General features: G+C 72.4%; 53 protein-coding genes (2 of these 53 running past the window's edge). 29 read left to right on the top strand and 24 right to left on the bottom strand.

Features of this window, described 5'->3' with window-relative positions; genetic code table 11:
- Positions 1-1,180: the 3' portion of a cytochrome P450 gene (locus J3486_RS05060; RefSeq protein WP_207818694.1), read on the top strand. It extends 47 nt beyond the left edge of the window; only the last 1,180 of its 1,227 coding nucleotides appear in the window; its start codon lies beyond the left edge, outside the window; it ends in the stop codon at positions 1,178-1,180.
- A 5-nt stretch (positions 1,181-1,185) separates the two neighbouring features.
- Positions 1,186-1,386, top strand: coding sequence for a ferredoxin (locus tag J3486_RS05055; RefSeq protein ID WP_374194689.1), 201 nt, complete (start codon positions 1,186-1,188; stop codon positions 1,384-1,386).
- A 19-nt stretch (positions 1,387-1,405) separates the two neighbouring features.
- On the opposite strand, the gene J3486_RS05050 is transcribed toward J3486_RS05055, so the two are convergent.
- Together J3486_RS05050 and J3486_RS05045 are read right to left on the bottom strand one after the other, a co-directional pair.
- The gene (locus J3486_RS05050; RefSeq protein WP_207818692.1) at positions 1,406-2,281 is read right to left on the bottom strand and encodes a universal stress protein; all 876 of its coding nucleotides are present in this window, start codon (positions 2,279-2,281) and stop codon (positions 1,406-1,408) included.
- Between the two features lie 128 nt (positions 2,282-2,409).
- Positions 2,410-3,795, bottom strand: coding sequence for an FAD-binding oxidoreductase (locus J3486_RS05045; RefSeq protein WP_207818691.1), 1,386 nt, complete (start codon positions 3,793-3,795; stop codon positions 2,410-2,412).
- 143 nt (positions 3,796-3,938) lie between these two features.
- Here J3486_RS05045 and J3486_RS05040 point away from each other — a divergent pair, with 143 nt between their 5' ends.
- Positions 3,939-4,817, top strand: coding sequence for a SigB/SigF/SigG family RNA polymerase sigma factor (locus J3486_RS05040; protein ID WP_229377408.1), 879 nt, complete (start codon positions 3,939-3,941; stop codon positions 4,815-4,817).
- A 12-nt stretch (positions 4,818-4,829) separates the two neighbouring features.
- On the opposite strand, the gene J3486_RS05035 is transcribed toward J3486_RS05040, so the two are convergent.
- On the bottom strand, positions 4,830-5,285 hold the full coding sequence (locus J3486_RS05035; protein WP_207818689.1) for an ATP-binding protein: 456 nt from the start codon (positions 5,283-5,285) through the stop codon (positions 4,830-4,832).
- Positions 5,286-5,474: 189 nt separating this feature from the next.
- Here J3486_RS05035 and J3486_RS05030 point away from each other — a divergent pair, with 189 nt between their 5' ends.
- Positions 5,475-7,442: a hypothetical protein gene (locus J3486_RS05030; RefSeq protein ID WP_207818688.1), complete on the top strand. Its 1,968-nt coding sequence runs from the start codon at positions 5,475-5,477 to the stop codon at positions 7,440-7,442.
- A 456-nt stretch (positions 7,443-7,898) separates the two neighbouring features.
- Positions 7,899-9,281 (top strand): deoxyribodipyrimidine photo-lyase, encoded by a 1,383-nt coding sequence (locus J3486_RS05025; protein ID WP_207818687.1) that lies wholly within the window; start codon positions 7,899-7,901, stop codon positions 9,279-9,281.
- Here the strand turns inward: J3486_RS05025 and J3486_RS05020 are convergent.
- Positions 9,256-10,263, bottom strand: coding sequence for a MerR family transcriptional regulator (locus J3486_RS05020; RefSeq protein WP_207818686.1), 1,008 nt, complete (start codon positions 10,261-10,263; stop codon positions 9,256-9,258). The genes J3486_RS05025 and J3486_RS05020 overlap by 26 nt on opposite strands.
- A 155-nt stretch (positions 10,264-10,418) precedes the next feature.
- Here J3486_RS05020 and J3486_RS05015 point away from each other — a divergent pair, with 155 nt between their 5' ends.
- Together J3486_RS05015 and J3486_RS05010 are read left to right on the top strand one after the other, a co-directional pair.
- A complete protein-coding gene (locus J3486_RS05015; protein WP_207818685.1) occupies positions 10,419-11,024 on the top strand; it encodes an RNA polymerase sigma factor in 606 nt (201 codons plus the stop codon).
- A gap of 202 nt (positions 11,025-11,226) precedes the next feature.
- Positions 11,227-12,459, top strand: coding sequence for a GNAT family N-acetyltransferase (locus J3486_RS05010; protein ID WP_207818684.1), 1,233 nt, complete (start codon positions 11,227-11,229; stop codon positions 12,457-12,459).
- 40 nt (positions 12,460-12,499) lie between these two features.
- On the opposite strand, the gene J3486_RS05005 is transcribed toward J3486_RS05010, so the two are convergent.
- The 4 genes from J3486_RS05005 to J3486_RS04990 form a co-directional block, all read right to left on the bottom strand.
- Positions 12,500-12,868: a peptidase inhibitor family I36 protein gene (locus tag J3486_RS05005; RefSeq protein WP_207818683.1), complete on the bottom strand. Its 369-nt coding sequence runs from the start codon at positions 12,866-12,868 to the stop codon at positions 12,500-12,502.
- 41 nt (positions 12,869-12,909) lie between these two features.
- Positions 12,910-13,422, bottom strand: coding sequence for a hypothetical protein (locus tag J3486_RS05000; protein WP_207818682.1), 513 nt, complete (start codon positions 13,420-13,422; stop codon positions 12,910-12,912).
- Positions 13,423-13,429: 7 nt separating this feature from the next.
- Positions 13,430-13,789: a hypothetical protein gene (locus J3486_RS04995; protein ID WP_207818681.1), complete on the bottom strand. Its 360-nt coding sequence runs from the start codon at positions 13,787-13,789 to the stop codon at positions 13,430-13,432.
- Positions 13,790-13,889: 100 nt separating this feature from the next.
- Complete coding sequence (locus J3486_RS04990) at positions 13,890-14,315, bottom strand: hypothetical protein (RefSeq protein ID WP_207818680.1); 426 nt, start codon at positions 14,313-14,315, stop codon at positions 13,890-13,892.
- Positions 14,316-14,570: 255 nt separating this feature from the next.
- On the opposite strand from J3486_RS04990, the gene J3486_RS04985 reads away from it, so the two are divergent.
- Positions 14,571-15,071, top strand: a complete 501-nt coding sequence (locus J3486_RS04985) for a DinB family protein (RefSeq protein WP_207818679.1) — start codon at positions 14,571-14,573, stop codon at positions 15,069-15,071.
- 21 nt (positions 15,072-15,092) lie between these two features.
- Here the strand turns inward: J3486_RS04985 and J3486_RS04980 are convergent, their stop codons facing one another.
- Entirely contained in the window at positions 15,093-15,389 is a 297-nt protein-coding gene (locus J3486_RS04980) for a DUF1905 domain-containing protein (protein ID WP_207818678.1), read from the bottom strand.
- A gap of 187 nt (positions 15,390-15,576) precedes the next feature.
- Between J3486_RS04980 and J3486_RS04975 the strand changes: the two genes are divergently transcribed.
- Positions 15,577-17,286: a chitinase gene (locus J3486_RS04975; protein ID WP_207818677.1), complete on the top strand. Its 1,710-nt coding sequence runs from the start codon at positions 15,577-15,579 to the stop codon at positions 17,284-17,286.
- 24 nt (positions 17,287-17,310) lie between these two features.
- Here J3486_RS04975 and J3486_RS04970 read toward each other — a convergent pair whose 3' ends face one another.
- Positions 17,311-17,748: an OsmC family protein gene (locus tag J3486_RS04970; protein WP_207818676.1), complete on the bottom strand. Its 438-nt coding sequence runs from the start codon at positions 17,746-17,748 to the stop codon at positions 17,311-17,313.
- A 19-nt stretch (positions 17,749-17,767) separates the two neighbouring features.
- Positions 17,768-18,619 (bottom strand): GntR family transcriptional regulator, encoded by an 852-nt coding sequence (locus tag J3486_RS04965; protein WP_207818675.1) that lies wholly within the window; start codon positions 18,617-18,619, stop codon positions 17,768-17,770.
- Between the two features lie 199 nt (positions 18,620-18,818).
- Between J3486_RS04965 and J3486_RS04960 the strand changes: the two genes are divergently transcribed.
- From J3486_RS04960 to J3486_RS04940, 5 genes are all read left to right on the top strand, one after another.
- Positions 18,819-20,090 (top strand): extracellular solute-binding protein, encoded by a 1,272-nt coding sequence (locus J3486_RS04960; protein ID WP_207818674.1) that lies wholly within the window; start codon positions 18,819-18,821, stop codon positions 20,088-20,090.
- A gap of 108 nt (positions 20,091-20,198) precedes the next feature.
- Positions 20,199-21,167 (top strand): carbohydrate ABC transporter permease, encoded by a 969-nt coding sequence (locus J3486_RS04955; protein ID WP_207818673.1) that lies wholly within the window; start codon positions 20,199-20,201, stop codon positions 21,165-21,167.
- On the top strand, positions 21,164-22,000 hold the full coding sequence (locus J3486_RS04950) for a carbohydrate ABC transporter permease (protein ID WP_207818672.1): 837 nt from the start codon (positions 21,164-21,166) through the stop codon (positions 21,998-22,000). Before J3486_RS04955 ends, J3486_RS04950 begins: the two co-directional genes overlap by 4 nt.
- 36 nt (positions 22,001-22,036) lie before the next feature.
- Entirely contained in the window at positions 22,037-23,569 is a 1,533-nt protein-coding gene (locus J3486_RS04945; RefSeq protein WP_207818671.1) for a beta-N-acetylhexosaminidase, read from the top strand.
- The gene (locus tag J3486_RS04940) at positions 23,566-24,987 is read left to right on the top strand and encodes a cellulose binding domain-containing protein (protein ID WP_207818670.1); all 1,422 of its coding nucleotides are present in this window, start codon (positions 23,566-23,568) and stop codon (positions 24,985-24,987) included. Before J3486_RS04945 ends, J3486_RS04940 begins: the two co-directional genes overlap by 4 nt.
- A gap of 270 nt (positions 24,988-25,257) precedes the next feature.
- On the opposite strand, the gene J3486_RS04935 is transcribed toward J3486_RS04940, so the two are convergent.
- From J3486_RS04935 to J3486_RS04925, 3 genes are read right to left on the bottom strand one after another with little or no spacing between them, the layout of a single operon-like run.
- A complete protein-coding gene (locus J3486_RS04935; protein WP_207818669.1) occupies positions 25,258-25,755 on the bottom strand; it encodes a cupin domain-containing protein in 498 nt (165 codons plus the stop codon).
- 23 nt (positions 25,756-25,778) lie between these two features.
- Positions 25,779-27,407 carry a murein biosynthesis integral membrane protein MurJ gene (murJ, locus tag J3486_RS04930; protein WP_267878143.1) on the bottom strand — a complete coding sequence of 543 codons (1,629 nt, stop codon included), beginning with the start codon at positions 27,405-27,407 and terminating at the stop codon, positions 25,779-25,781.
- Positions 27,404-28,201 (bottom strand): alpha/beta fold hydrolase, encoded by a 798-nt coding sequence (locus J3486_RS04925; protein ID WP_207818668.1) that lies wholly within the window; start codon positions 28,199-28,201, stop codon positions 27,404-27,406. Before J3486_RS04925 ends, murJ begins: the two co-directional genes overlap by 4 nt.
- Positions 28,202-28,333: 132 nt before the next feature.
- Here J3486_RS04925 and J3486_RS04920 point away from each other — a divergent pair, with 132 nt between their 5' ends.
- The 5 genes from J3486_RS04920 (at position 28,334) to pgm (ending at position 37,358) form a co-directional block, all read left to right on the top strand.
- Positions 28,334-32,665 (top strand): discoidin domain-containing protein, encoded by a 4,332-nt coding sequence (locus J3486_RS04920; RefSeq protein ID WP_207818667.1) that lies wholly within the window; start codon positions 28,334-28,336, stop codon positions 32,663-32,665.
- A 67-nt stretch (positions 32,666-32,732) separates the two neighbouring features.
- Positions 32,733-33,704 (top strand): phosphotransferase, encoded by a 972-nt coding sequence (locus J3486_RS04915; protein ID WP_207818666.1) that lies wholly within the window; start codon positions 32,733-32,735, stop codon positions 33,702-33,704.
- Between the two features lie 95 nt (positions 33,705-33,799).
- Complete coding sequence (locus J3486_RS04910; RefSeq protein ID WP_207818665.1) at positions 33,800-34,834, top strand: aldo/keto reductase; 1,035 nt, start codon at positions 33,800-33,802, stop codon at positions 34,832-34,834.
- A 64-nt stretch (positions 34,835-34,898) separates the two neighbouring features.
- Positions 34,899-35,660, top strand: a complete 762-nt coding sequence (locus J3486_RS04905) for a Clp protease N-terminal domain-containing protein (RefSeq protein WP_207818664.1) — start codon at positions 34,899-34,901, stop codon at positions 35,658-35,660.
- Positions 35,661-35,735: 75 nt separating this feature from the next.
- Complete coding sequence (pgm, locus tag J3486_RS04900; protein ID WP_207818663.1) at positions 35,736-37,358, top strand: phosphoglucomutase (alpha-D-glucose-1,6-bisphosphate-dependent); 1,623 nt, start codon at positions 35,736-35,738, stop codon at positions 37,356-37,358.
- Here the strand turns inward: pgm and J3486_RS04895 are convergent.
- Positions 37,351-38,043 (bottom strand): phosphonatase-like hydrolase, encoded by a 693-nt coding sequence (locus J3486_RS04895; RefSeq protein WP_307804685.1) that lies wholly within the window; start codon positions 38,041-38,043, stop codon positions 37,351-37,353. The two genes, pgm and J3486_RS04895, sit on opposite strands and share 8 nt — an antisense overlap.
- Entirely contained in the window at positions 38,040-38,846 is an 807-nt protein-coding gene (locus J3486_RS04890; RefSeq protein WP_207818662.1) for a GntR family transcriptional regulator, read from the bottom strand. The genes J3486_RS04895 and J3486_RS04890 overlap by 4 nt, the downstream gene beginning before the upstream one ends.
- A 127-nt stretch (positions 38,847-38,973) precedes the next feature.
- Here J3486_RS04890 and J3486_RS04885 point away from each other — a divergent pair, with 127 nt between their 5' ends.
- Positions 38,974-40,149, top strand: coding sequence for a TIGR03364 family FAD-dependent oxidoreductase (locus J3486_RS04885; protein WP_229377406.1), 1,176 nt, complete (start codon positions 38,974-38,976; stop codon positions 40,147-40,149).
- A 398-nt stretch (positions 40,150-40,547) separates the two neighbouring features.
- Positions 40,548-40,940, top strand: a complete 393-nt coding sequence (locus J3486_RS04880; RefSeq protein ID WP_207818661.1) for a VOC family protein — start codon at positions 40,548-40,550, stop codon at positions 40,938-40,940.
- A 63-nt stretch (positions 40,941-41,003) separates the two neighbouring features.
- On the opposite strand, the gene J3486_RS04875 is transcribed toward J3486_RS04880, so the two are convergent.
- Positions 41,004-41,240, bottom strand: a complete 237-nt coding sequence (locus tag J3486_RS04875; protein ID WP_207818660.1) for a hypothetical protein — start codon at positions 41,238-41,240, stop codon at positions 41,004-41,006.
- Positions 41,241-41,311: 71 nt separating this feature from the next.
- The gene (locus J3486_RS04870) at positions 41,312-44,467 is read right to left on the bottom strand and encodes a cytochrome P450 (RefSeq protein WP_207818659.1); all 3,156 of its coding nucleotides are present in this window, start codon (positions 44,465-44,467) and stop codon (positions 41,312-41,314) included.
- A 176-nt stretch (positions 44,468-44,643) separates the two neighbouring features.
- Between J3486_RS04870 and J3486_RS04865 the strand changes: the two genes are divergently transcribed.
- Positions 44,644-45,306: a PAS domain-containing protein gene (locus J3486_RS04865; protein WP_207818658.1), complete on the top strand. Its 663-nt coding sequence runs from the start codon at positions 44,644-44,646 to the stop codon at positions 45,304-45,306.
- Here the strand turns inward: J3486_RS04865 and J3486_RS04860 are convergent.
- Positions 45,246-45,767, bottom strand: coding sequence for an SRPBCC family protein (locus tag J3486_RS04860; RefSeq protein ID WP_207818657.1), 522 nt, complete (start codon positions 45,765-45,767; stop codon positions 45,246-45,248). The two genes, J3486_RS04865 and J3486_RS04860, sit on opposite strands and share 61 nt — an antisense overlap.
- Positions 45,768-45,915: 148 nt before the next feature.
- Here J3486_RS04860 and J3486_RS04855 point away from each other — a divergent pair, with 148 nt between their 5' ends.
- From J3486_RS04855 to J3486_RS04835, 5 genes are all read left to right on the top strand, one after another.
- Positions 45,916-46,887: a glutathione S-transferase family protein gene (locus J3486_RS04855; RefSeq protein WP_207818656.1), complete on the top strand. Its 972-nt coding sequence runs from the start codon at positions 45,916-45,918 to the stop codon at positions 46,885-46,887.
- 48 nt (positions 46,888-46,935) lie between these two features.
- The gene (locus J3486_RS04850) at positions 46,936-48,105 is read left to right on the top strand and encodes a dihydrofolate reductase family protein (RefSeq protein WP_207818655.1); all 1,170 of its coding nucleotides are present in this window, start codon (positions 46,936-46,938) and stop codon (positions 48,103-48,105) included.
- A complete protein-coding gene (locus J3486_RS04845) occupies positions 48,102-48,548 on the top strand; it encodes a protein-tyrosine phosphatase family protein (RefSeq protein WP_207818654.1) in 447 nt (148 codons plus the stop codon). The genes J3486_RS04850 and J3486_RS04845 overlap by 4 nt, the downstream gene beginning before the upstream one ends.
- A gap of 136 nt (positions 48,549-48,684) precedes the next feature.
- Positions 48,685-50,568 (top strand): tetracycline resistance ribosomal protection protein Otr(A), encoded by a 1,884-nt coding sequence (gene otr(A), locus J3486_RS04840; RefSeq protein WP_207818653.1) that lies wholly within the window; start codon positions 48,685-48,687, stop codon positions 50,566-50,568.
- Between the two features lie 145 nt (positions 50,569-50,713).
- Positions 50,714-51,361: a DUF4230 domain-containing protein gene (locus J3486_RS04835; protein WP_207818652.1), complete on the top strand. Its 648-nt coding sequence runs from the start codon at positions 50,714-50,716 to the stop codon at positions 51,359-51,361.
- On the opposite strand, the gene J3486_RS04830 is transcribed toward J3486_RS04835, so the two are convergent.
- Positions 51,349-51,759: a hypothetical protein gene (locus J3486_RS04830; RefSeq protein ID WP_207818651.1), complete on the bottom strand. Its 411-nt coding sequence runs from the start codon at positions 51,757-51,759 to the stop codon at positions 51,349-51,351. The two genes, J3486_RS04835 and J3486_RS04830, sit on opposite strands and share 13 nt — an antisense overlap.
- A 77-nt stretch (positions 51,760-51,836) precedes the next feature.
- Positions 51,837-52,643 carry a putative protein N(5)-glutamine methyltransferase gene (locus tag J3486_RS04825; RefSeq protein WP_207818650.1) on the bottom strand — a complete coding sequence of 269 codons (807 nt, stop codon included), beginning with the start codon at positions 52,641-52,643 and terminating at the stop codon, positions 51,837-51,839.
- Between the two features lie 282 nt (positions 52,644-52,925).
- On the opposite strand from J3486_RS04825, the gene J3486_RS04820 reads away from it, so the two are divergent.
- Together J3486_RS04820 and J3486_RS04815 are read left to right on the top strand one after the other, a co-directional pair.
- Complete coding sequence (locus J3486_RS04820; RefSeq protein WP_207818649.1) at positions 52,926-53,702, top strand: 2OG-Fe(II) oxygenase; 777 nt, start codon at positions 52,926-52,928, stop codon at positions 53,700-53,702.
- 70 nt (positions 53,703-53,772) lie between these two features.
- The gene (locus J3486_RS04815; RefSeq protein ID WP_207818648.1) at positions 53,773-54,180 is read left to right on the top strand and encodes a nuclear transport factor 2 family protein; all 408 of its coding nucleotides are present in this window, start codon (positions 53,773-53,775) and stop codon (positions 54,178-54,180) included.
- 1 nt (position 54,181) lies between these two features.
- Here the strand turns inward: J3486_RS04815 and J3486_RS04810 are convergent, their stop codons facing one another.
- From J3486_RS04810 to J3486_RS04800, 3 genes are all read right to left on the bottom strand, one after another.
- Positions 54,182-55,582 (bottom strand): MFS transporter, encoded by a 1,401-nt coding sequence (locus J3486_RS04810; RefSeq protein ID WP_207818647.1) that lies wholly within the window; start codon positions 55,580-55,582, stop codon positions 54,182-54,184.
- Positions 55,579-56,034 (bottom strand): MarR family winged helix-turn-helix transcriptional regulator, encoded by a 456-nt coding sequence (locus tag J3486_RS04805; RefSeq protein ID WP_207818646.1) that lies wholly within the window; start codon positions 56,032-56,034, stop codon positions 55,579-55,581. The genes J3486_RS04810 and J3486_RS04805 overlap by 4 nt, the downstream gene beginning before the upstream one ends.
- A gap of 103 nt (positions 56,035-56,137) precedes the next feature.
- Positions 56,138-56,687, bottom strand: the 3' portion of a protein-coding gene (locus J3486_RS04800; RefSeq protein WP_207818645.1) for a TetR/AcrR family transcriptional regulator. 62 nt of this gene lie beyond the right edge of the window; only the last 550 of its 612 coding nucleotides appear in the window; the start codon falls outside the window, past its right edge; it ends in the stop codon at positions 56,138-56,140.

The raw sequence follows: 56,687 nt of genomic DNA, 5'->3' as shown, positions 1-56,687 counted from the left end.
CCCGGTCGCGTTCCCCCAGGACCGCGGCTGCCCCTACCACCCGCCCACCGCCTACGCCCCGCTGCGCGACGCCGGGCCGCTGGGCCGGATCAGGCTCTGGGACGGCCGGGAGGTCTGGGCGGTCACCGGGCACGCCCTGGCCCGTGACCTGCTCGCCGACCCCCGGCTCTCCAGCGTCCGCGACCGGCCGGGGTTCCCGGCGCCGACCGAGCGCTTCGCGAAAGTGGCGGCCCGCCGGGTGGCGCTCCTCGGCGTGGACGATCCCCAGCACAACGGTCAGCGCCGGATGCTGATCCCGAGCTTCTCGCTGAAGCGGATCGCCGCGCTGCGACCGCGCATCCAGGAGACCGTGGACCGGCTCCTGGACGCGATGGAGGCGCAGGGGCCGCCCGCGGAGCTGGTCTCGGAATTCGCGCTGCCGGTGCCGTCGATGGTGATCTGCGCGCTGCTCGGCGTGCCGTACGCGGACCACGACTTCTTCGAGGAGTGCTCGCGACGGCTGCTGCGCGGGCCCGGGACCGACGACGTCACCCGCGCCCGGGACGAACTCGACGACTACCTGGGCGCGTTGATCGACCGCAAGCACGGCGCCCCCGGGGACGGACTGCTCGACGAGCTCATCCACCGGGACTCCCCCGACGGCCCCCTGGAGCGCGACGAGCTGATCGCGTTCGCGACGATCCTGCTGGTGGCCGGGCACGAGACGACGGCGAACATGATCTCGCTGGGTACGTTCACGCTGCTGCGCCACCCGGAACAGCTGGCGGCGCTGCAATCGGGGGCGACGTCGACGGCCGACGCGGTGGAGGAGCTGCTGCGGTTCCTGTCGATCGCGGACGGGCTGCTGCGGGTGGCCCGCGAGGACATGGAGGTGGCCGGCACGACGATCAGGGCCGGGGACGGGGTGGTCTTCTCGACGTCCCTCATCAACCGGGACGAGGGCGCGTTCGCCGCGCCCGAACGGCTCGACTGGAACCGCAGCGCCCGCCACCATCTGGCGTTCGGGTTCGGGATCCACCAGTGCCTGGGGCAGAACCTCGCGCGGGCGGAGCTGGAGATCGCGCTCGGCAGCCTGCTGCGCCGGTTCCCGCGGCTGCGTCTCGCGGCACCGGCCGAGCAGATCCCGTTCAAACCCGGGGACACCATCCAGGGCATGCTCGAACTGCCGGTCGCGTGGTGAGCGCCGTGCGGGTCGAGGTCGACAAGGAGCGGTGCGTGGGCGCGGGGATGTGCGCGCTCACCGCACCGGACGTGTTCACCCAGGACGACGACGGGCTGAGCGAGGTGCTGCCCGCGGCCGCCGCGGCGCCGGGCGAGCACCCCATGGTGAAGGAGGCGGTGCGGGCCTGCCCGGTCGGCGCCGTGTCCCTGGTCGCCGAGGGCTGACCCGCCCCCGCACCGTCCCTCAGGCGTGCGGCACCACTGCGACCGGGCAGGGCGCGTGGTGCAGCACGGCGTGCGCGACGGAGCCGATGCGGGCGCCGACGGCGGTGCGCCGGGCCCGGCGTCCCACCACGAGGAGCTGGGCCTGAGCCGCGACCGACAGGAGCACCTGGCCCGCGCTGCCGATCTCGACGTGCTCGGTGACGGGCACGTCGGGGAAGCGCTCGCGCCAGGGGGCGAGCGCCTCGCCCAGCGCCTTCTTCTCGTGCGGTTCCATGCCGCCGGACTCGTCGAGGAGTTCGAGCGAGGCGGGGCTGTAGGCGAACACCGGCGGCAGGCTCCACGCGCGCACCGCCCGCACGCCCGCACCCCGTGCGGCGGCGGTCGTGAAGGCGAACTCCAGGGCGGCGGCGCTGTCCTGGGGGTCGCCCTCCTGCCCGACGACGATCTCGCGCCCGGCGGCCTCGGCGCTCGCCTCGTCGCCGGACCTGACCAGGACCACAGGCCGTTCGGCGGCCGCGATGACCTGCTGGCCGACCGAGCCGAGCAGGAACCCGACCAGGGGTCCGTGCCCACGCGAGCCGAGCGCGAGGAGTTCCGCGTCACGGGCCGCCGCCGTCAGCGCCTCGGGAGCGCCGTCCTCGTCCAGGACGTCGGTGGTGACCGCGAGCCCCGGATGCCGCTCGGCGATCTCCTGCTCGGCGTCGGCGAGCAGATCGCGCGCCCACTGTGCCAGCGACACCTCGTCGGCGGCGAGCGCGAGACCCTCCGGTGCGGCCTCACCCACGTGCACCAGGCGCAGCGGCAGATCGCGCCGCACCGCTTCGCGCGCCGCCCACGCGGCCGCGGCCGCGCTCTCCGGTGATCCGTCCACTCCCGCGGTGATCGGCCGGGCCATCGGACCGCCTCCCTCGTCATCCGTGCGCTGCGTCGTCGGTCGCCGCCGCTTCCGCCTCGTCGCGGAGCAGACGCCTTCTTTGATCTTGCCTTACCGTCCCGTTTGCCCCAAGTGCGGGGGCCGGTTGATCAGTCCTCGCCGACGACCTTGCCCGGGTTGAACAGGTCCAGCGGGTCGAGGGTCCGCTTCACGGCGCGCTGCACGGCGCAGACGGCGGGTCCCAGTTCGGTGCGCATGCCGCCGCGCTTGAGCAGGCCCACGCCGTGCTCGCCCGTGACGGTGCCGCCCGCGGCGATCGCCGCGTCGAGGAGTTCCTCGAAGGCGGCCTGCGCGGCCACACGGGCCGCCTCGTCGCCCGGCTCGGTGATCAGGAGCGGGTGCAGATTGCCGTCGCCGGCGTGCGCGATGGTGGCGATGCGCACCCCGTGCCTGCGGCCGATCTGCTCGATGGCTGCGAGCATCCCGGGCACCTCGGAGCGCGGCACGCACAGGTCCTCGGTGAGCACCGGGCCGAGCCGTTCGAGCGCCGGGTAGGCGAGGCGTCGTACGTCGAAGAGGGCCTCGGCCTCGACCGCGTCGGTGGACTGCTCGGCCCACATCGCCCCGGCCTCGCGGAAGGCCGCGGCCATCGCGTCCGCCTCGGCCGCGCCCGCGTCGCCGGGGGCGTCGATCCGGGCGAGCAGCATGGCCTCGGCACCGGGTTCGATGCCGAGGTGCTTCCAGTCCTCGACCGCCTGCATACAGGCGCGGTCGAGGAGTTCCAGGGCGGCGGGGGCGAGACCCCGGCCGGTGACCAGGGCGACCGCGGCGCCCGCCGCGACCAGGCTGTCGAACGCGCCGACGACGGTGCGCGGCTCTCCGGCCGGCGCGGGCCGCAGCTTCAGCGTGATCTCGGTGATGACGCCGAAGGTGCCCTCGGAGCCGACGAACAGGCTCGTCAGGTCGTACCCGGCGACACCCTTGGTGGTGCGGCGGCCGAGCCGGACGCGGGAGCCGTACTCGCCGGCAGGACCGCCCATGACGACCTCCAGGCCGAGGACGTAGTCGCGCGTGACGCCGTACTTGAGGCAGCACAGGCCGCCGGCGTTCGTCGACACGTTGCCGCCGATCGTGGACCAGGGGGCGCTGGCCGGGTCCGGCGGGTACCACAGGCCGTGCTCGGCGACGGCTGCCTTCAGGTCGTTGTTGACGACGCCGGGCTGCACCACGGCCACGAGGTTCTCGGTGTCGATCTCCAGGACACGGTTCATCCGGGACACGTCCAGGACGAGGCAGCCGTCGACGGCGTTGGCGCCGCCCGACAGGCCGGTGCCCGCGCCGCGCGTGACGACGGGGATCCGCCGGGCCGCGCACTCCCTGACCACCGCCTGCACCTCGTCGGCCGACGTGGCGCGCACCGCCGCCAGCGGCCGGCCCACCGGCGCCCACTCGGCGTCGTCCTGGCCGAGCGAGGCGAGCACGTCGGCGTCGGTGACCAGGGTGCTGCCGGGCAGCGCGGCGGCGAGTTCGCGCACCGTGCCTGCTGTGTCTGCCGTGTTGATGTCGTACCTCCGGAACAGATCTGCATGAGCGGCGAGTTCACGGGTAACTGCCGGACACCATGATGGAACAAGGTGTTGCGTCACCCCACGGCGCGGGAGGGACGGTGGACTCCACCATGAGCGGGACGGACGTCACTGCGGACAGGACCCGGACCACGGATGGTGAGGTAAGCGCGTACGACATTCCCGACCCCGGCCGGGTCGCGCCACGGGACGCGCGGGAGCTGTCCCGGCAGTTCTTCCGGCGCCTCGCGGAACTGGAGGAGGGAACCGAGGAGTACCAGTACACCCGTAACACCCTGATCGAGATGAACATGTCGCTGGTCCGCTTCGCGGCGGGACGCTTCCGCCACCGGGGCGGCGCCGACGACGACTTCGCGGACATCGTGCAGGTCGGCACGATCGGTCTGATCAAGGCGATCGACCGGTTCGAGATCTCGCGCGAGGTCGAGTTCACCTCGTTCGTGCTGCCGTACATCACCGGCGAGATCAAACGTTTCTTCCGGGACACGACCTGGGCCGTGCACGTGCCGCGCAGGCTCCAGGAGCTGCGGATCGAACTGGCCAGGGCGCGCGACGAGTTGTGCAGCCGCCTGGACCGGGAGCCGTCCACCGCCGAACTGGCCACGCTGATGAACCTGTCGGAGCCCGAGGTCGTGGAGGCGCAGCTCGCTTCGAACGGGTACACGTCGGCGTCCCTGGACGCGGCGCTCACCGGTGACGCCGGGCAGGAGGGCGAGTCGGCGCTCGCCGACTTCCTCGGCGTCGAGGACGGCGCGATGGCGCTGGTGGAGGACTTCCACGCGCTCGCCCCGCTGGTCGCGGAGCTGCCGGAGCGGGACCGGCAGTTGCTGCACCTGCGCTTCGTGGAGGAGCTGACGCAGTCGGAGATCGGAGAGCGGCTCGGCTACTCGCAGATGCATGTGTCACGGCTGATCAAGCAACTGATCGCGCGGCTGCGGGCGGGCCTGCTGGCCGAGGAGGACACCGCCTGAGCGAGCCCCTCGTCAGGCCAGCGTCAGCACGGCGCGGACGCGCTTGCCGACCGGGACCCGTTCCACGGTGACCTCGGCGAGCGCGTCCACGATCTCCAGGCCGTGGCCGCCGATCCGCCCGGGGTCCTTGGGATAGCGCAGGGGTGCGACGGCGCTGCTGTCGTAGACGGTGACGGCGACGTGCCGCGCCGTGCCTTCGAGCTCCAGCACGTAGGGTCCTGCGCTGTGCCGGTCCGCGTTGGTGACCAGTTCGCTCACGACGATCAGCACATCGCCCACGGCGCGCGCGTCGAGCGTGACGCACCATTCCTGGCGCAGCCTGACGAAGAACCTGTCGGTGAACTCCCGGGCGTCGGCGATGCAGCCGGGTTCCCCCGTGTAGTGCGTGACCTGCCGCAGCGGCTCGATCGACGCGTCACAGCCCGATCGGATCACTGCGCCGTCCCTGCACTCGGTGTCCTCACTCATCCATGTCTCTCCCGGCGGCCGGCCCCGCGGGTGAGGCCCCCGCAGCCATGCTGATACCCCGACTCGGGCCCGGCAGTCCTGCCGGAGCCGACGAGTGACCGTGCCGGGATCCGGTCGTTTGCGGTGCATGGACACGTTCGGTCCATCGGCGTGTCCTTCGCTCCGATTCTCGACGCGAAAGGCCCGATCATGCCTGCCCTGCGCTCCGGCCACCCGGCCTTCCGGACCCGGATAGCCACCGACCGCGCCGAGGCCGCCCTCGTCGCGCAGTACACGGCGCTGGTGCGCCTGGCGTATCTCACGCTTCCCGCCACGCTCTCGCGGCACCGCCGGGTGCTGCTCTCGCACGGCGCCGCGCAACGGGCCCTGCCCGGGGCGCGCGCCACACCGGTGCCGGGCCCGCGCACCGCGCCGGACGCCGAGGCCGCCACCGAGGACGCGCTGCGGGTACGGGTGCTGCGCGCGGCCCTGTCCGCGGCGCACCGGCCGGCCGGCTGGCCCGGCGTGCTGCCGCCGCCGCGCACGCTGCTGCCGCGCCTGCCCGTCGTGTGGGGCCTGCGGGTGTTCCCCCGGGCGGGCGGCCCCGAGGAGATCGCGCTGGGGCAGGCGCTCGCCGACGTCCCGGCGCCGCAGCGGGCCGCGTTCGTCCTGCGCCGCGTCGACGGACTGCCGGACGAACGGGCGGTCGCCCTCCTGGAGGCGGCCGGTGTCGCCGACGGCGCGGCGTGTGTGCGCCGGGCCGCGAAGCTGGACGCGATCGCCGCTACGGCCGCCGAAGCCCTCTTGCAGTCCCACGAGTTCGACGCCTGCTCGGTGCAGACCCGGCCGACCGATCTGGTGCGCCGCGGACGGCGCAGACGAGCCGCGTGGGGTGCCGGCGCGGTGGCGGTCGTGGCGCTGACGGCACTGATCGTCCCGCACGCCGCCGACCGCGACGAACCCCCGGCGGCCCGCGCGAGCGCCCCGCGGGGACTGTCGGCCGACCGGCTGGTGCACGCCGACCCGCAGCAGTGGGCGGACTCGTACCGGGTCGACTTCACGGTCTGGCCCGCGCGCGGCGCCCGCAAGGACGACAAGGATCTCCTCTCCCGTGCGCTCGCCGCCTGGGCCGCGCCCGCCGACGACGTCCGCGTGAGCGCGACGCCCGGCACCCCGGTGGACGCACCGCCGCGCACCCCGCAGCTGCTGTTCGCGGGCGATGTCGACGGGCGGGCCGTGGTCCTGTTCAACGACGGCGAACGCCTGGCCCGGTACACCGAAGGGGACGGCGACACGCCCGCCGCGCTCGATCTCGCCCGCGTCGACGACGCCGACGTGACCACGGCGGCCACCGTCGTGCTGGCCCGCTCGCGCGGCACGGCCCGCTATCTGACCGCTCCCTGGGTCGCCGAGTCGACGACGCGCGACCTGCTGCGGCCCGACACTCCGGCGCGGCCGCTGCACGTCTCCGCCGACGGGGTCACCGACGCCGTACCGGTGGCCGGTGCGACGGGCTGCTCGCGGCGCCCCGTGCTGCAGCTGCGGTCCTCGTCTCGGATCGTGGAGCACCACGCGTTCGTGGTCGCGGATCTCGGCGGGCTCTCGCCGGTGCATCTGACGTACACGCCGCTGCCGGGGCACGGCACTCCCCCGCCGCGTCAGCCCCGTGAGGCGACGAGTTCCCAAGCGCTCCTCGCGTGGGCGCGCGGTGCGTGCGAGCTCGACTCGTGGCGCGGTGGCGGGGTGCGTGCGGTCAACGCGTGGGACTACGCCGAGCAGGAGCTGCCGGAGGGCGGCGGGCACGCGGTGTGGACGTGCGCGCGGGCCTCGACGTGGCGCGGCCCCGGCGATGTGGCCCTGCTGCTCCGGCTGCCCACGACGTCGTTGGCGTCGCCCGCCCGGCTCGTCGGTCAGGCCCGGAACACCGCCGCGTGCAGCCGGTTCGGGCAGCACGTGGTGGCGTCGGCGCGCTGGAAGTCGCCGCAAGGTCACTGGTACCTGGTCGCGGCCGGCAGCCGGGCGGTGGTGCGGCTCACGGCGAGCGGGGCGGTCGACACGGTGCGGCCGAGCCGGACGCTGGCCGTGCGCGCGCCCGAGCACGGCACGGTGCACGTGACGGCACGGCTCTCCGCCGAAGCAGGCGGGGAACAGCTCTCGGAGGTCGCGGGACAGCGTTGAGCCCCGGCCGCGGGGCCGGGGCTCGACGTGGGGTGGGAGGCCCGCGCCGCTGCCTGGTGCGCGGGCCGCTCCCCTGCTCAGCCTGGGCTCTCCCCGTCCCCAGCCACCACCAGGAACATGTCCGACTCCAGGTCCATCACCACCTGCGCGGACCGTCCCTGAGCCCGTAGTCGCGCCGCGTACTCCTCGGCCGGCCATGACCCTCGCGGCGCTCCCGCCGGAAACCGTCGCAACACCTCTGCCCGCATCTCGCCAGGCACCTCCACCCGTCGCGTCCGAACGGACCGTCCTCGCCCTGTGACGCCCCGTCATCCCTGCAGTCCGCCTGCCCGCTCCCGCGCCAGGCATGCACGACCGCGTACGGACCCGTTCGGGCCATGGCTGCATCCACAGGGGCGCGGGCCGGGGAAAGGCTCACGAAGCCGTCCTGTTCCCCGGCCCCTCTGGAGTCCATCCGTGCGTGTCCGTGTCGTCCTGTTCACCTCCGACCTGCGGGTGCACGACCATCCACCGCTGCGAGCCGCCCTCGACGCCTCCGACGCGGTGGTGCCGCTGTTCGTGCGGGACCCGGGGATCGAGGCGGCCGGTTTCGCCGCGCCGAACCGGGAGGCGTTCCTCGCGGACTGCCTGCGCGACCTGGACGCGGCGCTGCGCGAGCGGGGTGGCCGGCTGATCGTGCGGGACGGCCCGGTGACGGACGAGGTCGCGAAGGTGGTGACCGAGACCGACGCGAGCGCGGTGCACGTCGCGGGCGGGGTGAGCCGCTACGCCCGCCGCCGTGAGGACGCCCTGCGGGACGCTCTGCGCGGGAGCGGCTGCGACCTGGTGGTGCACGAGTCGGTGGTCACCTGCGTGCCTCCGGGCGACGTGGTGCCCGCGGGCAAGGACCACTTCGCCGTGTTCACCCCCTACCACCGGAAGTGGGACCGGCAGCCGGTGCGGGCCGTGGTGCGGGCCCCGCGCGCGGTCACGGTCCCCGACGGTGTCGGCTCGGCCCCGCTGCCCACCCGCGGCGAGGTGCCCGGGGTGTCGCCGGGCCTGGCCGAGGGCGGCGAGAAGGCCGGGCGCGCCCTGCTCACTTCCTGGCTGCGCTCGGGGATCTCCGCGTACGAGGACCGGCACGACGACCTGGCGGGCGACGCCACCTCGCGGCTCTCCCCGCACCTGCACTTCGGCACGGTCGGCCCGGTCGAGGCGGTGCACCGGGCCCGGACGGCGGGCGGTCCCGGCGCGGAGGCGTTCGTACGGCAGCTGGCGTGGCGGGACTTCCACCACCAGGTCCTCGCCGCCCGCCCGGCGGCGGCGCACGCCGACTACCGTTCCCAGGGCGACCGTTGGCGCACCGAGCGGTCGGGGCGCTCCGCGCGCGAGGACATCGAGGCGTGGCGCGAGGGACGTACGGGCTATCCGGTGGTGGACGCCGCGATGCGGCAGCTGCGCCACGAGGGCTGGATGCACAACCGGGGCCGGCTGATCGTGGCGAGTTTCCTCACCAAGACGCTGTACGTGGACTGGCGCATCGGGGCGCGGCACTTCCTGGACCTGCTCGTGGACGGCGACACGGCCAACAACCAGTTGAACTGGCAGTGGATGGCGGGCACCGGCACGGACAGCCGTCCGAACCGGGTCCTCAATCCGCTGGCACAGGCGGAGCGCTACGACCCGGACGGTGTGTACGTGCGGCGCTGGGTGCCCGAACTGGAGGGTCTGAAGGGCGCCGCGGTGCACCGGCCGTGGAAGCTGACCGGCAAGGACCGGGCCGGGTACGACTACCCCGGCCCGATCGTGGATCTGTCGGACGGTCTGGCCCGCTTCAGGCGTGCGCGGGATCTCGACTGACCTCGGGATACAGCCGGGCGATCTGGCCGAGCGCCTGGGGCAGCGTCGCCGGGTGCAGCGCGCCACGCACCGTGCGGCCCGCCCAGCCGGGCCCGGCCAGCATCACGGCGGGCTTGCCGCGCGCGCCGCGCACCCCCCAGTGGGTCTCCGCGAGGTGCCGGGCCAGCGGCAGGCTCGCCGTCGAACGGGCCTGCGCCCAGAGCACGACGATGCGTGGCCCGGTCCTGCGGACGGCGGCCGAGACCGCCTCGACGGGCACGGCGGCCCCGAACATCCTTTGTGGGACGCCGAGTTCGTCCAGCCCCGCGCTGAGTGCCTCCAGCGGCAGAACATGCTGTTCGGCGGGTACGCAGGCGAGCACGAGCGGCGGCACGTCGGCCGGCGGCTCCACGGCGGCCACGGCCCGCTGCAGGGTGCGCGAGACGTGCCAGGACAGCAGGTGCTCGACCTCGACGTACCGGTCGCCCGCCTCCTCCCACTTACGGCCCACGGCGTGCAGCACCGGCACCATCACCTCCTGCCAGGCCGCCACGAGCCCGTACCTGGTCACGGCCTCGCTCAGCAGGGTGTGCACGGTGGGCGCGTCGAGGCGGGTGGCGGCGCGCGAGATGCCCCTGTACTCCCGTTCCAGCGCGGCCGGTGACACGGGCGCGGCGCGCCGTCCGGTCTGCCGCGGTACCCCGACCGGTTCCACCACCACCAGCCGTTTGCGGGCCAGTCGTGCGGCCTCCGCGGGCGGCAGGCCCGTCGTGGTGAGCCGGCACATCTCCTCGACGACCGCGATGTCCTCGTCCGTCCACCGGCGGTGACGGCCCGTCGACCGGTGCACGGGTCCGAGCCCGTAGCGCCGGTCCCAACTGCGCAGCGTCGTCGGGGACACCCCCAGGCGACGTGCGAGGGCGCCGGTGGTGACGCCGGGCCCTTCCTCCGCTTCCTGTACCGCTACCGGTTGCGCCTGTGGTGCCGCTCGCCCCTCGTCCATCGGCTCACGATACGACGCACAACCGATGCGAGTTGCCGGGTTTCCCGAGTGGTTTCCAGGATGACCGGGCCGTGGCCGGACGCACGGTCCGTCCGTCCGGCCACGGCCGGTTCCGGACAGGTTCACGACCGTTTCGAGGAGTTGACGAGGCATCGATGGGCACAGCGGCGCGACCGGACGTCCACGACCCGCGGGAGGCGTCGGAGGCCGCTCTGGCCGACGGCCTGGCGGCCGGCGACGCCGGGTGCACGGCCGAGCTGTACCGGCGCTGGGCCCCTCTGGTGCGCCGGCTCGCGGGGCGCGCGCTGGGTGACAGCGCGGAGGCGGAGGACGTGGTGCAGCAGGTGTTCCTCGCCGCGTGGCGCGGGCGCGGCGGCTACCGGCCCGAACTCGGCTCCACCGCGGCCTGGTTGGCGGGGATCACCCGTCGCAGGGTCGCGGACGCGCTCACCGCGCGGACCCGCCGCCACGCCTTGATCGAACTGGCCGCCGCCCGGTACGTGCCGGACATCGCGACCTCGGAGTCGGTGCTCGACCGGGTCGTGGTGACGCAGGAGCTGGCGCGGCTGCCGCTCGCCCAGCGCACGGTGCTGTGCCTGGCGTTCTACGAGGACCTGACGCAGCCGCAGATCGCCGAGCGCACCGGCTGGCCGCTCGGCACGGTCAAGAGCCATGCGCGGCGCGGCATGCAGCGTCTGGGCACCCGGCTCGCGCCCGCGCACGGCGACGCGAGAAAGTCCCGCACCGGTGCATCCGGATGACCCTCGGAAGGCGAAGTACCTGAGCGCCCCGCTTGACGGGGCCGTCCGGAAACCGGGCAGCCCGGACCCCGCTGCCCGGCGGCCCTGGCCCTCAGCGGAGTCGGCGCCGCTGAGGACCACGCGTGGGCGGCACCCTGGCGGTGCCGCCCGCAGCATGCCGCCCGGGAGCGGAGCGGACGGGCCACGGCTAGGGTTGTTGATCATGAATGCCCCTTCCGTGCACTTCCGTGACCTGCCCGAGTCCGACATCGAGCGTGCCCTGTCGCTCGCGTACCTCGTCTTCCACGAGTCCCCCGAGAGCGACAAGCGGCGCCACCACGAGAAGCTGCTCACCACATGCATGCGGATCGGCGCCTACGAAGGCGACGCGCTGGTGGGCTTCGCGGCGGCGCACCCCTTCACCCTGTCCGTGCCCGGCGGCCGCGAACTCCCCTGTCCGGGACTGACGTTCGTGTCCGTTGCACCCACCCACCGCAGGCGCGGCTTACTGTCCGGGATGATCGACGAACTGTTCGCGCGGTGCGGCCGCGAGGGCGCGCCGATGGTCGCCCTGTGGGCGTCGGAGGCGTCGATCTACGGGCGCTTCGGCTTCGGCCCCGGCACGTACGGCGCGACGGTGGAGATCGACGCGCGCCGTCCGCTGGCCCTGCGCCTGTCCCCCGATCCCCGTCCGCTGCGGCTGGTCGACGCGGCCGCGGCCCCCGCGCTGCTCGCCCCGTACTTCGAGCGGACCCGGGCCGTACGGGCGGGACGGCTCGCGCGCACGCGGGACTGGTGGTGCGAGGAGTGGCTGGCGGAGAAGGACGAGGAGGACGAGGAGTTGTCGCCGCCGCGCGTGGTCGCGCTCGGTGAGCCGCTCGCCGGGTACGCGATCTACCGCACGAAGTCGGGCGACGCGTCGACGCGCCGGCGGGGCTCGGTCCGGGTGGACGATCTGGAGGCCGACTCCCCGCAGGTCGCTGCGGCGCTGTGGAGCTATCTGGTCTCGATCGACCTGACGGACCAGGTACGTGCCTGGGGGCGTCCGCTGGACGATCCCCTCATGCTGTTCGCTGCGGACCGGGACCAGGTGCGGGTCACCGAGGAGTTCCCGGCGCTGTGGGTGCGGCTCGTCGATGTCCGGGCGGCGCTCGCGGCGCGCTCCTGGGCCGCGCCGGTGGACGTGGTCCTGGAGGTCCGCGACGAGCGACTGCCCGGCAACGCGGGCACATTCCGGCTGATCGCGTCGCCGGACGGCTTCTCGTACGCGCCGGCGTCCGACGCCCCCGACCTGTCCCTGGAGGTCCGGGATCTGGCGAGCGTCCACATGGGTGCGGTGAGCGTGCGCGCACTGGTGGCCGCGGGTCTGGTGGCCGAGCACACGCCGGGCGCGGCGGCGATGCTCGACGCCGCGCTGGCCGTGGGGCTGCTGCCGCACACGGTGGACGCGTTCTGAACTCCCGCCACGGAGGCGGGAGTTCAGGCTCCGTGCGGTGTCAGCAGCCCATCGTCCAGGTGTGGGAGTCGCCGCTGTCGTTGCCCCAGCTGTCGTAGGGGATCTCTTGACCGGGGGCGAGACACACGGTGCCAAGGCCGATCAGGCCCGGGTTCTCGTACACCTGGACGTGGTCCTTGATGCCGGGGCCGGAGATGCCGTGGTTGGCCCACGAGGAGTCCTCGTCCTGGATGCCGGGCTCCCAGTCGTGGTCGTCGCCGGACCAGTTCCAGCGCATCCCGGTGTAGTTGGCGTCGGTCCAGGCGCAGAACTCGCCGCTGGGGCACTGGGCGGCGTACGCGGTGGTGGTGACCGCCGCGCCGCCGAGGGCGAGGACGACGGCGGCGGCGAGGGCGAGCGGATGCTTCATGCGGTTCCTTTACTGGTGGGTCGCTGACCGGTGTACCGGAGTCAGCCGATGGTGCGCAGGACGCGCGTGGAGACGCCGAGCGCGTGGGTGCGCAGCCGGCGCCATTCGGTCAGCTCGGCCCGGTGCCGTGCGCGCACCGAGGCGAGCGAGCGGTGCCGGTAGGCGGCCTCGGGCCGGAGGTTGTTGACGACGGTCGAGACCTCGAACCAGCGCCTCTCGTCTCCGTAGAGCGTGCGCTGGGCCGCGGCGAGACAGCCGTCGGTGTGGGCGCGGACGGGGATGCCGTTCGCGAGGGTCAGGGACAGTTCGGCGGGCGGCGTGCCGAACAGGGCGTCGGCGACGCGCCGTTCGTCGGCCTCGCTCTTCGCGTGCCGTCCGGGCCGGGGCGGGGTGAGACCCCGGTCGGTCAGACAGCGGTCGGTGAGCGCCTGCTGGGCCGCCTTGATCGTGTCGTCGGTTGCCAGGGCGGGGCGCTCCGGCCGGCTCGTGCAGCCGGTGAGCAGCAGGGCGCCGACCACGAGCGCGAGCGCCCAGGTGCGGTGACGGTGGGTCATGGCCGGGTCAGCCCTGCTCGCACCCCATGGTGTTGTCGCTGACGCCGTCGAGTTTTCCGGCCCACTCCCAGTTCTCGGAGTAGTCGTCACGCCGGATCTCCCGGTAGAGACATCCGGAAGCGGTGTAGCTGATGGCGTAGACGCTGTTGCCGACGCGGGAATCGAAGGACGCCGCGTGCCGCTGCGTCCCGTTCTCGGCCTCCGCGTAACCGGGTGGCGCGTAACACCAGGCCTGGCCGTGCTGGCCGGGTTCGGTCCAGAAACAGACCTGTCCCGGGCCTTTCGCGGCCGTCGCACCGGACGCGGTCGGCACCACGGCCGCCGCGACGGCGAGGAGGGTGAGGGCGAATGCGGATCTGCGTTTCATGTGGGCCCCGAGGTGATCGTTCTCACTGTGCGTGACCACACTCCCCGCGCACTCGCACGATCAAGCGCACGTTCACCCTTGACGGTCATTACTCATGACTTCATACGGGTACGGAAGCGGTCACGGGAGCCTTGGCGCGCGGCTGGGTGCGGGCCATGCGCAGGGCGTCGACGGATTCCGCGAGGAGTTCGTACTCGGTGGTGTCGTCGCGGGTGGCGACCCGCACGAGGCGGCCTGCCGCCAGCTCCTCCGCGACGCGTTCCTGGTGCTCGGTGTCCGCGCACCAGGCCCGCAGCAGGGCGGGCACGTCGGGGGTGTCGGCGGCCACCGGCATCAGCGCGCCCTCGGGCAGATGCGGCAGGCCGGGGCGCGGGTCGAGCCGTTCGGCGATCCAGGTGGCGCGGTCGCGCAGCCACCACAGGGCGAGCGGGAGGGTCGGAGCGCGGTAGGTGCCGAGCGGGACGCCTACGCGCCGGCCGCCGCATATTCCGTATGCCGTGACATGGCACAGGAATTCGTCGTGCACGATCTCCCCCATTGCCTGGCGCCATTGATCACTAACGCGGTGGCGTGTGATCAGTAATCGACCGCAACGGCGGAGCGGTCCGGGCAATTGGTCTCCCGGCTTCCGCGACACGCCGTTTCCGCACAATGTTCAACCGTCCCACTCGTCGAGTATCGGCACTTACCGCTCTCTGTCACCATGCTTTTCACGCCAGTCTCCTGGCATATTCCGCGGCTTCATTGGCCGAAAGGCGCTAGGTCGACGACACTGCACTCCATGCACTCACACGACGTTCTCATTGACGGCTACAACCGCATTAAGGAAGAGGTGCACGCGGTGCTCGACGGGCTTTCCGTCGACGCGCTGCACGCGCGGCCGGGCGGCGAGGCCAATTCCATCGCCTGGCTGATCTGGCATCTGACGCGGGTGCAGGACGACCATCTCGCGGACGTGGCGGGGATCGAGCAGGTATGGCTCGCGCAGGGCTGGGCCGAGCGTTTCGATCTGCCGCTCGCCGAGACGGACACCGGGTACGGGCACACGTCGAAGCAGGTCGGCCAGGTGCGGGTCGCCTCGGGCGAACTGCTGGCCGACTACTACGACGCGGTGCACGAGCAGACGCTCGGCCATCTGGCGGGGCTGAAGGCCGCCGATCTGGACCGGATCGTCGACGAGCGCTGGGACCCGCCGGTGACGCTCGGTGTGCGCCTGGTCAGCGTGCTCAGTGACGATCTGCAGCACGTGGGGCAGGCGGCCTACGCGCGCGGCCTGATCTGATCACCCCCTGGGCGCCCCGCGTCAGTTCAGGCGCTCCAGGAGGCGGATCGTGACGGTGTCGCCCGCCTCTTTGCCGATCGCGCGGCGCACGTCGGCCTTCACCGGCAGCTTGTGGCGGCCGTCGCCGAGCGGCATGAACGAACTGCGGAAGGGGTGGCCGTCGACCGTGCCCCTGACCTTCACCAGGCCGCGGGTGCCGAACCGCTCGACGCTGCGCGGCCAGACCGCGTAGGTCCAGCCGCCGGGATTCGGGCTCTTCTCCAGGACGGCGCTGAACTCCTCGTTCAGCGCCGTTCCCACGTTCGCTTCCGCACTCATCCGAGCCTCCGGTCGTCGCGCGGCGGGGCGTGCGCCCCGCTCCCTCCTGTCGACCATGCCGGGCCCCGGAACTCATCGCACCTCCACAGGTCTTGACAACTCGATTGGTCTGGACCAACTTTGGCGCACGACATCGGTGGCCACCGTCGTCCACATCCGCCCCTCTCCTCTCCCCCGGAGGCACTCTGTGGACCGTGCACGTCATGGCAGACCCGGCGCTCCCCGGCGCCTTGCCGCGGCGCTCGCCGTCACTTCGGCCGCGGCACTCGGCGTCACCGCTCTCGCGGCTCCCGCGCAGGCCGCGGACGTCAACGTCGCCAAGAACGCCGGCTTCGAGTCGGACCTGAGCAACTGGACCTGCGCCGCGGGCAGCGGCACGACCGTCACCTCCCCCGTGCACGGCGGCGCCAAGGCGCTCAAGGCGACGCCGACCTCGCAGGACACGGCCCAGTGCACCCAGACCGTCGCCGTGAAGCCCAACTCGACCTACAGCCTGAGCAGTTGGGTGCAGGGCAGCTATGTGTACCTGGGTGCGAGCGGCACCGGCACCACGGACGTCTCCACGTGGACGCCGGGCTCCTCGTCCTGGCAGCAGCTGACCACCAGCTTCACCACCGGCGCGAACACGACGTCGGTCACGATCTACACGCACGGCTGGTACGGGCAGGGCGCGTACTACGTGGACGACGTGAACGTCTTCGGGCCCGACGGGGGCGGCGGCAGCGACCCGGTCCAGATACCGGCGGCGCCGGGCGGCCTCGCCGCGGGCGTGACCACGGCCTCGTCCGTGGACCTGTCCTGGACCCCGGTCTCCGGCGCCACCGGCTACAACGTCTACCGGGACGGCACGAAGGTCGCCTCGGCCACGGGCGCCTCGGCAACGGTGAGCGGGCTGGCCGCGGACACCTCGTACAGCTTCCAGGTGACGGCGACGAACGCGGCCGGTGAGTCGCCGAAGTCGACCGCGGTCACCGCGAAGACCGCCACGAGCGGCGGTGGCGGAGGCGGCGGGACGGTGCCCGCGCACGCGCTCACCGGCTACTGGCAGAACTTCGACAACGGCGCGACGGTGCAGAAGCTGCGGGACGTCTCCTCGCAGTACGACATCATCGCGGTGTCGTTCGCCGACGCGACGACCACGCCCGGCCAGATCACCTTCAACCTGGACCCGGCCGTCGGCTACGCCTCGGCCGCCGACTTCAAGGCGGACATCGCCGCGAAGCACGCGGCGGGCAAGTCGGTGGTCCTGTCGGTCGGCGGCGAGAAGGGCAGCATCTCGGTCAACAGCGACGCCTCCGCGACGGCGTTCGCCGACAGCGCGTACGCGCTGATGCAGGAGTACGGCTTCGACGGCGTCGACATCGACCTGGAGAACGGCCTCAACTCGACGTACATGACGAAGGCGCTGCGTGCGCTGGCGGCGAAGGCCGGCTCGAAGTTCGTGCTGACGATGGCGCCGCAGACCATCGACATGCAGTCGACGTCGGGCGAGTACTTCAAGACGGCGCTGAACGTGAAGGACATCCTCACGGTCGTCAACACGCAGTACTACAACAGCGGTTCGATGCTGGGCTGCGACGGCAAGGTGTACAGCCAGGGCTCGGTGGACTTCCTCACCGCGCTCGCCTGCATCCAGCTGGAGGGCGGGCTCGACCCGTCGCAGGTCGGGCTCGGGGTGCCGGCGTCGACCCGCGCGGCGGGCAGCGGATACGTGGACGCGGCGACCGTGAACAACGCCCTCGACTGCCTCGCCCGGGGCACGGGCTGCGGGACCTTCAAGCCCGCGAAGACGTACCCGGGGCTGCGCGGCGCCATGACGTGGTCGACGAACTGGGACGCGACGGCGGGCAGTACGTGGTCGAACTCGGTGGGTCCGAAGGTGCACAGCCTGCCGTAGCGCCCCGGTCGCGGGGCCCCGTGGTCAGCCGCCCATGAAGAGCATCGTGCCGTCGGGGCCGATCGCCTCGACCCGGGCGCCGTGCTCGACGGTGCGGCTGACCGTGCAGTACTTCTCGTGAGTCAGGCGGACGCCGCGTTCGAAGGCGTCCGCCGCTTGCGTGTCCCCGTCCGGCAGGGCGAGTTCGTACGTGACGCGGACGGCGCCCACCCGTCCGTCGTCCTCGGGCCGGGACACGGACTCGACGACGATGCGCAGGTCGTCGTGGGGGACGGTGCGGGCGGTGCGGTCGACGACGAGGCCGCCGCAGCCGCCGAGCGCGGCGAGCAGGAGTTCCACGGGGGTGAAGGAGGGTTGGGCGGCGGAGTCGGCGGGGGCGATGCGGACCTCGGCGCCCCGGTCGTTGCGCGCGCTCCAGTCGCGTTCGCCGTTGCGTACGGTTTCGATGCGGTAGTCGGCCATGGCGGAACCGTAACCAGAGCTACGGGATCTGGACGTCGCCCCGGGTGGACGAGGCGAGCGTGTCGCGGTGGGCGAAGTCGCCGGGCGGGATGCCCGGGTGGTGCCCCGCGGGCGCCACGGACTCGGTGGTGGCCGCGGGGCCGAGGGTGAGGCGGGAGACGATGCGGTAGCGGTCGCCGCGGTACAGCGAGTGGACGTACTCGACGGGACGGCCCTCCGTGTCGGAGGTGAGCCGCTCGAAGAGCAGGGCCGGGGAGAGCTCAGGAACGTCGAGCAGTTCGGCCTCGGCGCGGGTGACGACGGTCGGCTCGATGGCCTGGACCGCTTCGCGGACGTGAACGTCGTGGTGGGTCCGCAGATGCTCGTACAGGTCTCCGCTCTCCAGCTCCTGCGCGCTGAGGCCGGGGACGAGATCGGCGCGGATGTGCAGATGCTCGATGGCCATGGGCGCGCCGTCGACGAGCCGCAGCCGGGCCACGTACACGATCTTCGCCGCCGGTGACAGGCGCAGTCTGCGGCCGACGCGGGCGCCGGCCTGGATGGTGGTGAACTCCAGGAGCCGGCTCGACCAGGCGCCCGCGGCCTGCGGCACCGTCAGCGCCTGTTCCCCGGAGCCGAGTTCCTGGGTGATCTTCTCCGGAGCCACGAACATTCCCCGGCCGTGTTCGCGGACGAGAAGCCCGGCGACGACCAGTTCGTCGACGGCGGCGCGCAGGGTGGGCCGGGAGACGCCGAACCGGGCGCAGAGGGTGCGCTCGGAGGGGATCGGGTCCCCGGGGCGCTGCGACTCGATCAGTTCGAGGATGCGGTCGCGCACCCGCTCCCGCTTGAGCACCGCTCCCGGCGCCCGCTTGTCCGCGTCGGCGTTCACGCCCGCCCCCTTGTCTCCCGTACGACCAGTTGTCTGACCAGTTCATCACGGCGGCACGTAGATCGACAACAAACCTCGCAACTGCCCAGCTTTCATTGCGGGGTTGACGTGCTCAATGGTCTATGCCAGCTTTCTCCCTCACCAGAGGTCACCTGACCAGTTGGAGAACTGGTCAGGTCCGGCATCCCAGAGGTGAACCGTGAAGCTCCGCTTGCTCGCCGGTGTGTCCGCGTTCGTCGCGCTCACCGGGCTCAGCGCCTGCAGTTCGTCCGGCTCCGACAGCGGGAAGTCCGCCGACGGCGGGCGGACCGCCATCGATGTGTGGCTGATGCGCGACAGCGTCTCGGCCGCCTTCCAGAAGGACTTCGAGAAGGGCTTCGAGGCCGCGCACCCGGACATCGACGTACGGATCCAGATCCAGGAGTGGGACGGCATCGGTGGGAAGGTCACGGCCGCTCTGGCCAGCAACGACGCCCCCGATGTGATCGAGACGGGCAATACGCAGGTGGCGCAGTTCGCGCAGAGCGGCGGCCTGCTCGACCTCAGTGACAAGGTCGGCGAGCTGGGCGGCAAGGACTGGCTGAAGGGGCTCGCGGAGCCGGGCGCGTACGAGGGCAAGCAGTACGGGATCCCGTACTACGCGGCGAACCGGGTGGTCGTCTACCGCAAGGACCTCTTCGCGAAGGCCGGCGTCGACGCGACGAAGATCAAGACCCGTGACCAGTGGATCGCCGCCACGCGCAAGCTCGACAAGGGCTCCCAGCAGGGCATCTACCTGCCCGGTCAGAACTGGTACGCCCTGTCCGGCTTCGTTTGGGACGAGGGCGGCGACCTCGCCACGGAGTCGGGCGGCAAGTGGAAGGGAGCCCTGGACACCCCCGAGGCGCTGCGCGCCATGGCCTTCTACGAGAAGCTCCAGGCGCTCGGCAAGGGTCCGAAGGACTCCGACGAGGCGCAGCCGCCGCAGGCCGAAGTGATGGCGAAGGGGCAGGTGGCGCAGGTCATCAGCGTGCCCGGTGGCGCCAACGTGGTGACGCAGAACAACCCGGACCTGAAGGGCAAGTTGGGGTTCTTCCCGATCCCCGGGAAGACCGCACAAGCGCCGGGAGCGGTCTTCACCGGCGGTTCGGACCTGGTCGTTCCGAGCGTGTCTCAGCACCACGACGCCGCGTACACGTTCATCAAGGAACTCACCGGTGACGCCTGGCAGAAGAAGCTCGCCCTCGCGATGAGCTACGTACCGAACAAGACGTCGCTCGCGAGCGCGGTCGCCGGGGACCCGGGCGCCTCGACGATGGCGGTCGGCGCGGCCGTCGGGCACGCGACGCCGAACACGCCCCAGTGGGCGGCGGTCGAGGCGAAGAATCCGATCAAGGACTACATGACGGCCGTGCTGACGGGCGGGGACCCACGGCGCGAGGCGAAGAAGGCGTCGGACGCGATCACGTCGGGGCTGAACTCCTCTTTGTGACCGACCGGTTCATGACCGCCCGGTTCACGACCGCCCCGTATTTGACCGCCTGGTACCTGAACCCCCGGAACCTCACCCCTCATCCCTCACCCGAAAGGAGTGTGCGCCGTGTCGGTCGTCCGTGAACGGACCGCCCCGCGCCCTCTCGCCCGGCCCCCGCGGCGCCCGCCGGGCCCGTCCCGGCGCGCCACGACGGCGGGCATCTGGCCCTATCTGCTGGTGGCGCCCGCCGTGCTCGGCATGCTGTACCTGCTGGTCTATCCGCTGGCGCGGGCGATCCTGATCTCCTTCCAGGACTTCGGGCTGCGCCAACTCATCCTGGGCCACGCCCGGTTCACCGGCTTCGACAACTACCGGGCGCTGCTCTGCGCGCCGGAGTTCTGGACGGTCGTACGCCGCACGTTCCTGTTCATGGCCGTCAACGTCGTGCTCATCATGGTCCTCTCGACGCTGGTGGCGCTGATGGTGGAGCGCCTGGGCCGGTTCGGGCGGACCGCGGTGCTCAGCGCCCTCGTGCTGACCTGGGCGATGCCGGTGGTCGCGGCGACGACGGTGTTCCAGTGGCTGTTCCACTCCGAGTTCGGGGTGGTCAACCACGCGCTGACCGGGCTCGGCCTGCAGCAGTTCGACGGGTATCCGTGGCTGGCGCACGGCCCGGCGGCGTTCTCGATCCTCGTCGCCCTGGTGGTGTGGCAGTCGGTGCCGTTCGCGGCGATCACGCTGTACTCGGCGCTCACCACCGTGCCGGCCGAGCTGTACGAGGCGGCCCGGATCGACGGGGCGTCCGGGGCACGGATCTTCCGCTCGGTGACGCTGCCGATCGTGCGGCCCATCTTCATGCTGGTGCTGTCGCTCGAAGTGATCTGGACGTTCAAGGCGTTCGTGCAGATCTGGGTGATGACGCGCGGCGGCCCGGGGGACGCGACGACGATCCTGCCGGTGTACGCGGTGCAGACGGCGCTCGCCGGACAGCGCTACGACCTCGGTTCGGCCGCATCGATGATCACGGTGCTGCTGATGTCCGGGGTGCTCGTCGCCTACTTCTGGCAGATGTTCCGTCAGGAGGCCGAGCGGTGAGCGCCTCACGCGCGCTGCGCCGCGTCCCGCTGAACGTCGCCGCGACCGTGACCGTCGTCGTGTGCCTGTTCCCCGTGTACTGGATGGTGGCGACGGCCTTCAAGCCGTCCCGGGACATCCAGTCGGAGCATCCCCGACTCCTGCCGGGGAGCTGGACCCTGGACCACTTCCGGCGAGCCGTCGACGCGGACGGCTTCGGTCTGTTCTGGCGCAACAGTGTGCTGGTCACGCTGGGCGCGGTGGCGCTCTCCCTGGTCGTCGCGCTCGGCGCTTCGTTCGCGGTGGCACGGATGCGGTGGCGCGGGCGCCGGCAGTTCATGCTGATGGTGTTCGTCGCGCAGATGGCACCCTGGGAGTCGCTGATCATCCCCGTGTACATCATCTCGCGGGACACCGGGATGCTGGACCGGCTGCCGACGCTGACGCTGGTCTACTTCATGATGACGCTGCCGTTCACGATCGTGGTGCTGCGCGGCTTCATCGCGACGATCCCGGCCGAGCTGGAGGAGTCGGCTCAGGTCGACGGGTGCACGCGCCTCGGGGCGTTCCGGCACATCGCGTTCCCGCTGCTCGCGCCCGGTCTGATGGCGACCTCGCTGTTCGGCTACATCACGGCGTGGAACGAGTTCGCGTACGCCAACTTCCTCATCATCAAGGAGCAGAACCACCGGACGCTGCCGGTGTGGCTGTCCTCGTTCCACAACACGTTCGGCACGGACTGGGGCGCCACGATGGCCGCCTCCACGCTGTTCGCGCTGCCCGCCCTGGCCATCTTCCTGCTGCTGCAGCGGCATGTGACGTCGGGGTTCGCGGCCGGCGCCGTCAAGGGCTGAGCCCACCCCCGTCAGCTCTCCTCCCGGAGGTTCCTCGTGCCCGCACACCTGCCCCCGCTCATCCCCCTGCCCACTCAACTCACGCACCGGCCGGGCCACTTCAGCCTGGGCCCCGACACCACGGTCCGCGTCTCCCCCGGCGCCGAGCCGGCCGCCGATCTGCTCCGCACGCTCCTCGCTCCCGCCACCGGGCTGCCGCTGACGGCGTCCCCGGAGGGCTCCTTCGTGCTCGCCCTCGATCCGGATCTCGGCGGTCTGGGCGCGGAGGGGTACGGGCTCACGGTGGCCCCGGACGCGGTGCTGCTGCGGGCCGCACAGGTCACGGGGCTGCTGCGCGGCGTCCAGACGGTGCGCCAGTTGCTGCCCGAGCAGGCCCTCTCGGACACGCCGCAGTCCGGCGTCCCCTGGCGGCTGCCCTGCGCGGAGATCACGGATGTGCCGCGGCACGTCTGGCGCGGCTTCATGCTCGACGTCGCACGGCACTTCCAGCCGGTGTCGTTCCTGCGCCGGTACGTGGATCTGCTCGCCCTGCACAAACTGAACGTGCTGCATCTGCATCTCACCGACGACCAGGGCTGGCGGATGCCCGTGGCCGCGTACCCCCGGCTGACCGAGGTGGGCGGGCGGCGCTCCGGACCCGTCCCGCACGAAGGGGCGTACACGCGGGAGGAGTTGAGGAGCCTCGTCGACCACGCCGCGGCCCGCGGGGTCACCGTCGTCCCGGAGATCGAGATGCCGGGCCATGCGCGGGCCGCCCTCGCCGCCCACCCGGAGCTCGGCAACGTTCCCGGGCGGCGCCTCGACGTGTGGTCGCGCTGGGGGGTGTGCGACACGGTGTTCGGCGTCCACGACCCGGTGCTCGACTTCTGCCGCACGGTCCTCGACGAGGTCGTCGACGTCTTCCCGTCGCCGCACATCCACATCGGCGGGGACGAGTGCCCCACCACCGAGTGGGCGGCGAGCCCGGTGGCCCGCTCCCGCGCCGCCGCCGAGGGTCTCGCGCACACGGACGCGCTGCGGGACTGGTTCCTCGGCCGGATCGGCGCGTTCCTCGTCGAGCGCGGCCGCACGCCGGTCGCGTGGGCCGAGACCGGTGAGGGACTGCCGCCCGAGTTCACGGTGATGACCTGGCGCGACCCCGAGCACACCCGGATCGCGCTGAAGCGCGGGCACAGCGTCATCAGCTGTCTGCACCGGGCCACGTATCTGGACTACGCGCAGTCGGACGCCCCCGCCGATCCGGCCGCGCAGCAGGGGCCCGTGGTCGGCCTGCGCGCGGTGCACGAGCACGATCCGGCCGGCGACGACATCGACACCGCCGGACGGCTCCTCGGCAGCCAGGCCCAGCTGTGGACCGAGTACGTCCGCACGCAGGAGCACGTCGACCGCATGACCTTCCCCCGCCTGTGCGCGCTCGCCGACCGCGCCTGGCACGGCGACCCGCCCTGGCCGGACTTCCGGGTCCGGCTCGGGGCGCACTCCGCCCGGCTCGCCGCACTCGGTGTGCGGCACGGGCCGCTCGACCCGCACGTCCCCATCCCCCACCGTTCCGGAGAGGAACTGTCATGAGAAGGACGACCAGGACGAGAACGACCCTCGCGTGCGCCGTCGCCGCGGCGCTCGGCTGCGCGAGTCTCATCGCGGGCCCGACAGGTGCCACGGCGGCCGACGGCGGTCTGACCGTGCAGTACCACGCGGGCAGCACCGGCACCGACCAGGCGGAACCCTGGCTGAAGGTGACGAACGCCGGCTCCTCCGCCGTCGCGCTGAGCGGGGTGAAGCTGCGCTACTACTTCAAGGCGGACTCGGCGAGCGCGAGTTATCGCTTCGCGTGCTCGTGGGCGGTGAGGGGCTGCGCCGACATCACCGGCACCTTCGGGACACTCGCCCACCCGACCGCGACGGCCGACCGGTACCTGGAGATCGGCTTCACGTCGGGCGCGGGCTCGCTGGCGGCCGGCGCCGACACCGGGGATCTGCAGCTGCGCTTCTACCGCTCCGACTGGCAGCCGCTCGACCAGAACGACGACTACTCGTTCGGGGCCGCGCAGACCTCGTACGCGAGCTGGCCGAAGGTGACCGCGCAGCTCGGCGGCGCCACGGTCTGGGGCACGGCCCCCGAGGGCAACGACCCGACCGACCCCACCGATCCCACGGACCCCACCGATCCGCCCGCCGACGGGGCCACCCTCTTCGACGACTTCGACTACAGCGCGTACGACGACCCGGACATCGCGGCCCACGGCTGGAGCGTGCGCTCCACCTCCGGCGGCCCCGGGGTGCCGGGCGCGACCTGGGCGCCGCAGAACGTGACCTTCTCCTCCACGGCGGGCAACTCCGTCATGAACCTGGAGACGTCGACGTCCGGGACCGGCGAGAGCACGAAGCAGACCGAGGTCCTCACCAAGGCGACCAAGTTCAAGAACGGCACGTACGCGGCCCGGGTCAGGTTCGCGGACGCCCCGAAGAGCGGACCCGACGGGGATCACCTCGTCCAGACGTTCTTCACCATCAACGACCTCAAGGCACCGATGGCGGACGACTACGCCGAGTACGACTTCGAGTATCTGCCGAACGGCGGCTGGGGCGAGCCCTCGAACATCCTGTACACGACGTCCTGGGAGACCTACAACCCCGATCCGTGGCAGGCCGTGAACCAGCACACCGAGGGCCGGCAGAGCTACGACGGCTGGCACGACCTCGTGCTCACCATCGACAACAGCTCGATCCGCTACTACATCGACGGGCAGCTGTTCGGCACGCACGACGCGGCCTATCTGCCCGAGCGGCCCATGTCGATCAACTTCAACCAATGGCTGATCGACCTCGCGGGGACCACGAGCACGGCTCCGCGCGCGTACGACCAGCAGGTCGACTACGTGCTGCACGTGAAGGACCAGGTCCTCACCCCGGCGCAGGTGGCGGCCGAGGTGTCCGCCTACCGTGCGGCCGGGACGACCTTCGAGGACACCGTCCCGTCGACGTGATCCGGAGGTGAGCGGGGAGTCCGCGCGCCCCACACGCACGGACTCCCCGGTGGTGCTTCCCTCCCCTGACGGCCGGCCCGGGAGTCGGCGGCGGCCGCCGCGGCCCCGAGTCTGCCGCGCCGCGGCCGGGAACTCATCCCCCACCCCCGGCTTTCGGTAACTTTGCGTGTTGAATCAGTGGCGAGAAGTCACGGAAACGGAGCGTCAGGACCCTTGCCGCGCAAGGGAGTTGCGTCCGCGAACGACGCCGCCTGGCGGGAACCCTCCGCCTCAACTAAGGCCGGAACTCTGCGTGGGCAAGCGCTTGCCGCACCGGCCGCAGTACGCCGCCGCCGGGTCCTCGGCGGCCCGGCCGCACTCCTCGCAGATCCGCGGCAGCAGACACGGGGCCTCGCCGCCCTCCGCGGTGACCGGGGTGGTGGCGCGGTGGATGGTCATGCCGGGTCGCCTGCGGTGGGCGGTGAGATAGACCAGTCCGTCGTCGCCCGCGGTGACGGCGCGCTGCTCGCCACGCGGCACGAACAGCAGCGTGCCCGGCGTCATCTCCTCCTCAGTGCCCGCGCGGTGCAGCGTGCCGTGGCCCTCGGCGACGAAGAGGAGGACGTCGAGGTCGGGTTCGACGTGCGGGGTGCCGCTCGCGCGGGGCCGCAGCCGGATGACGTTGGCGTCCAGCTGCCGGGCGGCACCTTCGAGGCGCCACAGCGCCCCGGTGGCGTCCGCTTCGGCGGCGGCGAGGACGTCGGCGAGGGTGACGTGGGCGGCGGGCATGGTGTCGGGCTCCTCCGTTGCGATCAGGCCAACCGCAGCCTACGGAGTTCGCCGATGCGCAGCACCTTGCCGAGCCCCAGGAATCCGGCCGCCATGGCGAGCACGCCCGCGCCGAGGGCGAGCGCCGTCGCGGCGTTCGAGGTGCCGGCCAGGGCGGCGCAGGCCCGGGCCGCGCCCCAGGCGGCGCCCGCGGCGAGCCCGGCGGCCAGGGTGAGCTTGCCGTAGCTGCGCAGCAGCCGGCGTCCGTCGATCCGGCCGTCGAGGCGGCGGCGCAGGGTGCGAGCGGTGAGCAGCAGCCCGATGCCGTACGAGACCGCGTAGGCGCCCGCCATGGCGGTGACGGCCCAGCGTGCGGGCAGCAGCCAGTGGCAGGCGCAGACGAGGGCGATGTTCAGGGCGGCGATCCAGGCGGCGTTGAGGAACGGGGTGCGGGTGTCCTCGAACGCGTAGAAGCCGCGCAGCAGCAGGTACTGGGCGGAGAACGGGATCAGGCCGAGCGCGAACGCCTGGAGCATGTGGCCGATCGGTCCCGGGGCCGACTCGCCGTGCCCGAACAGCAGCGTGGCGATCTGCGGGCCGAGCGCGAGGAACAGGAACGCGGCGGGCACGATCACCGCGCCGGTGACGCGCAGGGCGCGGGACAGGTCGGCGCGCACGTCGTCGACGCGGCCCTCGACGGCGGCGGCGCTCATCCGCGGGAGGAGTGCGGTGACGAGCGAGACCGTGGCGATGGACTGGGGCAGCAGCCAGATCAGCTGGGCGCAGGTGTACGCGGTGTAGCCGACGCCCGCCTTGGGCAGCGCGGTGTCGGCGGCGTTGGCGAAGGTGGTGACGACGGCGAGGGCGGCCTGATTGACCAGGACGAGCAGCAGGGTCCAGCGGGCGGCCTGGATGCTGCGGCCGAGTCCGGTGCCCTTCCAGTCGAAGCGGGGCCGCATCCGGAAGCCGGCCGCGCGGGCGAACGGGATGAGGGCGAGGGCCTGTACGGCGATGCCGAGGGTGGTGCCGATGCCGAGGAGGCGGACCTGGGCGTCGGAGACGTCGGCGACCGAGCCGGGCAGGGTCATGGCGGCGAGGTAGTAGCCGAACATGCCGATGAGGACGAGGTTGTTGAGGACCGGGGTCCACATCATGGCGCCGAACTTGCCGCGTGCGTTCAGGACTTGGCCGAGCATGAAGAACAGTCCGTAGAAGAAGACCTGCGGGAGCAGGAACCGGGCGAAGACCACCGTGAGTGCGAAGGCCTGGTGGGTGTGGGGCGTGTCGTTCATGTACAGGCCGACGATCTGCGGGGCCGCCCACACGGCGAGGGCGGTGCCGAGGCCGAGGACGCACAGCACGAGGGTGACCAGGCGCTGTTCGTGGGCGCGGCCGCCGTCGGCGTGCTCGACGCGGGCGCGCACGAGCTGCGGGACGAGGACCGAGTTGAGGGCGCCGCCGATGAGCAGGGTGTACAGGCTCGTCGGGAGGGTGTTGGCGGTGTTGTAGGTGCTGGCGTACAGGGCGGTGCCGAGGGCGGCCGCCTGCAGCACCGTGCGGATGAGGCCGGTGGCGCGGGAGACGACCGTGCCGACGGCCATCAGGAGCGAGGAGCGGGCGAGCGAGCCGGGGCGGGCCGGCTCGACGGGTATGCGGGTCGTCTCGGTGGTCAATTCGTCGCCTCCGCTCTCGCGTTCAGGAAATCAATCACCGGAGGGGTCGCCTTGTCGGCGCACTCCTCGAAGTAGGCGTGCCGGCCGCCCGGGATCAGCAGCAGCCGGGCGCCGGGGATCCGCTCGGCGAGGAGCGGGGCGTTCGCCGTCGGGTTGAAGTCGTCGTCGGTGCCGTGCACGACGAGGGTGGGCGCGGTGATGCGGGGCAGCGCGTCCCAGGCGTCGTGGCGGGCGCTGGCCCGCAGATGGCGGCGGCGGGCGTGCGCGGGCATCTGCGGGTCGCCGAGGGTGTGGAACGGTCCGGGGTGCGTGGCGACGTACCCGGGGGTGTACATCAGGTCGAGCAGGGCCGCGCGGGAGACGGCCGGGTCGGGGTCGGCCAGGGCCGTGCGGACGGCGGGGCCGCGCTCGATGCCGTGCGGCGCCCCCGGGGACGTGCACCCGAGGACGAGCCGGTCGATGCGTGCGGCGTGGTCGGCGGCGAGCCACTGCGCGACCCGGCCGCCCATCGAGGTGCCGTACACATGGGCACGGTCGATGCCCGCGTGGCCGAGGACCGCGACGGCGTCACGAGCGAAGTTCTCGGTGCTGTACGTGTCGGTGTCCGGGGCGTCGCTCGCGCCGGTGCCGCGCCAGTCCATGACGACGGTGGTGAAGTGCGCGGCGAACCGTTCACGCACCGGGTCCCACCAGCGGTGACTGTTCGACTGACCGGCGAGCAGCAGCAACGGGGCGCCGCTGCCGTCGAGTTCGTAGTGGAGCGCGGCGCCGTCGGCCGCCTGTGCATGGGGCATGGTCGTGGATTCTCCCCCATCGCAACTCCCTCTGTTCAAACTGTGGACTCGACAACATCACTCTGCAATTCTCCAACATCTGAACGCAAGAACTCGATTTCTGTGCGCCTTGAGCGCAGGGACAGGGGAGTCATGAACGGACGATGGGTGCCGGTCTCCGGCAGACGGGGCAGAGGGGGCAGAGGCGGTGGGTGGCGCGCGCTGACGGTCGCGGTGCTCGCCGTCGCACTGGCTCTGCTGGGGCTGCCGGGGCTCGCCGCGCAGGCCGCGGGCGGGCCCAACCTCGCCGCGGGCGCCACGGCGAAGGCCAGCAGCGCCAAGGCGGACTTCGGCGCGGCGAACGTCTCGGACGGCAACGCGTCGACGTACTGGGAGAGTTCGGGCTCGGACTTCCCGCAGTGGGTGCAGGTCGATCTGGGCGCCTCGGCCGCTGTGGACGAGGTGGTGCTGCGTCTTCCGGCCGCCTGGGAGAGCCGTACCCAGACGCTGTCGGTGCAGGGCAGCGCGGACGGGCAGACCTTCGACACGCTGAAGGCGTCGGCGACGTACTCCTTCGCGCCGGGGTCGTCCAACACCGTGACGGTGCCCTTCGGGGCCCAGCAGACGCGCTACGTCCGGATCGTCGTCACGGCCAACTCCGGCTGGCAGGCGGCCCAGTTGGCGGAGCTGGAGGTGCACGGCGCCGCGGACTCCTCGACGAACCTGGCGCGCGGCCGCACCTTCACGGCGAGTTCGACCACGCAGACCTACCTCGCGGCGAACGCCGGTGACGGCAACGCGGCCACGTACTGGGAGAGCCAGAACGACGCCCTGCCGCAGTGGGTCCAGGTCGACCTGGGCGCGTCGGTGAAGGTGAACCGGGTGGTGCTGCGGCTGCCGTCGACGTGGGAGACCCGCACCCAGACGCTGTCCGTGCAGGGCAGCACGAACGGCAGCGACTTCACGGATCTGGTCGCCTCGAAGGCGTACGAGTTCAGCGCGACGAACGACCACGCGCAGACCCTGACCCTGGACACGGTCACGACCCGCTACCTGCGCGTCCGGGTCACCGCCAACACGGTGCAGAAGGCCGGTCAGCTCTCGGAGCTGGAGGTGTACGGGCCGACGACCGGCGACACGACGGCACCGTCCGCGCCGACCGGCCTCGCGTACACCGAGCCCGCCACCGGGCAGATCAGGCTGACGTGGAAGGCCGCCACCGACGACACGGCGGTGACGGGCTACGACATCTACGCCAACAACCAGCTGCGCGCCTCGGTGGGCGGCGACACGCTCACGTACACCGACACCCAGCCCGCCTCGTCGACCCTCACCTACTACGTGCGGGCCAAGGACGCGGCGGGCAACCAGTCGGCGAACAGCAACTCCGTGACGCGCACCGGCGATTCGGGCGACACGCAGGCGCCGACGGCGCCGTCGAACCTGGCGTTCACCGAGGCGACGGCCGGCGAGATCAAGCTGACCTGGGGCGCCTCCACCGACAACGTGAAGGTCACGGGCTACGACCTGTACGCGAACGGCGAGCTGCTGAAGTCCCTCGCCGGTGACGTCACGACGTACACCGACTCCCGGTCCGCGTCGGCGACGGTCACGTACACGGTGCGCGCCGAGGACGCGGCGGGGAACGTGTCGGCGGCGAGCAACGCGGTGACCCGCAACGGGTCGACGACGAACGACGCGAACCTGGCGGTGGGCAAGCCGGTGGCCGCGTCCTCCTCGACGTTCACGTACGTCGCCGAGAACACGGTGGACGACGACACCAGCACGTACTGGGAAGGCGCCGCCGGTGCCTATCCCGGCACCCTGACGGTGAAGCTCGGCTCGAACGCCGATCTGTCGTCGGTCGTGGTGCGGCTGAACCCGGACGCGGCCTGGTCGGCGCGGACGCAGAAGATCGAGGTCCTCGGCCGTGAGCAGAAGGCGTCGGACTTCACGACGCTGGTCGCGGCGAAGGAGTACTCCTTCGATCCGGCGAGCGGCAACAAGGTGACCATCCCGGTGAGCGCGCGGGCCGCGGACGTACGACTGTCGTTCACGGCCAACTCGGGCGCCCCGGCCGGGCAGGTCGCGGAGTTCCAGGTGCTCGGCGCGCCCGCGCCCAACCCGGATCTCCAGGTCACGGGCATCACGTCGAAGCCCGACGCGCCGGTCGAGTCGGACAAGGTCACGCTGTCGGCGACGGTCCGCAACACCGGCACCGAGGCGGCCGACGCCACGGACCTGGACTTCCTGCTCGGTGCGCAGAAGGTGGGCACTGCTTCCGTGGGCGCCCTCGCGGCCGGTGCCTCGACGACCGTCGGCGCGGACATCGGGGCGCACGACGCGGGCACCTACACGGTCGGCGCGGTCGTCGACCCGAGCGGTCTGGTGATCGAGCAGAACGAGGGCAACAACAGCTACACGAGCCCGACGTCGCTGATCGTGAAGCCGGTGACGAGCGCGGACCTGGTGGCCTCGCCGGTGGCGTGGTCGCCGAGCGCGCCCGCGGAGGGCGACACCGTCAAGTTCTCCGTCGCCGTCAAGAACCAGGGGAACAAGGCGAGTTCGAGCACCGCGCACGGCATCACGCTGACCGTCACCGACTCCGACGGCACGGTCGTCAGGACGCTCACCGGTTCGGCGGGCGGGGCGATCGCGGCCGGGGACACCACGGCCCCGGTCGACCTGGGCTCGTGGACGGCGGGCAAGGGCAAGTTCACGGTGAAGACCGTGATCGCCGACGACTCCGAGGAGCTGCCGGTCAAGCGCGCCAACAACAGTTCGTCGCAGCCGCTGTTCGTGGGGCGTGGCGCGAGCATGCCGTACGACATGTACGAGGCGGAGGACGGCACCGCGGGCGGCGGCGCCAAGGCCGTCGGCCCCAACCGCACCGTCGGTGACCTGGCCGGTGAGGCGTCGGGCCGCAAGGCCGTGACCCTCGGTTCGACCGGCTCGTACGTCGAGTGGACGACGAAGGCGCCGACGAACACGCTCGTCACCCGCTTCTCGATGCCGGACGCGGCCGGGGGCGGCGGCACGAACTCGACGCTGAACGTGTACGTCGACGGGAAGTTCCTCAAGGCCGTCGATCTGACGTCGAAGTACGCGTGGCTGTACGGCAATGAGACCGGGCCCGGCAACACGCCGAGCGCGGGCGGACCGCGGCACATCTACGACGAGGCGAACCTGCTGCTCGGCACGACCGTGCCCAAGGGCAGCACGATCCGGCTGCAGAAGGACGCCGCGAACACCTCCACGTACACCATCGACTACGTGAGCCTGGAGGAGGCCTCCGAACTGCCCAACCCGGACCCGGCGACGTACGCCGTGCCGACCGGTTTCTCGCAGCAGGCCGTGCAGGACGCCCTGGACAAGGTGCGGATGGACACGACGGGCAAGCTCGTCGGCGTCTATCTGCCGGCCGGTGACTACGAGACGTCGAACAAGTTCCAGGTGTACGGCAAGGCCGTGAAGGTGGTCGGCGCCGGGCCCTGGTTCACCCGGTTCCACACGCCGTCCTCGCAGGAGAACACCGACGCGGGCTTCCGTGCGGAGGCCAGCGCCAACGGGTCGACGTTCGCGCACTTCTCGTTCTTCGGGAACTACACCTCGCGCATCGACGGTCCGGGCAAGGTGTTCGACTTCTCCAACGTCGCCGACATCACCATCGACGACATCTGGAACGAGCACACCGTGTGCCTGTACTGGGGCGCCAACACGGACCGGGTCACCATCAAGAACTCCCGGATCCGGGACACGTTCGCCGACGGCGTCAACATGACGAACGGCTCGACGGACAACCACGTCGTCAACAACGAGGCCCGGGCCACGGGCGACGACAGCTTCGCGCTGTTCTCGGCGATCGACGCGGGCGGCGCGGACGAGAAGAACAACGTGTACGAGAACCTGACGTCGCTGCTGACGTGGCGGGCCGCGGGCATCGCGGTGTACGGCGGGTACGACAACACGTTCCGCAACATGCTCATCGCGGACACCCTCGTCTACTCCGGCATCACCATCAGCTCGCTGGACTTCGGGTACCCGATGAACGGCTTCGGCACCGAACCGACGACCGTCGAGAACACGTCGATCGTGCGCTCGGGCGGGCACTTCTGGGGCGGCCAGACCTTCCCGGGGATCTGGATGTTCTCCGCGTCGAAGGTGTTCCAGGGGATCCGCGTCAACGACGTGGACATCGTCGACCCTACGTACAGCGGCATCATGTTCCAGACCAACTACGTGGGAGGCCAGCCCCAGAACCCGATCAAGGACACGATCCTGACCGATGTCACGATCTCGGGCGCGCACAAGAGCGGCGACGCCTACGACGCCAAGTCCGGGTTCGGGCTGTGGGCGAACGAGATGCCGGAGTCGGGACAGGGGCCCGCGGTCGGTGAAGTGACGTTCCACAACCTGAAGTTGAGCGACAACGCGGTGGACGTCCGCAACACGACGTCCACGTTCAAGATCAACCTGCTGCCGTAGTCCGGCAGGGCACGATGGGGCGGTCGGGCACCCGCCCGGCCGCCCTTCGTGCCGTCAGGAGCCGTCCATGCACCGCCGTTCCACCGGGTACGCCCGGTTGTCCACCGCCCTCGCCCTGATCGACGACCGGCGGCTGCGGCAGCTGGTGCACAGCGCCGCGTCCCCGGGCAGCGGGATCGGCGGGCGCTCGGGCGTCCTCGACCTCGACGGCACACCGGCGTTCGTGAAGCGGGTGCCGCTGACGGCGCGGGAGCTGAGCCCGCACCACCTGCGCTCCACCGCCAACCTGTTCGACCTGCCCGCCTTCTACCAGTACGGGATCGGGTCCACCGGGTTCGGGGCGTGGCGGGAGCTCGCCCTGCACATCATGACGACGAACTGGGTGCTGTCGGGCGCGCACGACGGGTTCCCGCTGACCTATCACTGGCGGGTCCTGCCGGACGCGCCGCCGGACGGATTCCTGGACGACTTCGGCGGGCTCGACGGGGCGGTGGCGCACTGGGAGGGCTCTCCCGAGGTGCGGATGCGGCTGACGGAGCTGGCCGGGGCCGAGCACAGTCTGGTGCTGTTCCTGGAGTACGTGCCCGAGACGCTCGCGCAGTGGCTCGCGCCCCGCACCGACCCGGCGGACTACCGCTGGGCCCTGGCGGAGCTGGAGCGGACCACCGCCTTCCTGGGCGGCCGGGGCGTCGTGCACTTCGACGCGCACCTCGCCAACCTGCTCACCGACGGCGAGCGGGTGCTGTTCGCGGACTTCGGCCTCGCGCTGAGCTCGCGGTTCCGGCTGTCGGACGAGGAGACCCGGTTCCTCGCCGGGCATCTGCGCTCCTACGACCTGTGCTGGGCGCTGCGTCATCTGCGGCGGCATCACCTGCCCGACGACGCCGGGGCCGCGTCCGCGGTCGACGCGCTGCTCGCCCCGTACGCGCCCGCCCTGCGGGTGGTCGACGGATTCGCCGGCCGGCTGCTGCGCAGCAGGCGGACCCCGTACCCGGCGGAGGCGGTCGAGGCGGCCCTGCCGCACGCCGCCACCACCTGACTAAAGGAACCAGAGTTTCATTACAGCGACTCCCCTGCTATCGTTACGGCACGCCTTAAAGGAACGGTAGAACCGTTAAAGCGGAGGGGATCGTCATGGAGTACCGACAGCTGGGGGCGTCAGGACTGAAGGTGCCGGCGCTGAGCTTCGGCGCGGGTACGTTCGGCGGGCGCGGGCCGCTCTTCTCCGCCTGGGGCACAGCGGGCGTCGACGAGGCACGACGGATGGTGGACCTCAGCCTGGAGGCGGGCGTCACCATGTTCGACACCGCCGACGTGTACAGCGACGGCGCGTCGGAGGAGGTGCTCGGCGCGGCCCTCAAGGGGCGTCGCGACCGGGCCCTCATCTCGACGAAGGCCGCCCTGCCGACGGGTGACGGACCGTTCGACGCCGGAGTCTCGCGCTCGCGCCTGATCCGGTCGGTCGAGGCGGCGCTGCGCCGCCTCGACACCGACCACATCGACCTCTTCCAACTGCACGCCTACGACGCGAGCACCCCGGTGGAGGAGGTGCTGGGCACGCTGGACGACCTGGTCAGGGCGGGCAAGATCCGCTACACCGGCGTCTCCAACTACGCGGGCTGGCAGCTGATGAAGGGGCTCGCGGAGGCGGAGAAGCACGGCCGCCCGCGGTTCGCGGCGCACCAGGTCTACTACTCACTGGTCGGCCGCGACTACGAGTGGGAGCTGATGCCGCTGGCCCAGGACCAGGGCGTGGGCGCCGTGGTGTGGAGCCCGCTCGGCTGGGGCCGGCTCACCGGGAAGATCCGGCGCGGACAGCCCCTGCCGGCGAACAGCCGGCTGCACGAGACCGCGCAGTTCGGGCCGCCGATCGAAGACGAGCATCTGTACCGGGTGGTCGACGCCCTCGACGACGTCGCGAAGGAGACCGGGAAGGCGATCCCGCAGATCGCCATCAACTGGCTGCTGCGCAGGCCCACCGTCTCCTCGGTCCTGATCGGGGCCCGCAACGAGGAGCAGTTGAAGCAGAATCTCGGCGCCGTGGGCTGGGAGCTCACCCCGGAGCAGGTGGCGAAGCTGGACGCGGCGAGCGAGGTGAAGGTGCCGTACCCGTACTACCCGTACCGGATCCAGGACGGCTTCCGGCAGCTGAATCCACCGCTGGTGTGAGCAGCCGACCGAGGGGTGTCAACTGAAGGTTGACACCCCTCGACTGTCAACCTAGGGTTGCCTCATGACGCATCCGGAGAACCCCACGGGTCCGGCGGAGGCCGTGAACCCTTCCGCCATCACCCCTTCCGTCCGCCTCGACGACCTGATCGATGCCATCAAGAAGGCCCACAACGACGCGCTCGACCAGCTCCAGGACGCCGTGATCGCGGCGGACCACCTCGGTGACATCGCCGATCACCTCATCGGCCACTTCGTGGACCAGGCCCGCCGCTCCGGCGCCTCCTGGACCGACATCGGCAAGAGCATGGGCGTCACGCGCCAGGCCGCGCAGAAGCGCTTCGTGCCGAAGGGCTCGGAGAACGACCTGGACCCGAGCCAGGGCTTCAACCGCTACACGACGCGCGCCAGGAACGTCGTGGTCCACGCGCAGACCGAGGCGCACGCCAACAAGAACACCACCATCACCACCGCGCACCTGGTCCTCGGGCTGCTGCACGAGCCGGAGGCCCTGGGCGCCAAGGCGATCCTCGCGCAGGACGTGCTGCTCGACACCGTGCGCCAGGAGGCCACGGCCGAACTCCCCGCGAGCGCGGACGAGTCGCCGGCCCTGATCCCGTTCGACGCCGAGGCGAAGAAGGCGCTGGAGCTCACGTTCCGCGAGGCGCTGCGCCTGGGCCACAACTACATCGGCACCGAGCACCTCCTGCTCGCCCTGCTGGAGCAGGAGAACGGCTCGGGGCCGCTGTCCCGCCTCGGCATCACCAAGGAGGCGTCGGAGGCCGACATCGCCGCGGCCCTCGCGGCCTTCCCCAAGGACGCCTGAACACACAGGAGAACACACAGGAAACGGCAAGGTCCCCCGGCCGGGTGTCATGGACGCAGATGGGAAACTACGTCCATGACTGACCGCTCAGGAACACCCGCCCGGCCGGACGACCTCGTCGACATCGACGCGCTCATCGACGCCTATTACTCGAGGGAGCCCGACGTCACGCGCCCCGAGCAGCGTGTCGTCTTCGGCACGAGTGGCCACCGCGGCTCCAGCCTCGACGGCGCCTTCAACGAGAAGCACATCGCCGCCATCACGCAGGCCATCGTGGAGCACCGCACCGCCGAGGGCATCACGGGCCCCCTCTTCATCGGCCCCGACACGCACGCCCTGTCGAAGCCCGCGCTGAAGACGGCGCTCGGGGTGCTCGCGGCGCACGGCGTGCGGGTCATGGCCGACGCGCACGACGACTTCGTCCCGACCCCCGCGCTCAGCCACGCCATCCTGCGCTGGAACCGGGACGCGGCCGCGCCGCGCGCGGACGGCATCGTGATCACCCCGAGCCACAACCCGCCGCGCGACGGCGGCTTCAAGTACAACCCGCCGCACGGCGGCCCCGCCGACTCGACGACGACGGCATGGATCGCACAGCGCGCCAACGAGCTTCTGGAGGACGCGAGTTGGACGCCGTCCCGCGGCGACGAGTCGGCCTGGGAGCCGTACGACTTCCGGGAGCGCTACGTCGAGGACCTGAAGAACATCGTCGACGTGGACGCCATCCGGTCGGCGGGGGTGCGGATCGGCGCCGATCCGCTGGGCGGCGCGAGCGTCCACTACTGGTCGCGGATCGCCGAGCTGTACGAGCTGGACCTGACCGTCGTGAACCCGAGGACCGACCCGACGTGGCGGTTCATGACGCTCGACTGGGACGGCAAGATCCGTATGGACCCGTCGTCGGCGCCCGCGATGGCCTCCGTGCTCGCACGCCGCCACGACTACGACCTGCTGACCGGCAACGACGCCGACGCGGACCGGCACGGCATCGTCACGCCCGACGCGGGCCTGATGAACCCCAACCACTATCTCGCCGTCGCCATCCACTACCTCTTCAGCCACCGGCCGCAGTGGTCGGCGTCCGCGGCGATCGGCAAGACCCTCGTGTCGAGCGCCGTCATCGACCGGATCGCGGCCTCGCTCGGCCGCGAGCTCGTCGAAGTCCCCGTCGGATTCAAGTGGTTCGTGCCCGGGCTCGTCGACGGCTCGGTGGCGTTCGGCGGCGAGGAGAGCGCCGGCGCGAGCTTCGTCCGCAAGGACGGCGGCGTATGGACCACCGACAAGGACGGCATCCTGCTCGCGCTGCTCGCCGCCGAGATCCTCGCGGTGACCGGGAAGACGCCGTCGCGGTACTACGCCGAACTCGCCGCCGAGCACGGGGCGTCGGGGGCCGCGTACGCGCGCATCGACGCCAAGGCGACCAAGGAGCAGAAGGCCCGCCTGGCGCGGCTCACCGGTGACGCCATCACCGCGGACACCCTCGCGGGCGAGCCGATCACGGCGCGGCTCTCCGAGGCTCCGGGCAACGGGGCGGCCATCGGCGGCGTGAAGGTCACCACCGAGAACGCCTGGTTCGCGGCGCGGCCCAGCGGCACGGAGGACGTGTACAAGATCTACGCCGAGTCGTTCCTCGGCGCCGAGCACCTCGCCCGGGTGCAGAGCGAGGCGCAGGCGATCGTGGACGCGGCGCTCAGCTGAGGGTCTCCGGCAGGCCGGGGACGTCGGCGACGCTGTCCAGCACGTAGGTGTGCGGGTGGGGTTCGAGCTGCTCACGGGTCAACTGGCCCGTGAGCACGCCGATCACGACACCGGCGCCCGCGTGGGTCCCGGCCTCCAGGTCGACGACGGTGTCCCCGGCCACCAGGACCGTGCGCACGTCGACGACGCCGGTCTTCTCCATGGCGCGGTGGATCATGTACGGGGCGGGACGGCCGCGCGGCACCTCGTCGGAGGTGACGACGGCGTCGAGGAGGCCGTCCTCGCCGACACTCCAGCCGAGCGAGGCGAGCAGCGGCAGCGCGACGTCGTCGCTGAAGCCGGTGGTCAGCGCGACCTTGATGCCGCGGGCGCGCAGTTCCTCAAGTGCCTTGTCCGCGCGGCCGATCGGCTGCGGCGGTCGCAGCGCGTAGCGCTCGCGCAGGAACGTGCGGAAGACGCCGTACTGGCGCTCCACCAGCTCCGCGTCGGGCGTGCCGCCGCCGATGCGGACGAGGGCGGCGATGGCCTCGCGCTTGTCGGTGCCCATCCAGGTCTGCAGATCGGAGTCGGCGACGGTCACGCCGGTGGACTCGACCGCGTGGCGCAGCGCCTCGTAGACCGCGCCGTGTTCCTCGATGGTGGTGCCCGCCATGTCGAAGACGGCGAGCTCGATGCGTCGGGTCACTGGGGTTCCTCACTGACGGAGCGGGGTGCGGCCGGGTCGGCCGGGGGTTCGGAGTGCTCGCGGCCCGCGACGGTGCGGCCCCCGACGGTGTTCTCGATGGTGAAGGTGGCCATCGACGGCAGGTAGCGGTCGTCCGCGTACTCGACCGGTGTGCCGTCGCCCGTGTACGCCAACCGCCTTACGCGCAGCAGGGGGTGGCCGATGGCGACGTCGAGGAGTTCGGCGTCCTCGGGGTCGGCGGCGATCGCGTCGATGGTGTGCCGGGCGTGGTGGAGATCGACGCCGCGCGCGATGAGCGCCTCGTAGACGGAGCCCGCGTCGGGGTCGACGGCGAACAGGTGGGCGCCCGCTTCGAGCACGAACGTGGAGCGCTCGACCATCGCCGGGACGCCGTCGAGGTGCCGCAGCCGGACCAGGTCGACGACCGGGGCGCCCTCGTCGAGCCCGAGGCGCGCGGCCGTGTCGGGGCCGGCGCGCCGCCGCGCGACCTCGACCGTGTACTGGCCGGGTTCGCGCCCGATGGAGCGGGCCCACTGGGTGAACGACATGAGCGAGGCGAACGGCTGCGACGGGGTGACCCTGCGGGCCACCGGCGGTCTGCCGCGTCCGCCCACGAGGTGTCCTTCGGCGCGCAACTGGGCCAGCGCCTGGCGCACCGGGCCGCGTGAGGTGCCGAACTCCTCGCACAGCTGCGCCTCGCTGGGCACGGGCTGCCCCTCGGGCCACTCCCCCGCCTCGATCCGGCGCCGGAACTCGGCGCCGAGCCGCTGGTGCAGCGGCCCGCTCTCGGTACTTGTCTTCACAAGTCGAGTCTTACAGTCGGGCGACTGCCGGGACAAGCCCCCATGTGATCTCCAGCCGGTAAACATCGGGGAAACTTGTACAGACAACTCTTGCCGCAGCGGCCGGGCCCCGCGCAGGCTTGCCGTCATGAGCTTCGCAACAGCACCTTCCCCGCCGGTCACCCTGCCGCGCGGCCGCGCCGATCTCGTCGTGGTCGGCGCCGGCATCATCGGTCTCGCGCACGCCGTGGAGGCGGTGCGGCGCGGCCTGAGGGTCACGGTCGTCGAGCGGGACCTGCGTCCGGTGGGCGCGTCCGTGCGCAACTTCGGGCACTGCTGCATCACCGCCCAGCAGGGCGACCTCCTCACGCTGGCGCAGCGGTCGCGGACCGGCTGGCTGGACGCCGCGGCGCAGGCAGGACTGTGGGCGCCCGAGGCAGGCGCCCTGGTGGTGGCGCGTTCAGCGACGGAGCTCGCGGTCCTGGAGGAGCTGCGCGACGAGCGCGGCGCCGACGCGGTGCGGCTGCGCACCCGTGACGAGGTGGGCGAGGCGCTCGGCCGCGCCACCGACGAGCGCGCCGACCTGGTGGGCGGCGCGCTGCTCCCCGCCGACCTGCGGGTCAACCCGCGGGAGGCGGCGCCCCGACTCGCCGCATGGCTGGCCGGGCAGCCCGGGGCGACGGTCCTGTGGGGCACGAACGTCACCGGCGTCGAGCCGGGCACCGTGCACACCGCTCGCGGCCCGGTCCACGGCGACCAGATCCTGCTCTGCGTCGGGCACGACCTGGACCGGCTGTATCCGGTGGAGGCGGAGGCGCACGGCATCGAGCGGTGCCGGCTCTCCATGGCGCGGATCGAGGCACCGACGGCGTTCCGTACGGACGCGGCGGTGCTGACGGCGACCTCGATGCTGCGCTACGACGCGTTCACGGCGACGCCGTCGGCGACCCGGCTGCGCGCCGAAGTGACCGGGCACAGCCCGGAGTTGCTGGACGTCGTCGCCAACGTGATGTTCACGCGGCTGCCCGACGGCACGGTTCTGGTCGGCGACTCGCACGCGTACGACGTCACGGAGATCCCGTTCCAGGACGAGGCCACGTCGGCGCTGCTGCTGCGCGAGGTCGCGCGCGTGCTCGGGGTGCGCGAGGTACGGGTCACCGAGCGCTGGCAGGGGGTGTACGCGAGCAGCGCCCGCGGCCCGCTGCTGGTGCGGGACGTCGCGCCGGGCGTGCGGGCGGTGGCGGTGACGTCGGGGGTCGGGATGACGCTGTCGTTCGGCCTGGCGGCGGCGACGTTCGACGGGGCGCTCAAGGCCACGGCCTGAGCGCTGAACAGAGCTGAGGAAGGGGCTCCTCCCCTCGCATGGGCTCCCTTTCCCCCAGCCCACTGCGGTGCCGGTCGGCATTGCGGCGCCAGCCGACCTACTGAGGCGCCGGCCGGTGCACGCCTCCCAGCTCGGTTCCGGCGTAGAGAGCGCTGCCGACGGCCGGGGGAAAGAGCCCGCTGGGCGAGGCCCCGCGGATCACCCAGGCGTCGCGGCGCAGTCCGGAGCGGACGCCGGATCCGGCGCTCCGGCTGGAGATGTGCCGTCCGGGGCCGGCCCTGGACCGAGCGCTGGCAGCGAGCCCCGAGATGTGCCTATACTCCCGGCCGCATCGCGTGTCGGTCACCGGCTGGGTGAGACATGGAGGTGCCGGAGTTGCCTTCTGGAGGCAATCCACCATGGCAGTTCAGCTCAATCACACCATCGTCCACGCCCGGGACAACCGGGAGTCGGCCGAGTTCCTGGCCCACGTCCTGGGGCTCGAAGTCGGCGCCGAATGGGGACCGTTCGTCGCGCTCGACCTCAGCAACGGCGTGACCCTGGACTTCGCGTCCGTCCCCGCCGAGTCCATCGTGACCCAGCACTACGCCTTCCTCGTCACCGAGGAGGAGTTCGACGGGATCTTCCGGCGCATCAAGGACGCGGATATCCCCTACTTCGCCGACCCGCACGGCAAGCAGCCCGGCGAGATCAACCACAACGACGGCGGTCGTGGCGTGTACTTCCTGGATCCCGTGCGCCACGGCATGGAGGTCATCACCCGTCCCTACGGGAGCGGCGCCGACGACTGACGTCGTCCTGATCCCGGCCGCCGCACCGGCTGTACCGCTCGGCTTCGAGCGGTACAGCCGTTCTCACGTGAAGTCGGTGACCTCCAGCAGGAGCAGCACCGTCCCGACCACGACCGCCGACACCGCCAGTGCTGCCAGGCCCAGCGCCATGCGCCGGGCCGGGCGACTGACGAGTTCGGCATCCTCCTGGCGGACCGTCGCCGAGCACGGCAACACCGCCAGACCGTAGGTCACCAGGCCTGCCGTACCGACCGTCAGGCCCAGTCCCAGCCACGTCACACCCGCGGACATAAAGGACATGTAACCGATTCTGAGCCCTCGGTGACGATCTCGCTATGCGAGGCTCCGGCCACGGGCTCCGGGCGCGGACTTCAGCCCACGTACACGTCCTCCACGTACCGGCCCTCGGCCACGAGTCCGGCGAGCCACTCCTCGGCCGCCCGCTCGTCGGCGCCGGGAGTGCGCTCGCGGTACAGCGCCCGGAAGGCGGCACGGACGCCGGGCGCCATGCGGGCCCCGTCGCCGCAGACGTAGACGCGGGCCCCGGCGTCGAGGAGCCGGCCCACTTCGTCCGCCTCGGCGGCGATGCGGTGCTGCACGAAAAGGTGCCCGTCGACGGGTGCGTCGCTGAACACGGGCCGCAGCGAGACGGCCCCCGCGGCGTCGGCCGCACGCAGCTCATCGGCGTGCAGGAAGTCGCGCTCGGGATGGTCGCAGCCGAAGTAGACGAGGGCGGGGGCGAGCCCCGCGTGGCGTTCGGCGACGGCGCCGCGGAACGGGGCGAGCCCGGTCCCGGCCGCGATCATGATGACGGGTTCCGGTGCTTCGGGCCTGATCCGGAAGGCGTCGCGGCACGGCTGGACGCGGCCGAGGACCGTGTCACCGGGGCGCAGCGCGGCCAGGTGGGTGGAGCCGGTCCCCCGGTGGCGGCCGCACCCGGACGCCGCGGGGGCGTCGAGGACGGAGACCATCAGGTCGATGTGGCCGGGCTTGCCTGCGTCCGGGCTGGACGAGATGGAGTAGTGGCGCGGCTTCAACGGCGGCAGCAGGCCGAGGAGTTGCGTCCATCCCAGGGCGCCGCGCAGCGCGGGGTGGTCCTCGACGAGCTCGACGAAGGTGCGCGGGTCGTCGGCCGTCCATGCCTTCAGGGCGGCCGCTTCGGGCGGGCACGGGTTGGCGGCGGCGAGCACGGCCACCTGCTCCACGGTCGGCCGGTGCGTCAACTCGACATGATGAGTGAGGAGTTCGCGGACCGAGAGCGGCCGGTCGACCGTGAGCGCGGCGCGGCGCGGCCGGTCGTCGCGGACGTCGAGGAGCGTGTCGGGGTCGAGGCCGAGCGCCACCAGCACCCGGTCGACCAGGGTGCCTTCGTGCGCGGGCAGCACGGTGAGGTGGTCGCCTGTGCGGTACGTCGTGCCCTCGGGCAGCGCGAGCCGCAGGAACCGCTTGGTGCGGGGGTGTTCGGCGGCCGTCAGGTCGTGGGACTCGGTGACGGTGAACGCCGCGAGCCCGTGCCGGGCGGCCGCCGCGTCCAGGGGACCGCCGGTGATCTCCCGGATCTCGTACGTCGACGAGGGCGCGGGCGCTGCGCCGGTGGCGTCGGGGTCGCCGTACCGCTCCAGGAGAGCGGCGCGCAGCCGGGTGGTGAAGGTGCGCACGGTGCCGTTGAGGTCGCCGGAGGCGTCGGCGGCGGCGCGCTCGCACAGGCGCTCGGCGCCCGCGGCGGCGAGGCGTTCGTCGATGCGCGTGGGCATGTGCTGGTAGGTCGCGGCCCAGTTGCGGTCACCGACGCCCAGGACGGCATACACGACGCCCGCGGGGATCTCGGCGTCGAGCGCGGCGGCGAACTGCCGTGCGTCGTCGGTCGGTTGGCCGTTGTAGGAGGCGGCGACGACGATCACCGGGCGGTCGGTGGGCAGGGCGCCGGCGTAGGCGTCCAGCGGCGCGACCTCGGTCGCGCAGCCGAGCGCGGCGGCCTCGTCGGCGAGCTGTTTGGCCAGGGCCGTGCAGGTGCCGTAGTTGCTGCCGCGCAGGAAGAGGGCGCGGGTGCCGGGGCGCACGCGCACGGGCAGGCCCGCGGTGTCGGGGTCCTGTTCGGTACGGGCGGCGACGTGGCCGGGCAGCGTGCCGTGGCGGCGGTCGGCCGGGGTGCGAGGGACGAGGGTGAGGGTGAACCCGTCGGGCTTCATGGTGAGGGCCTCCTTCACCGTGAGCCGGTAGTCGGCGTAGTCGCGCAGCCGGTAGCGGTGTACCAGCATGGCGAGCAGCATGGTCGCCTCGTGCAGGGCGAACTGCCGCCCGATGCAGGCGCGTTCCCCGGTACCGAACGGCTTGAAGGCGTGCACGGAACGGGCCGCCTCGGCCTCGGGCGTGAACCGGTTCGGGTCGAACCGCTCGGGGTTGTCGCCCCACACGGGCTGTCGGTGCAGCATCGGTGCGAGGACGCTGACGCCCTGGCCCGCGCGCAGCGGGATGCTGCCGCCGAGCAGGGTGTCCTCGCGGGCCTCGCGGCTGAACGCGGCGGCGGTGGGCCACAGGCGCAGCGCCTCGTTGAGGACCTGCCGGGTGTAGGTGAGCCGGCCGATCTCGTCGAAGTCGGGCTCGGGGTCCGGGGTGTCGCCCCACAGGGCGTCGACCTCGCGGCACACGAGGTCGAGAACGGCCGGGTTCTTCGCGAGGTAGTACAGGGCGAAGGACATCGCGCCGGACGTCGTCTCGTGTCCCGCGATGAGGAAGGTGATGACCTGGTTGCGGATGTTGGCGGTGTCCAGCGTGCCGCCGTCCCGGGGGTGTTCGGCGGTGAGCATCAGGCCGAGCAGGTCGTCGGCGCACGCCGCCCCGTCGCGCACCCGCGCCGCGATGACGTCGTCGACGACCTGGGCGAGATGGTCGGAGTCGGTGCGGAACGCGGCGTCGACCGCCGAACAGTCGCGTCCGGGGGTGCGGCCGAGGCGCTTCATGCTCCATTCCAGGCAGCGCACCATCGACTCCACGAACGGGTGCGGCTCGACGCTGTCGAACGACCCGAAGTCGTAGCCGAATCCGGCGAGTCCGATGGTGTCGAGCGTCATCCGGGTCATGTCGCCGGGCACGTCGACGGAGCTGCCGTCGTGGGCCGCACGGTCCCAGCTGTCGATCAGCCGGCGGGCGACGCGGTACATCACCGGGTGGTAGGTGCGCATCGAGCCGAGCGCGAAGGCGGGCATCAGGATGTCGTGCGCGCGGGACCAGTTCGGCTCGTCGTTGTAGGCGGTGAAGAGGCCGTCGGCGGCGAACTCCCGTACGTTCTGCAGGGCGGGGCCCACGTGCTTGGCGAAGCGGTCCTCGTCGGCGAGTTCGGTGACCAGGTCGAGGTCGGCGACGAACAGGACGTCGCGGCCGTGCAGTCGGCGCACGAGGGCGGGGCCGTGCTTCCGCATCAGGCCCATGACCTGTTGCAGCGGGGCCGTCACCGGACCGGTGGCGGTGATGTCGATGAGCGGAAGGCCGTCGGTGGGGGGCGGCGGAGTCAGCGCGTTGTGCGACATGGTGCGACAACTGCCTTTCGCGAGACGGTGGATCGGAGCTACCCAGCTTGCTGCCGCCGCCCCACCGGTCGGCGCCGTCGCGCTACATGATTGTGTAGTGGCCCACGGCGCGTCGGGGTTGTGAGGGGCGCCGGTCCGTGGCACGCCCGGTCGGGGCCGGTTCGAGAGGAGGCGCGATGGACGCGGTGGTGTGGCGCAATCGCGCGATGGTGCTCTTCGACCGGATCCCGCTGCCGGTGGCGGTGTGCGATCCGTACGGGACGGTGCGCCTCGCGAACGCGGCACTGGCCGCCGTGTGGGACACCACGCCGGGTCGCCTCAAGGGCCGCGACATGCTGGACCTGTTCCCTCCGCTGGACGCCGCGCAGGTGGACCGGATCGCGCAGGCGCTGAAGCTGCGCCGCCGCTCGCGGTACTCGGTGAACGTGACGTGGCGGGACCCGCACGGCAGGCGGCGGCAGGGCGAGTTGATCGTCGACCCGGTCAGCGACACCGCGACCGGTCTGCCGGACCTGCTGGTGATGCTGCGCACGACCGGCGAGCCCGAGCCGCGGGAGGACTCCGTCCCCGAGCCGCTGCATCCGAACGAGGAGCGGATCCTCGCGCTGCTGGCCGCGGGCGCGACCACGGCCCGCGCGGCGCGCGAGACGGGTCTGACGAGCGACGGTGTCACCTACCACCTGCGGCGGCTGTCGCAGCGGTGGGGCGCGGCGAACCGCACCGAGCTCGTCGCCCGTGCCTACGCGACCGGCGTGCTGGTGCCGGGCGTGTGGCCGCCTCAGCTCAGGTCGTCCGTGCCGGGAATCGGTGCGCCGGAGGGGAACTCCGCCAGGACGTAGGCGTCGTACACCTCCTTCCACTCGGGACCGGCAGGACCGCTCCCGCCCCGGTCCGCGCGGTCCAGCGCGGACAGGCACACCTCCCAGCCCGCCGCGTTGCGCGCCGCGGTGTCGGCGCTCGCCAGCACGTTCGTCAGCGTGAGGCGCGTGGTGCCGTCGTCCAGGGGCGTCACGTCGAGGCGGAGCTCGTCCCCGCCCCAGCTGTAGGCGAGGTGGTGCGGGGCGTCAGCGGCGAGCACGGTGCCGGTGGACTCCGGCATGTTCGGGTCGTCGAAGAAGCGGATCCGGGCGCCGGGGCGCAGCTCGGCCACCTCGAACCGGGAGGGGAACCAGTGGGCCAGCTCGGCGGGGTCGCTCGCGTACTGCCACACGCGCGCGACCGGGCGGGCGTAAGTCCGGGTGAGCCGGACGGCGGGGCGGCCGTCGTCCAGGGTCACATAGTCGCCGGTGAGGGTCGTCATGGGTGCTCGCGCCTTCCGGTCCGGGGCTCCTTCTCGATCGAGCCTCTCACCCGCCACCGACAGCCGCCTTCCGCGAGTGCGGTGGTACGGACCGCGTTTCGCGGGCAGGCTCGTGGGCGTCGATGTCCGGATCCTGGAGGGAGACCCCGTGAGCGGCAACGCCTCGTACGGCAAGAAGGGCTTCAAACGGTCCCGCAGTCATTTCGCCGACCGGATCACGGCCGACGGCCGGGACGGCTGGCCGGTGGAGGCGGGCCGCTATCGCCTCGTCGTCAGCCTGGCCTGCCCCTGGGCGAGCCGGGTACTGGTGGTGCGGCGGCTCCTCGGCCTGGAGGACGCCCTGTCCCTCGCGGTCACCGACCCGATCCAGGACGACCGCAGCTGGCGGTTCACACTCGATCCGGACGACCGGGACCCGGTGCTCGGCATCCGCTACCTCAGTGAGGCGTACGACGCCCGCGAGACCGGCTATCCGGGTGGTGTGAGCGTGCCCGCGATCGTCGACGTCCCGTCCGGGAAGCTCGTCACGAACGACTTCCAGCAGATCACGCTCGACCTGGAGACGGAGTGGACGGCGCTGCACCGGCCGGGGGCGCCCGACCTGTATCCGGAGCCGCTGCGCGACGAGATCGACGAGGTGGCGGAGGGGATCTACCGCGAGGTGAACAACGGGGTGTACCGCGCGGGGTTCGCGACGAAGCAGAGCGAGTACGAGGACGCCTACAACGACGTGTTCGGGCGCCTAGACCAGGTGTCGCGGCGCCTGGAGGGGCAGCGGTACCTGGTCGGCGACACGATCACGGAGGCCGACGTGCGCCTGTTCACGACGCTGGTGCGCTTCGACGCCGTGTACCACGGCCACTTCAAGTGCAACCGCAACAAGCTGACCGAGGACCCGGTGCTGTGGGCGTACGCCCGGGACCTGTTCCAGACGCCGGGCTTCGGGGACACCGTCGACTTCGACCACATCAAGCGGCACTACTACCAGGTGCACGAGGGGATCAATCCGACGCGGATCGTGCCGCTCGGCCCGGACCTGTCGGGGTGGGCGACGGCGCACGGCCGCGAGAAGCTGGGCGGCCGCCCGTTCGGTGACGGGACCGCGCCGGCGTCCCGATAGCGCCCGATAAGGTCGGACGGATACGTCCATCCAGGTCACGGAGTCGCCATGCCCCGCCCTCACGTGCTTCTCTCCGCCGCCGTCTCGCTCGACGGCTGCCTCGACGACACCGGGCCCGAGCGGCTGCTGCTGTCGGGCGCCGAGGACTTCGACCGGGTCGACGCGGTGCGTGCGGCGAGCGACGCGATCCTGGTCGGCGCGGGCACCCTGCGCGCCGACCGGCCGCGGCTCCTGGTCAACTCGGCGGAGCGGCGGGCCGAGCGGGTCGACGAGGGGCGCTCCGCGTATCCGCTGAAGGTGACGGTGAGCACGTCGGGTGATCTCGATCCCGGTGATCCGTTCTGGACGACGGGCGGCGAGCGGCTCGTGTACACGACGGCCAAGGGCGCCGAGCTCGCCCGCGCCCGTCTGGGCGCCGCCGCCGACGTGGTGGCGCTCGGCGACGCCGTCGACTGGGCGGCGCTCCTGGACGACCTCGGCGGGCGCGGGGTGCGGCGGCTGATGGTCGAGGGCGGGGCGCGAGTGCACACGCAGCTCCTGCAGCAGGGGCTCGCGGACGAACTGCGCCTCGCCGTCGCCCCGTTGGTGGTCGGCGAGCCGGACGCGCCGCGCCTGTTCGGCCCCGGCGCCTATCCGGGCGGACCGCGCAGCCGGATGCGGGTCCTGGGCACGGAGCGGGTCGGCGACGTGATCGTCACCCGGTACGCGCCGACCGTCCCCGGCACCGCGCAGGAGGCGACGGCGGCGGACCGGCACTGGCTGCGGCTCGCCTGCGAACTGGCCGCCGACTGCCCGCCGTCGCGGACCGCGTTCAGCGTGGGCGCCGTGCTGGTCGCGGCCGACGGCACGGAGCTGGCGCGCGGCCACTCCCGGGAGGGCGACGACCCGGTGGTGCACGCCGAGGAGGCGGCGCTGGCGAAGCTCGACACCGGCGACCCGCGGCTGGCCACCGCCACCGTCTACAGCAGCCTGGAACCGTGCGCCCACCGCGCCTCGCGCCCGAAACCGTGCGCGCGGCTGATCGTCGACGCGGGGGTGCGGCGGGTGGTGACGGCCTGGCGGGAGCCGGACACGTTCGTGCCGGGCGCGGACGGCATCGGCGTCCTCGCCGGGGCGGGCGTCGTCGTCGCCGAGGTGCCGGAGCTGGCCGCGGCGGCGATGCTGCCGAACCGGCATCTGGTGACGCCCGCCGGGACGGAAGAAGGGGGCACCCGATGACGTGGGACGCGGACGCCCCGGGCGTGCTGCGGCTGCCGTCGGGCCGGCTGGTCCGCGGCCGGGGGCTGCGCGCCCCGGCGCCGACCGGTCCCGAACCCACGTACGGCGTCTATCTGCTGGGGCATCGACCACCGCCCGTGGACTGGGAGTTCACCTGGCTGCGCTGGCCCGACTTCCGGCTGCCGGCGGACCGGCGCCAGGCCCGCTCGGTGCTGGCCGACGTGTGGCGGCGCAGCGCGGACGAGCGGGTGGAGCTGGCGTGCGCGGGCGGGCGCGGCAGGACCGGGACGGCCCTCGCCTGTCTGGCGGTGCTCGACGGGGTCCCGGCCCGCGAGGCCGTCGCGTACGTACGGCGGCACTACGACCCGCGCGCGGTGGAGACGCCGTGGCAGAAAGGCTACGTACGGAAGTTCACGCCACCGGAGCGGCAACCGGAAAAATAGGTTGCGCCGCGCCCCTCCCCGCCGGGCACCATGACCGGGTCACAGCCCTCACCGGAGCAGGAGAACGGAATGCGCCGATTCCTCGAAGCAGTTCAGCGCCCACGCCGGACGATCGTTCTCGAGGACTCGACCTTCCATGCAGATCCCGCAGCTTCGCACCACCCTGAACATCGGCATTCTCGCCCACGTCGACGCAGGTAAGACCAGTCTCACCGAGCGGCTCCTGTTCGACACGGGCGCCATCGACCGGCTCGGCAGCGTCGACGCCGGCGACACCCGGACGGACACCGGCGCGATCGAGCGGCAGCGCGGCATCACGATCCGCTCCGCCGTCGCCGCGTTCACCGTCGGCGACACCCAGGTCAATCTGATCGACACCCCCGGGCACAGCGACTTCATCGCCGAGGTGGAGCGTGCCCTCGACGTGCTCGACGGGGCCGTGCTCCTCGTCTCCGCGGTGGAGGGCGTGCAGGCGCAGACGCGTGTGCTGCTCAGGACGCTGCGGCGGCTCGGGCTGCCCACGCTCGTGTTCGTGAACAAGGTCGACCGGGCGGGCGCCAGGACCGGCCCGCTGCTCGACGACATCCGCCGCAGGCTCACGCCGTCCGTGGTGCCGCTGGCCGACGTCCGCGACGCGGGCACCCCGCGGGCCACGGTCGCCGCGCGGGCGCTGGACGACGCGGCGGCGCAGACCCTCTCGGAGGTGGACGACACGGTCCTCGCCGCGCTGGTCGACGGGCCGCCGCCGGGCCCCGCGGCGTTGCGCCGGGCGCTCGTCGCACGCACCGGCGAAGGACTGGTGCACCCCGTCCTGTTCGGCTCGGCGCTGGGCGGTCAGGGCGTGCCCCAACTGCTCGACGCCGTACGCGAGTTCCTGCCCGCGGCCGGGAAGGGTGACAGGACGGCGCCGCCGTCCGGGACGGTCTTCGCCGTGCGCCGCGGGACGGCCGGGGAGCGGATCGGGTATCTGCGTCTGTACGACGGTGAGGTGCGGGCCCGCCAGAAGGTGACGTTCCTGCGCGAGGACGTCGAGGGCGGGGCGCAGGAGCTCACGGCACGGATCACCGGGCTGCGGGTCGTCGGCTGCGCGGGGGACGTCGCGGGGCCGGGGCAGATCGCCGAGGTGCGGGGTGTCGCGGGTGTGCGGGTGGGCGACCGGCTGGGCCCGCCGCGCGCCGGGCGGGCCGGGTTCGCGCCGCCCACCCTGGAGACGGTGGCGCGCGCGGTCCACCCGGGCCGGGGTGCGGGCCTGCGGGCCGCGCTGCTCGACCTCGCCGACCAGGACCCGCTGATCCACGCCCGGCCCGCTCCGGCCGGTGCGACGGCACTCCTGCTGTACGGGGAGGTGCAGAAGGAGGTCCTCGGGGCCACCCTGGCGCAGGAGTTCGATATCGAGGCGACGTTCGAGCCGAGCCGCATCCGGTGCGTGGAGCGCCCCGTGGCCACCGGCGAGGACGTCGAGGAGATGGGCGGGCACAGCACCACGGGTCTGCCCGCGACCGTCGGCCTGCGGATCGCACCGGGGCCGCACGGCTCCGGCCGCGTCTTCACGTACGAGACCGAACTGGGCGCCCTGCCGCGGGCGTTCCACCAAGCCGTCGAGGACACGGTGCACGCCACGCTCGCCGCGGGCGGCCCGCACGGCTGGCCGGTGACGGACTGCCGGGTCACCCTGATCCGCTCCGGGTTCGACTCCCCGGTGAGCGTGGCGGGCGACTTCCGCACGGTGACGGCGCTGGTGGTGCGCCGCGCCCTGGAGCGCTGCGGCACCCGGGTCTTCGAACCGGTGCACACCTTCGAAGTGGAGATCCCGCTGGACGCCCTCGCCCCGGTGACCGCTCGACTGGCGGCACACGGAGCCGAGTTCGGGGAGACGACGGGCGGCCGCACCTCCTGGCTGATCACCGGGGAACTGACCGCGCGTCGGGTCCGCGACATGGAGCTGGCGCTGCCGGGGCTCACGCACGGCGAGGGGGTGTGGTGGTCGCGTGTGGCGGGCGACCGGCCGGTGCGGGAGTAGCGGACACGGCACCCGGCCGTGACACCAGCGAACCGGGTGGCCCGACGTGACGAACAGCGGGAGCGCACGGGTGCGCACGGCGGCACCACAGGCGTGATCAGCGGCTACGGTGGAACTCGGCCTCCATGGGAAGGAGGTCTCCTTCATGAGGCCGAGGGCTGTTGCACTGCTCCCCCGCTGGGCGAAGGCCGTCGTCGTGGTGGCTGTCGTCCTGGTGCTGCTGTTCACCGGACTGAGCCTGATGCACCGTCTCGACGGCGTGTTCGGCACCGAGACCCACGACCGCTCGGGGCCCGCGCTGCTCAAGTCCGTGCGGGATCTGAGCCGATACGACGCGGCGTCCGGGAACTTCCAGGTCGTCGTCGACCTGGAGAAGGACACGAAGTATCTGCCGGACGCGATCCGCGGGACCAGGACCCTGTACGTCGGGGCGGGATCCGTGGACGCGTACGTGGATCTCGGCAAGGTGGACCCCGGCGACGTACGCGTGAACAAGGACCGTACGTCGGCGGTCCTGCACCTGCCGCACGCGAAGCTGGACAAGCCCGCCCTGGACACGGACCGCTCCTACGCGGTGTCCAAACAGCGTGGGCTGCTCGACCGGCTCGGCGACCTGTTCTCCGACAACCCTAACGACGAGCGGGCCGTGCGCAAGCTCGCCGCGAAACACATCGGCGAGGCCGCGAAGGACAGCGGCCTGACGGACCGCGCCGAGCGGAACACCACGGCGATGCTCCAGGGCCTGCTGCGTTCCCTGGGGTTCGACAAGGTGCAGGTGTCCTACGGGGCCTGACCGCTCAGACGCAGCCGCAGGGCGTGCTCCTGATCGCCCGCCACGCTTCCGCTCTCCTGGACGTGGAAGGCCGCCTCCAGCGTCGTACGGACCTGGTCGAGCGCGGCGTGGCCGCCCTGGAGGTCGGCGGTGACCGTGCCGCTCAGCGCGGTAGGGGCGGGGCGGGCGGCCTCGGGGGCGACGTCGACCGTGGCCGGCCAGGCCGTGGCGTCGCCCCGGGGCGTCTCCCGCGCGGAGCGGTCCATGGGATGGGCGGCGCCCAGGGCGGCGAAGACGCGGGCGGCGTCCTCGGGCGCGCAGTCGCTCAGCACGACGCCCACCGCGGTGGGTGCGTATCCGTGGACGAGGTCGTTGTCGTTGTCGTTGTCGTTGTCGTTGTCGTTGTCGTTGTCGTTCATGGCGGTACCTCCTCGCAGTCGTTCCGGTACCCGGATCAAGCCGGGTACCGGAACCGCGGTGGGCGAAACCCCGGTGCTCAGCGCGCCGGGCGCATGCCGATGACGACCGTGGCGGACAGTTCGTCGTCCTCGGCCAGGCGGGCGTCGAGGCCGGCCCCGCGCACCTCCGCGAGTGCGGTGCCGGCCTGCCGTTCGCTGGTCTCCACGAAGAGCAGGCCGCCCGGCGCGAGCCAGCGCGGGGCCTGGGCGGTGACCCGGCGCATGACGTCGAGTCCGTCGGCGCCGCCGTCGAGGGCCATGCGGTGTTCGTGGTCGCGGGCCTCGGACGGCAGCAGCGGCACGTCGCCGGTGGGCACATAGGGGCCGTTGGCGACGAGGATGTCGACCCGGCCCGCGAGTTCCGCGGGCAGCGGCGCGTACAGGTCGCCCTCGTGCACCTCGCCGTCGAACGGGGCGAGGTTGCGGCTGGCGCAGCGCACCGCCGCCGGGTCCAGGTCGGCGGCGTGCAGCCGGGCGGGGCGGCGCGCGGCGAGGACGGCGGCGACCGCCCCGGTGCCGCAGCACAGGTCGACGACGGTGGCTCCGGGTCCGGTGCGGGCGAGGGCCTGGCGGGCGAGGAACTCGGTGCGGCGGCGCGGCACGAAGACCCCGGGGTCGACGGCGATGCGCAGCCCGCAGAACTCGGCCCAGCCGACGACGTGCTCCAGCGGGTGCCCGGCGGCGCGCCGCTCGACCATCGCGGTCAGTTCGGCGTCGTCGCGGGCGCAGGTGTGCAGGATGCGTGCCTCGTCCTCGGCGAAGACGCAGCCGGCGGCACGCAGCACGGGCACGAGGAAGGCGGGCGGGGGTGTGACGGGTGTCGGGAGAAAAGACGGGAGGGGCATGAGCGTGGTGTGACCTCTCGGGACGCCGACGGGGCTCCCGGCCGCCGCGCGGCCGCCGTCCGCTCAGCGGGAGCGGTCGTGGCGCACGACGGGACAGGGGAGCTCCTGACCTGCTACAGCGATGATCGGGCTCACCTCCTTGTTCCCTCGTGGCGCGGTGGGGCCCGGTCACACTACCGCACCGAACGCGGCGTCCGAATACCGCCGGAATCGTCCCGCGCGGGCGGCCAGCCTGGAGAGGTCACACCGTTTTGACACACCCCGGACACCGGACGGCCTGCCATGACGACCTTCTCCTCCGCTTCCCGGCCCGCTTCCTCGCCCTCCTTCTCGCCCTCCTTCTCCGCTGCCACCGCGTTCGACCGTGCCACCGCCGTCGACGGGTCCGAAATCGCCGCCGAGCTGGACGAGTTCGGCAGCGCCCTCACGGCTCGGCCCGTGCTCACCCCGGCCGAGTGCCGGTCGGTGGCCGCGCTCTACGACGACGCGGACCGGTTCCGCTCGACCGTCGACATGGCCCGTCACCGGTTCGGCAAGGGGCAGTACCGCTACTTCGACGATCCGCTGCCCGATCTCGTACGGGAGTTGCGCGCGGCGTTCTATCCGCGGCTGCTGCCGATCGCCCGGACCTGGGCGCGGCGGCTGAACCGGCCGGCGCCGTGGCCGGACACCTTCGACGCGTGGCTGGAGCGCTGTCGTGCGGCCGGCCAGACACGCCCGACCCCGATCCTGCTGCGGTACGGGCCGGGCGACTGGAACGCCCTGCACCGGGACCTGTACGGCGAGCTGGTGTTCCCGCTGCAGGTGGTGATCGGTCTGGACGAGCCCGGCGTCGACTACACCGGGGGCGAGTTCCTGATGACGGAGCAGCGACCGCGCGCCCAGTCGCGCGGTCACGCCACGACGCTGCTGCAGGGGCACGCGCTGGTCTTCACCACGCGCGACCGGCCGGTGCGCTCGGTGCGCGGCTGGGCCAACGGCCCGATGCGGCACGGCGTGAGCACGGTCCGCTCGGGCCGCAGGCACACCCTGGGGCTGGTCCTCCACGACGCGCAGTGACGCCCGCCGGGGCGGGCTGGGGTAGCGTCGGCCCCGATCGCCGCACGGGACCGGCGAGTTGGGGGCAGGCATGGACACTGAGCAGGCCGCGCGGCGGTTCGTCGCCGTGTGGGAGTCCGGCTGGGCCCGGCACGACGTGGACGCGCTGCTCGCCCTCTACGCGGACGACTGCGTGCACCGGTCGATGCCGTTCCGGGAGCCGCACCGCGGGCGGGACGCGCTCGCCGCGTATCTGCGCTGGTCGTTCGCGGACGAGCGGCCTGTGGACGTGCGGTTCGGGGAGCCGGTGGTGGGCCCGGGGCCGCTCGCGGTGGCCGAGTTCCGGGTGCTGTCCGAGGAGGACGGGCGGCCCACGACGCTGGCCGGCTGCGTGTTCGTACGGTTCGGTGCGGACGGGCTCGCCGTGGCGACGCGCGACTACTGGCACACGGCGGACGGGCACCAGGAGCCGGCGGGCGACCTCTTCCTCGGCCCCTGAGTCACCGCCGCCTGCGCAGCGCCGGGTCCGTCACCGTGAGGGCCACGAGGAGCACCCCGAGGACGGCCGACGCCGTCGCCATCAGGTGCAGTCCGGCGTCATGGGCGCGCTGCCCGTAGGCGAGGGCGATCAGGCCGGACGCGGTGATGGCACCGATGTACTGCGCGGTGCGCTGCAGGCCCGCCGCGGCGCCGATGTCGGCCGCGGGCGCGTACTCCTGGACGGCGGCCTGGTTGCTGGTGCCGATGAGGCCCTGCGGAATGCCGAAGCAGGCGCCCGCGAGGAGCAGCACGCCGAGCGGCGTGGCGCCCGAGACGAAGGCGAGCAGCGCCGCCCCCGCGGTGAGCAGCACGCTCGCCACGATCAGCGGGGCGCGGATCCCCTTGGTGCGGGCGCCGATCAGGGAGCAGACCAGGGCGGCGAGCGACATCGGGAGCATCAGCAGTCCGGTGTGCCCGGAGGAGTAGCCGCGCCCCTCCTCCAGCCACTGGGTGAAGCCGTACATGACGCAGTAGATGAGCAGATAGCTCAGACCGTGCCGCAGATAGGTGCGGGCGAGCGGCCCGTTGCCCGCGAGCATCCGTACGTCGATGAACGGGGCCCGGCAGCGCAGTTGCCACCACAGCAGGACCGCGCCGAGCACCGCGAACGGGGCGAGCAGCCACCACATCGGGTGCGCGAGGTCGAGCAGGAAGAAGACGAGGACGGTCAGCGCGGTGGTGAACAGGCCGATGCCGAGCGGGTCGAGAGCCGGCTTGGGGGCCGGTTCGCCGTCGGTGCCGCGGTCCGGATCCGCCGGGATCCACAGCAGGGCGCAGCAGAAGGCGATCACCGACACGGGCACGTTGACGGCGAAGATGCCGCGCCAGCCGACGAAGGTGACGAGCAGCCCGCCGAGCGTGGGGCCGACGGCGGCGCTGCCGAGCGCCGCGAAGGAGAGCCGGGCCATGACCGGGCGCGGCGGGCGGCGTCCGACGCGGCGGCCCTCGTCGCGCAGGACGGCCATCGCGGCCGGGTACGCGGCCGAGGTGCCGATGCCGAGCAGCAGCCGGGAGACGACGATCCAGCCGAAGGCGGGGGCGAGTGCGCCGACGAGCCCGGAGGCGCAGACCACGACCAGCCCCGCGAGGAAGACCCGGCGCGGGCCGAGCGCGTCGGCGAGCTTGCCGAGCACGGGCTGGGCGACGGCGCTGGCCAGGTAGAGCACGGAGATCAGCCAGGCCGTGTCGGCGGCGCCGACTCCGAAGTGGTGTCCGATCGCCACCAGGCCGGTGGAGATCATCGTGGTGTTGAGCGGGTTGAGCACCGAGCCCAGCAGGAGCGGTGCGGTGAGCCGGGCGCGGAAGCCGGTGCCGACCGGGGTCGTCGGCACGGTCCCGGTGGTGGCTATGTCACCGCTCACTTCTCCACCAGCCGTTCGAGGAGCACCGTCGCCTCGGCGAGCAGCCGGCGCTCGGCCGGGGCCAGCTCGCTGTCGAGGGCCTGGGACAGCCAGCCGTGCTTGGCGGCGCGGACGGCGGCGAGGGTGGCACGGCCGCTGTCGGTGATCGACACGACGGACTGGCGCCCGTCGGTCGGGTCCGGGGTGCGGGCGACGAAGCCGCGCTCCTCCAGCGCGCCGAGCGTGAGCCGCATCGACTGCGGTTTCACGTACTCGGAGCGGGCGAGCGCCGCCGTGGTGGCCGGGCCCTCCCCGTCGAGGCGGGCGAGCACGGTGCGCTGGGTCGGGGTGAGCAGACTGTCCGGCGACGCCGTGCGCAGCCGCCGCGAGAGCCGGCCGACGACGGTCGCGAGGTCGGCGGCGATCCGCTCGGTGGGCGGCTCGGCGGCCGCGGGTCCCTGCGTTCCTGACATAAGGCCACCGTAAGAGATAGACAGGCAGCCTTGCAAGTTTTCCTTACTACCCTTACCCCCTGACCACACCCCGACGAGCCGCCCGGCAGGCCCGTCGGGAGGTTCAGCAGTCGAGCGCCCCGAGCAGGGCCCGCGCACACAGGTCCCGCAGGTGGTCGCGGCCGAGCTCCGACCCCTCCGGCTCGTCGAGCCAGTCGAGGCAGACGGCGACGAGGAAGGCGAGCCAGCCGCGCACGGCGAGGCGCAGCGCGGCGGGGTCCGGCAGCCGGTCCGCGATCTCGGGGTCGGCGGCGAGGGCGGCCAGGATCTGCCGCTCCTGGGCGGCGAGCCCCTCGCGGTAGACGGTGCGCACCACGGGGTCCCCCGCGGACTCGGCGCGATGGAAGGCGCGGAAGCCCTCGGCGTGCGCGGCGACGTAGCCGAGGAACGTGTCGAGTCCGGCGCCGAGCTGTTCGCGCACGGGGACGCCGGGAACGGCGGCGGTCAGCCGCAGCATCCGCTCGCTCTCGCGCCGCACGACCGCGGCGAAGAAGTCCCTTTTGTTCGGAAAGTAGTGGTACAGGAGCCCCCTGGAGACGCCCGCGATCTCGGCGACCTGCTCGATCCACACGTCGCCGTACGGACTCTGGGCGAACAACTTCGCCCCCACGGAC

The organism is Streptomyces sp. VRA16 Mangrove soil (assembly GCF_017377775.1).
Taxonomy (GTDB): domain Bacteria; phylum Actinomycetota; class Actinomycetes; order Streptomycetales; family Streptomycetaceae; genus Streptomyces.
The sequence above is the reverse complement of the archived record's forward strand: the minus strand, read 5'-3'. Positions and strand labels throughout refer to the sequence as shown.

Coding starts and splice junctions, on each gene's coding strand:
- J3486_RS05050 (WP_207818692.1), bottom strand. CDS start 2,281: ATGGCCCGGCCGATCACCGCGGGAGTGGACGGATCACCGGAGAGCGCG.
- J3486_RS05040 (WP_229377408.1), top strand. CDS start 3,939: ATGAGCGGGACGGACGTCACTGCGGACAGGACCCGGACCACGGATGGT.
- J3486_RS05035 (WP_207818689.1), bottom strand. CDS start 5,285: ATGAGTGAGGACACCGAGTGCAGGGACGGCGCAGTGATCCGATCGGGC.
- J3486_RS05030 (WP_207818688.1), top strand. CDS start 5,475: ATGCCTGCCCTGCGCTCCGGCCACCCGGCCTTCCGGACCCGGATAGCC.
- J3486_RS05020 (WP_207818686.1), bottom strand. CDS start 10,263: ATGGACGAGGGGCGAGCGGCACCACAGGCGCAACCGGTAGCGGTACAG.
- J3486_RS05015 (WP_207818685.1), top strand. CDS start 10,419: ATGGGCACAGCGGCGCGACCGGACGTCCACGACCCGCGGGAGGCGTCG.
- J3486_RS05010 (WP_207818684.1), top strand. CDS start 11,227: ATGAATGCCCCTTCCGTGCACTTCCGTGACCTGCCCGAGTCCGACATC.
- J3486_RS05005 (WP_207818683.1), bottom strand. CDS start 12,868: ATGAAGCATCCGCTCGCCCTCGCCGCCGCCGTCGTCCTCGCCCTCGGC.
- J3486_RS05000 (WP_207818682.1), bottom strand. CDS start 13,422: ATGACCCACCGTCACCGCACCTGGGCGCTCGCGCTCGTGGTCGGCGCC.
- J3486_RS04995 (WP_207818681.1), bottom strand. CDS start 13,789: ATGAAACGCAGATCCGCATTCGCCCTCACCCTCCTCGCCGTCGCGGCG.
- J3486_RS04985 (WP_207818679.1), top strand. CDS start 14,571: ATGCACTCACACGACGTTCTCATTGACGGCTACAACCGCATTAAGGAA.
- J3486_RS04980 (WP_207818678.1), bottom strand. CDS start 15,389: ATGAGTGCGGAAGCGAACGTGGGAACGGCGCTGAACGAGGAGTTCAGC.
- J3486_RS04970 (WP_207818676.1), bottom strand. CDS start 17,748: ATGGCCGACTACCGCATCGAAACCGTACGCAACGGCGAACGCGACTGG.
- J3486_RS04940 (WP_207818670.1), top strand. CDS start 23,566: ATGAGAAGGACGACCAGGACGAGAACGACCCTCGCGTGCGCCGTCGCC.
- J3486_RS04935 (WP_207818669.1), bottom strand. CDS start 25,755: ATGCCCGCCGCCCACGTCACCCTCGCCGACGTCCTCGCCGCCGCCGAA.
- J3486_RS04925 (WP_207818668.1), bottom strand. CDS start 28,201: ATGCCCCATGCACAGGCGGCCGACGGCGCCGCGCTCCACTACGAACTC.
- J3486_RS04920 (WP_207818667.1), top strand. CDS start 28,334: ATGAACGGACGATGGGTGCCGGTCTCCGGCAGACGGGGCAGAGGGGGC.
- J3486_RS04915 (WP_207818666.1), top strand. CDS start 32,733: ATGCACCGCCGTTCCACCGGGTACGCCCGGTTGTCCACCGCCCTCGCC.
- J3486_RS04910 (WP_207818665.1), top strand. CDS start 33,800: ATGGAGTACCGACAGCTGGGGGCGTCAGGACTGAAGGTGCCGGCGCTG.
- J3486_RS04905 (WP_207818664.1), top strand. CDS start 34,899: ATGACGCATCCGGAGAACCCCACGGGTCCGGCGGAGGCCGTGAACCCT.
- pgm (WP_207818663.1), top strand. CDS start 35,736: ATGACTGACCGCTCAGGAACACCCGCCCGGCCGGACGACCTCGTCGAC.
- J3486_RS04885 (WP_229377406.1), top strand. CDS start 38,974: ATGAGCTTCGCAACAGCACCTTCCCCGCCGGTCACCCTGCCGCGCGGC.
- J3486_RS04880 (WP_207818661.1), top strand. CDS start 40,548: ATGGCAGTTCAGCTCAATCACACCATCGTCCACGCCCGGGACAACCGG.
- J3486_RS04875 (WP_207818660.1), bottom strand. CDS start 41,240: ATGTCCTTTATGTCCGCGGGTGTGACGTGGCTGGGACTGGGCCTGACG.
- J3486_RS04870 (WP_207818659.1), bottom strand. CDS start 44,467: ATGTCGCACAACGCGCTGACTCCGCCGCCCCCCACCGACGGCCTTCCG.
- J3486_RS04865 (WP_207818658.1), top strand. CDS start 44,644: ATGGACGCGGTGGTGTGGCGCAATCGCGCGATGGTGCTCTTCGACCGG.
- J3486_RS04860 (WP_207818657.1), bottom strand. CDS start 45,767: ATGACGACCCTCACCGGCGACTATGTGACCCTGGACGACGGCCGCCCC.
- J3486_RS04850 (WP_207818655.1), top strand. CDS start 46,936: ATGCCCCGCCCTCACGTGCTTCTCTCCGCCGCCGTCTCGCTCGACGGC.
- J3486_RS04845 (WP_207818654.1), top strand. CDS start 48,102: ATGACGTGGGACGCGGACGCCCCGGGCGTGCTGCGGCTGCCGTCGGGC.
- J3486_RS04835 (WP_207818652.1), top strand. CDS start 50,714: ATGAGGCCGAGGGCTGTTGCACTGCTCCCCCGCTGGGCGAAGGCCGTC.
- J3486_RS04830 (WP_207818651.1), bottom strand. CDS start 51,759: ATGAACGACAACGACAACGACAACGACAACGACAACGACAACGACAAC.
- J3486_RS04825 (WP_207818650.1), bottom strand. CDS start 52,643: ATGCCCCTCCCGTCTTTTCTCCCGACACCCGTCACACCCCCGCCCGCC.
- J3486_RS04820 (WP_207818649.1), top strand. CDS start 52,926: ATGACGACCTTCTCCTCCGCTTCCCGGCCCGCTTCCTCGCCCTCCTTC.
- J3486_RS04815 (WP_207818648.1), top strand. CDS start 53,773: ATGGACACTGAGCAGGCCGCGCGGCGGTTCGTCGCCGTGTGGGAGTCC.
- J3486_RS04805 (WP_207818646.1), bottom strand. CDS start 56,034: ATGTCAGGAACGCAGGGACCCGCGGCCGCCGAGCCGCCCACCGAGCGG.